Annotated in this window: 50 protein-coding genes and 3 pseudogenes (1 of these 53 running past the window's edge); 30 read left to right on the top strand and 23 right to left on the bottom strand. The window is 67.3% G+C overall.

The annotated features are described in order from the left end of the window. The 3 genes from A5767_RS06060 to A5767_RS06050 all read right to left on the bottom strand — a co-directional run. Positions 1-358 (bottom strand): IS110 family transposase (locus A5767_RS06060; protein ID WP_156665131.1); only part of this gene is annotated, 358 nt, incomplete at its 3' end. Positions 359-759: 401 nt separating this feature from the next. Beyond that, positions 760-1,164 carry a DUF1304 domain-containing protein gene (locus A5767_RS06055; RefSeq protein ID WP_019289386.1) on the bottom strand — a complete coding sequence of 135 codons (405 nt, stop codon included), beginning with the start codon at positions 1,162-1,164 and terminating at the stop codon, positions 760-762. Next, entirely contained in the window at positions 1,161-1,619 is a 459-nt protein-coding gene (locus tag A5767_RS06050) for a hypothetical protein (RefSeq protein WP_064851905.1), read from the bottom strand. Before A5767_RS06050 ends, A5767_RS06055 begins: the two co-directional genes overlap by 4 nt. An 87-nt stretch (positions 1,620-1,706) precedes the next feature. Here A5767_RS06050 and A5767_RS06045 point away from each other — a divergent pair, with 87 nt between their 5' ends. The 3 genes from A5767_RS06045 to A5767_RS06035 all read left to right on the top strand — a co-directional run bounded on the left by A5767_RS06045 (position 1,707) and on the right by A5767_RS06035 (position 4,576). Further along, a complete protein-coding gene (locus A5767_RS06045; protein WP_019289384.1) occupies positions 1,707-2,795 on the top strand; it encodes a helix-turn-helix transcriptional regulator in 1,089 nt (362 codons plus the stop codon). A gap of 187 nt (positions 2,796-2,982) precedes the next feature. Next, positions 2,983-3,972 (top strand): NAD(P)H-dependent flavin oxidoreductase, encoded by a 990-nt coding sequence (locus tag A5767_RS06040; RefSeq protein ID WP_019289383.1) that lies wholly within the window; start codon positions 2,983-2,985, stop codon positions 3,970-3,972. 19 nt (positions 3,973-3,991) lie between these two features. Continuing rightward, positions 3,992-4,576: a PadR family transcriptional regulator gene (locus tag A5767_RS06035; RefSeq protein WP_006552020.1), complete on the top strand. Its 585-nt coding sequence runs from the start codon at positions 3,992-3,994 to the stop codon at positions 4,574-4,576. A 76-nt stretch (positions 4,577-4,652) separates the two neighbouring features. Here the strand turns inward: A5767_RS06035 and A5767_RS06030 are convergent, their stop codons facing one another. Both A5767_RS06030 and A5767_RS06025 read right to left on the bottom strand, forming a co-directional pair. Beyond that, a complete protein-coding gene (locus tag A5767_RS06030) occupies positions 4,653-6,911 on the bottom strand; it encodes an NADP-dependent isocitrate dehydrogenase (protein WP_024100900.1) in 2,259 nt (752 codons plus the stop codon). 568 nt (positions 6,912-7,479) lie between these two features. After that, entirely contained in the window at positions 7,480-7,929 is a 450-nt protein-coding gene (locus tag A5767_RS06025) for a cupin domain-containing protein (protein ID WP_064851904.1), read from the bottom strand. A gap of 49 nt (positions 7,930-7,978) precedes the next feature. Here A5767_RS06025 and A5767_RS22500 point away from each other — a divergent pair. After that, positions 7,979-8,482 (top strand): annotated as a pseudogene (locus A5767_RS22500) (DUF2470 domain-containing protein); the annotation flags it as partial. Here the strand turns inward: A5767_RS22500 and A5767_RS23305 are convergent. Continuing rightward, positions 8,441-8,632, bottom strand: a complete 192-nt coding sequence (locus tag A5767_RS23305) for a hypothetical protein (protein ID WP_064851903.1) — start codon at positions 8,630-8,632, stop codon at positions 8,441-8,443. The pseudogene A5767_RS22500 and the gene A5767_RS23305 overlap by 42 nt on opposite strands. A 152-nt stretch (positions 8,633-8,784) precedes the next feature. Here A5767_RS23305 and A5767_RS06015 point away from each other — a divergent pair, with 152 nt between their 5' ends. The 5 genes from A5767_RS06015 (at position 8,785) to A5767_RS05995 (ending at position 13,530) form a co-directional block, all read left to right on the top strand. After that, positions 8,785-9,555, top strand: a complete 771-nt coding sequence (locus A5767_RS06015) for an 8-oxoguanine DNA glycosylase OGG fold protein (RefSeq protein WP_064255589.1) — start codon at positions 8,785-8,787, stop codon at positions 9,553-9,555. A gap of 64 nt (positions 9,556-9,619) precedes the next feature. Then, positions 9,620-11,026 carry a cytochrome P450 gene (locus A5767_RS06010; protein WP_231913133.1) on the top strand — a complete coding sequence of 469 codons (1,407 nt, stop codon included), beginning with the start codon at positions 9,620-9,622 and terminating at the stop codon, positions 11,024-11,026. Positions 11,027-11,159: 133 nt separating this feature from the next. Further along, entirely contained in the window at positions 11,160-11,363 is a 204-nt protein-coding gene (locus A5767_RS06005; protein WP_024100896.1) for a zinc-ribbon domain-containing protein, read from the top strand. A 124-nt stretch (positions 11,364-11,487) separates the two neighbouring features. Further along, on the top strand, positions 11,488-12,951 hold the full coding sequence (locus A5767_RS06000) for an Hsp70 family protein (protein WP_006552013.1): 1,464 nt from the start codon (positions 11,488-11,490) through the stop codon (positions 12,949-12,951). A 198-nt stretch (positions 12,952-13,149) separates the two neighbouring features. Further along, entirely contained in the window at positions 13,150-13,530 is a 381-nt protein-coding gene (locus A5767_RS05995; RefSeq protein WP_197483210.1) for a helix-turn-helix domain-containing protein, read from the top strand. Positions 13,531-13,543: 13 nt separating this feature from the next. Here A5767_RS05995 and A5767_RS05990 read toward each other — a convergent pair whose 3' ends face one another. Next, on the bottom strand, positions 13,544-14,092 hold the full coding sequence (locus A5767_RS05990) for a DinB family protein (protein ID WP_193903725.1): 549 nt from the start codon (positions 14,090-14,092) through the stop codon (positions 13,544-13,546). Between the two features lie 100 nt (positions 14,093-14,192). Between A5767_RS05990 and A5767_RS05985 the strand changes: the two genes are divergently transcribed. Together A5767_RS05985 and A5767_RS05980 are read left to right on the top strand one after the other, a co-directional pair. Beyond that, on the top strand, positions 14,193-15,155 hold the full coding sequence (locus A5767_RS05985; protein WP_024100892.1) for a helix-turn-helix transcriptional regulator: 963 nt from the start codon (positions 14,193-14,195) through the stop codon (positions 15,153-15,155). Positions 15,156-15,236: 81 nt separating this feature from the next. Next, a complete protein-coding gene (locus A5767_RS05980; RefSeq protein ID WP_064851901.1) occupies positions 15,237-16,313 on the top strand; it encodes an alkene reductase in 1,077 nt (358 codons plus the stop codon). A gap of 9 nt (positions 16,314-16,322) precedes the next feature. On the opposite strand, the gene mqo is transcribed toward A5767_RS05980, so the two are convergent. Further along, positions 16,323-17,828, bottom strand: coding sequence for a malate dehydrogenase (quinone) (mqo, locus tag A5767_RS05975; protein WP_064851900.1), 1,506 nt, complete (start codon positions 17,826-17,828; stop codon positions 16,323-16,325). 87 nt (positions 17,829-17,915) lie between these two features. On the opposite strand from mqo, the gene A5767_RS05970 reads away from it, so the two are divergent. The 4 genes from A5767_RS05970 to A5767_RS05955 all read left to right on the top strand — a co-directional run bounded on the left by A5767_RS05970 (position 17,916) and on the right by A5767_RS05955 (position 25,475). Continuing rightward, the gene (locus A5767_RS05970) at positions 17,916-18,833 is read left to right on the top strand and encodes a LysR substrate-binding domain-containing protein (RefSeq protein ID WP_231911938.1); all 918 of its coding nucleotides are present in this window, start codon (positions 17,916-17,918) and stop codon (positions 18,831-18,833) included. A gap of 400 nt (positions 18,834-19,233) precedes the next feature. After that, the gene (locus A5767_RS05965) at positions 19,234-20,712 is read left to right on the top strand and encodes an aldehyde dehydrogenase family protein (RefSeq protein WP_064851899.1); all 1,479 of its coding nucleotides are present in this window, start codon (positions 19,234-19,236) and stop codon (positions 20,710-20,712) included. Between the two features lie 273 nt (positions 20,713-20,985). Next, entirely contained in the window at positions 20,986-23,991 is a 3,006-nt protein-coding gene (locus A5767_RS05960) for an FAD-binding and (Fe-S)-binding domain-containing protein (RefSeq protein WP_231913131.1), read from the top strand. Further along, positions 23,988-25,475 (top strand): NAD-dependent succinate-semialdehyde dehydrogenase, encoded by a 1,488-nt coding sequence (locus A5767_RS05955; RefSeq protein ID WP_064851898.1) that lies wholly within the window; start codon positions 23,988-23,990, stop codon positions 25,473-25,475. Before A5767_RS05960 ends, A5767_RS05955 begins: the two co-directional genes overlap by 4 nt. Positions 25,476-25,602: 127 nt before the next feature. Here the strand turns inward: A5767_RS05955 and A5767_RS23300 are convergent, their stop codons facing one another. The 4 genes from A5767_RS23300 to A5767_RS05940 all read right to left on the bottom strand — a co-directional run bounded on the left by A5767_RS23300 (position 25,603) and on the right by A5767_RS05940 (position 27,803). Then, positions 25,603-25,842 (bottom strand): aromatic-ring hydroxylase C-terminal domain-containing protein, encoded by a 240-nt coding sequence (locus A5767_RS23300; protein WP_331712091.1) that lies wholly within the window; start codon positions 25,840-25,842, stop codon positions 25,603-25,605. A 194-nt stretch (positions 25,843-26,036) separates the two neighbouring features. Further along, positions 26,037-26,177: a hypothetical protein gene (locus A5767_RS23295; RefSeq protein ID WP_006552001.1), complete on the bottom strand. Its 141-nt coding sequence runs from the start codon at positions 26,175-26,177 to the stop codon at positions 26,037-26,039. A gap of 115 nt (positions 26,178-26,292) precedes the next feature. Then, on the bottom strand, positions 26,293-26,769 hold the full coding sequence (locus A5767_RS05945) for an SRPBCC family protein (RefSeq protein WP_064851897.1): 477 nt from the start codon (positions 26,767-26,769) through the stop codon (positions 26,293-26,295). Positions 26,770-26,831: 62 nt separating this feature from the next. Next, positions 26,832-27,803, bottom strand: coding sequence for a cytochrome P450 (locus tag A5767_RS05940; protein ID WP_331712090.1), 972 nt, complete (start codon positions 27,801-27,803; stop codon positions 26,832-26,834). Here A5767_RS05940 and A5767_RS24000 point away from each other — a divergent pair. The 4 genes and pseudogenes from A5767_RS24000 (at position 27,742) to A5767_RS23915 (ending at position 29,039) form a co-directional block, all read left to right on the top strand. Continuing rightward, positions 27,742-28,017 (top strand): hypothetical protein, encoded by a 276-nt coding sequence (locus A5767_RS24000; protein ID WP_309568835.1) that lies wholly within the window; start codon positions 27,742-27,744, stop codon positions 28,015-28,017. The two genes, A5767_RS05940 and A5767_RS24000, sit on opposite strands and share 62 nt — an antisense overlap. A 382-nt stretch (positions 28,018-28,399) precedes the next feature. Then, a pseudogene (locus tag A5767_RS05935) lies at positions 28,400-28,662 on the top strand (GlsB/YeaQ/YmgE family stress response membrane protein). A gap of 36 nt (positions 28,663-28,698) precedes the next feature. Next, positions 28,699-28,836: pseudogene (locus A5767_RS23995) on the top strand (hypothetical protein); the annotation flags it as partial. Beyond that, on the top strand, positions 28,803-29,039 hold the full coding sequence (locus A5767_RS23915; RefSeq protein WP_308087002.1) for a nucleotidyltransferase family protein: 237 nt from the start codon (positions 28,803-28,805) through the stop codon (positions 29,037-29,039). The pseudogene A5767_RS23995 and the gene A5767_RS23915, both read left to right, overlap by 34 nt. 5 nt (positions 29,040-29,044) lie before the next feature. Here A5767_RS23915 and A5767_RS05930 read toward each other — a convergent pair whose 3' ends face one another. After that, a complete protein-coding gene (locus A5767_RS05930; protein WP_064851896.1) occupies positions 29,045-29,416 on the bottom strand; it encodes a winged helix-turn-helix transcriptional regulator in 372 nt (123 codons plus the stop codon). 80 nt (positions 29,417-29,496) lie between these two features. Here A5767_RS05930 and A5767_RS05925 point away from each other — a divergent pair, with 80 nt between their 5' ends. After that, positions 29,497-29,907 (top strand): RidA family protein, encoded by a 411-nt coding sequence (locus A5767_RS05925; protein ID WP_024100879.1) that lies wholly within the window; start codon positions 29,497-29,499, stop codon positions 29,905-29,907. Between the two features lie 10 nt (positions 29,908-29,917). Here A5767_RS05925 and A5767_RS05920 read toward each other — a convergent pair whose 3' ends face one another. Beyond that, positions 29,918-30,271, bottom strand: coding sequence for a Zn-ribbon domain-containing OB-fold protein (locus tag A5767_RS05920; RefSeq protein WP_006551994.1), 354 nt, complete (start codon positions 30,269-30,271; stop codon positions 29,918-29,920). Positions 30,272-30,759: 488 nt separating this feature from the next. Here A5767_RS05920 and A5767_RS23910 point away from each other — a divergent pair, with 488 nt between their 5' ends. Both A5767_RS23910 and A5767_RS23290 read left to right on the top strand, forming a co-directional pair. Then, a complete protein-coding gene (locus tag A5767_RS23910; RefSeq protein WP_257785273.1) occupies positions 30,760-30,888 on the top strand; it encodes a hypothetical protein in 129 nt (42 codons plus the stop codon). A 23-nt stretch (positions 30,889-30,911) separates the two neighbouring features. Continuing rightward, the gene (locus A5767_RS23290) at positions 30,912-31,073 is read left to right on the top strand and encodes a hypothetical protein (protein WP_024100878.1); all 162 of its coding nucleotides are present in this window, start codon (positions 30,912-30,914) and stop codon (positions 31,071-31,073) included. Positions 31,074-31,080: 7 nt separating this feature from the next. Here A5767_RS23290 and A5767_RS05910 read toward each other — a convergent pair whose 3' ends face one another. Continuing rightward, entirely contained in the window at positions 31,081-32,409 is a 1,329-nt protein-coding gene (locus A5767_RS05910; RefSeq protein WP_064851895.1) for a PucR family transcriptional regulator, read from the bottom strand. Positions 32,410-32,627: 218 nt separating this feature from the next. Here A5767_RS05910 and A5767_RS05905 point away from each other — a divergent pair, with 218 nt between their 5' ends. The 4 genes from A5767_RS05905 to A5767_RS05890 all read left to right on the top strand — a co-directional run bounded on the left by A5767_RS05905 (position 32,628) and on the right by A5767_RS05890 (position 40,891). Next, positions 32,628-34,118, top strand: coding sequence for a TIGR02677 family protein (locus A5767_RS05905; RefSeq protein WP_039587209.1), 1,491 nt, complete (start codon positions 32,628-32,630; stop codon positions 34,116-34,118). Beyond that, positions 34,115-35,509: a TIGR02678 family protein gene (locus tag A5767_RS05900; RefSeq protein ID WP_006551991.1), complete on the top strand. Its 1,395-nt coding sequence runs from the start codon at positions 34,115-34,117 to the stop codon at positions 35,507-35,509. Before A5767_RS05905 ends, A5767_RS05900 begins: the two co-directional genes overlap by 4 nt. After that, positions 35,506-39,666, top strand: coding sequence for a TIGR02680 family protein (locus tag A5767_RS05895; protein WP_064851894.1), 4,161 nt, complete (start codon positions 35,506-35,508; stop codon positions 39,664-39,666). Before A5767_RS05900 ends, A5767_RS05895 begins: the two co-directional genes overlap by 4 nt. A gap of 76 nt (positions 39,667-39,742) precedes the next feature. Then, complete coding sequence (locus A5767_RS05890) at positions 39,743-40,891, top strand: hypothetical protein (protein ID WP_064851893.1); 1,149 nt, start codon at positions 39,743-39,745, stop codon at positions 40,889-40,891. A gap of 9 nt (positions 40,892-40,900) precedes the next feature. Here A5767_RS05890 and A5767_RS05885 read toward each other — a convergent pair whose 3' ends face one another. Both A5767_RS05885 and A5767_RS05880 read right to left on the bottom strand, forming a co-directional pair. After that, the gene (locus tag A5767_RS05885; protein ID WP_024100872.1) at positions 40,901-41,296 is read right to left on the bottom strand and encodes a tautomerase family protein; all 396 of its coding nucleotides are present in this window, start codon (positions 41,294-41,296) and stop codon (positions 40,901-40,903) included. A gap of 52 nt (positions 41,297-41,348) precedes the next feature. Then, positions 41,349-42,527: a hypothetical protein gene (locus tag A5767_RS05880; protein WP_064851892.1), complete on the bottom strand. Its 1,179-nt coding sequence runs from the start codon at positions 42,525-42,527 to the stop codon at positions 41,349-41,351. Positions 42,528-42,762: 235 nt separating this feature from the next. Between A5767_RS05880 and A5767_RS05875 the strand changes: the two genes are divergently transcribed. Both A5767_RS05875 and A5767_RS05870 read left to right on the top strand, forming a co-directional pair. Beyond that, positions 42,763-43,395 (top strand): pyridoxamine 5'-phosphate oxidase family protein, encoded by a 633-nt coding sequence (locus A5767_RS05875; RefSeq protein WP_006551988.1) that lies wholly within the window; start codon positions 42,763-42,765, stop codon positions 43,393-43,395. 132 nt (positions 43,396-43,527) lie between these two features. Continuing rightward, a complete protein-coding gene (locus A5767_RS05870) occupies positions 43,528-43,827 on the top strand; it encodes a type II toxin-antitoxin system Phd/YefM family antitoxin (protein ID WP_019289349.1) in 300 nt (99 codons plus the stop codon). Between the two features lie 296 nt (positions 43,828-44,123). On the opposite strand, the gene A5767_RS05865 is transcribed toward A5767_RS05870, so the two are convergent. Continuing rightward, positions 44,124-45,632, bottom strand: coding sequence for a protein adenylyltransferase SelO (locus tag A5767_RS05865; protein ID WP_064851891.1), 1,509 nt, complete (start codon positions 45,630-45,632; stop codon positions 44,124-44,126). A 110-nt stretch (positions 45,633-45,742) separates the two neighbouring features. On the opposite strand from A5767_RS05865, the gene A5767_RS05860 reads away from it, so the two are divergent. Further along, positions 45,743-47,278: a UDP-N-acetylmuramoyl-L-alanyl-D-glutamate--2,6-diaminopimelate ligase gene (locus A5767_RS05860; protein ID WP_082937614.1), complete on the top strand. Its 1,536-nt coding sequence runs from the start codon at positions 45,743-45,745 to the stop codon at positions 47,276-47,278. Positions 47,279-47,292: 14 nt separating this feature from the next. On the opposite strand, the gene A5767_RS05855 is transcribed toward A5767_RS05860, so the two are convergent. Then, the gene (locus A5767_RS05855) at positions 47,293-48,876 is read right to left on the bottom strand and encodes an alkaline phosphatase D family protein (RefSeq protein ID WP_064851890.1); all 1,584 of its coding nucleotides are present in this window, start codon (positions 48,874-48,876) and stop codon (positions 47,293-47,295) included. Positions 48,877-49,029: 153 nt separating this feature from the next. On the opposite strand from A5767_RS05855, the gene A5767_RS05850 reads away from it, so the two are divergent. Next, a complete protein-coding gene (locus A5767_RS05850) occupies positions 49,030-49,425 on the top strand; it encodes a VOC family protein (protein WP_064851889.1) in 396 nt (131 codons plus the stop codon). A 49-nt stretch (positions 49,426-49,474) separates the two neighbouring features. On the opposite strand, the gene A5767_RS05845 is transcribed toward A5767_RS05850, so the two are convergent. From A5767_RS05845 to brxD, 4 genes are all read right to left on the bottom strand, one after another. Next, complete coding sequence (locus A5767_RS05845; protein ID WP_064851888.1) at positions 49,475-49,714, bottom strand: hypothetical protein; 240 nt, start codon at positions 49,712-49,714, stop codon at positions 49,475-49,477. A 63-nt stretch (positions 49,715-49,777) separates the two neighbouring features. After that, on the bottom strand, positions 49,778-51,883 hold the full coding sequence (locus A5767_RS05840) for a DEAD/DEAH box helicase (RefSeq protein WP_064851887.1): 2,106 nt from the start codon (positions 51,881-51,883) through the stop codon (positions 49,778-49,780). Further along, the gene (locus tag A5767_RS05835) at positions 51,883-55,635 is read right to left on the bottom strand and encodes an AAA family ATPase (protein WP_197483209.1); all 3,753 of its coding nucleotides are present in this window, start codon (positions 55,633-55,635) and stop codon (positions 51,883-51,885) included. Before A5767_RS05835 ends, A5767_RS05840 begins: the two co-directional genes overlap by 1 nt. A 22-nt stretch (positions 55,636-55,657) precedes the next feature. After that, positions 55,658-56,401 carry the 3' portion of a BREX system ATP-binding protein BrxD gene (brxD, locus tag A5767_RS05830; RefSeq protein WP_197483208.1) on the bottom strand. 537 nt of this gene lie beyond the right edge of the window, so only the last 744 of its 1,281 coding nucleotides appear in the window; the start codon falls outside the window, past its right edge; its stop codon occupies positions 55,658-55,660.

Here is a 56,401-nt window from a genome sequence, read left to right as displayed (position 1 = left end):
CCTTGCACAACCACACCGAATCGAGCACATCGGTCTTCGGGCGTCCCGGCAGGTGCTTGACGTCGCGGGCATTGACCAGCCACGGGTCGAGCCCGTGCGCCTCGAGCAGGTAGAACACCGGCTTCCAGTAGTCGCTGGTTGCTTCCATCACCACCCGCTCGACACCGAGGTCGACCAGATGGTTCGCCAGTTCGGTCAACGCCCGCGTCACCGTCGTATGCGTGGACACCTCCTGCATCCGTCGCTTGCGGTCGTGCGCTGCCGGGACGCGGATACAGCACACCACCTCGGCCTTGCCGATATCGAGGGCAGCGACCCGGGCGATGAGCTGTTCCTCGTCGTGGGACTCGACCAGCATCGTGTTCTCCTCACCGACTCACACCGATTGATCGGGGTGATCGCCCGTGGGGTCACCAGGGAAAACGGAATCTAATCCCCGTGCTCGACGATCGACGGCAACAGTGAAGGGCCCACAGGGTGATCCCCAACGCCCGGCTAGATGACGGCCTCGAAGGACCATAGAACGACGGCGTCGACGGGCGACCACCACACCATTTTCAGCCCGGAACGGGCGTCCCACCAGGGACAATTTGGCTAGATGGGTAGTTGCGTTAGGGTGGCTTCGACCCCGGAGATCGGGGTTGAAGCCACCCAAGTCGGCTACCGTGCACCGGGTTCACCCTCACGCATGCCACGAATCCGGTGTTCTCGACCGCGCTGAGCGAGGTCGAGAACACCAAATCGTCGGCCGCGCCGCTTCTACGCCAGCGCCAGCGCTACGAGCGCGACCAGCGACGGCACGCTCTGACACAGCGACCCCACCACCCCGGTACCTCGTGGACGGCTCATCGCCATCCGGTCCGAGGCGAACAATGCCATGCCGGCCAGGAACATGAACGCGCACGTGTAGACGACGAGGGTGCGGCCCGGGGTTTCGTGCCCGGTCCACCACAGGATCATGCCGGCGAGCGCTCCGGATCCGAGGAAGAGGTTGTAGAAGCCGACGTTGAACGCCCACATCCGCACCGGTGGAACATCCGCAGCGGGGACGCGGAACACGCCCCAGTGGATGCTCGGACGGCGAAACAGGATCGTCTCCCACACGAAGACCATCAGGTGCACCGCGGCAGCGACCAGGGCCGCGAGTTGCGCAACGACGATCATGGCGAGACCTCCTCGGCGAATCGGATTCCGTAACGGGTGGCGATCTGCCCGAACCTGCTCATCAGTGCATCCTCGGGCAGGTGCTCCTCCCCCAGCGCGTCGAGGTCGGTGAAGGAACCGCTCATCCCGGTCCCGGAGCAGACGAGGAGAAAGGCCGCGTCGTCGGTGAGCACCGAGAAGCTGTTCATCGTTCCCGCCGCGATGGTGAGCGTGTCACCGGCGGCGAGTTCGCAGCCCTCGCCGTCGAGGAGGACGAGGATCCGGCCGCGCAGCAGGTGGTAGGTCTTGAGCCAGGGCTCGGAGTGCAGCGGCGGTGGGCTGCTGCAGGGCGCCTCGACCAGCATGAGCTCGTAGGCGTCGCCGGTCTGTTCACCGGACGACAGCACGGTGACGACGGCATCCGGCACCGACAATTGCCCGCCCGTACTGGCACGTTGGACATCGATCGTGGACACAACTGCGACGCTATGGATCCGGAAACAGCCGGACCATCCCCTGAATCGGGGATGCTCCGTCTTCCGGATCCAGCGCATACTGGGTTCATGCTCGAAGTGCGGGCGGAGCGCCTACGCCGCGAGATCCTGGAGTTCGCGGGCACCGGCGTCGGCGTCACCGCACTGCACCAGCGTGCCATCGAACTGGTCGATCGCACCGTACGCAGCGACTTGACGTGCTGGGCACTGTTCGATCCCCTGACCCTGGCGTTCGGTTCGATGACCAGTGGGCGCAACCGCATTCCCGGTGAGTACGAGCCACTGCTCGCGGAATCGGAATGCGGTGGACACGATCCCGCAACCTTCGCAGACATCGCCCGCAGTGGACGAACAGTGGTGCGGGCCTCGGATCTACCGTCGACCGAAGTCGCCCACAGCCTCCGGAACGCTGCGGTATGGCGTCCACTCGGACTCGACCGCGAGGTGCGAGTCGTCTTCACAGTGGACGGGTTGTGTTGGGGAGCGGCCGGTTTCGTCCGCTCGGGTCCGGACTTCACGGATCGGGAACTGGAGTTCCTGACAATGACCGCACCGGCGGTGGCGGTTGCGACCCGGGTGGCCGCCGTCCATACCCTGCACGCACGCCCCGGAGCCGATCCCGGTCCTGCCGTGATCGTGACGGATCCCGCGGGTGAGCCGGTCGCATCGACGGTCGCGGCGCGGATCTGGGAGGATCGGCTCGCCGGTCCGGTGCGACTGGCGCTGCTGTTGCGGGCGGCAACATTCGGGGCTCGGGCGAGTACGACCGGGGTGTTCCGGGCACGTATCCGCAACGACGGCGGAGGCTGGATCGTCGTCCGTGCGGCGCCGTTGAGCGCCGACGGCGACGAGGCCCGCACGGCGGTCACCATCGAACCCGCGGCCGACAGTGAACTCACAGACATGCTGTTCGCCGCGTACGCGCTGACCGCCCGCGAGTGCGAAGTGTGCACCGACGTGCTGAACGGACTGTCGACGGCCGAGATCGCTCGGCACCGGGGCATCACGCCGAACACGGTGCACGACCATCTCAAATCCGTCTATGCGAAGACAGGGGCGGGTAGTCGCGCGGAACTCGTCGCTCGGTTGGCCGGCCGGCAGATGCCCCGACCGTCCCTGTCGCCCCCATACACGCCGACGATCAGGTCCGCGCACTGAGCGATCACGCTCACTACACATTGAGCGGGGTTGCTCGTTGTATGCCACAGTGCCACTCGGTGCATGCAGCTGCCACGCCCGAAATCCCTCTGTTCCAGAGCAGGTGACGTCGGCCCGTTGTTTTTTGCACCTTGTTGCACATAGTCTGGCGTGAGAGGGACCGCCCCAGACGAAGAAGGAACACACCATGACGCTGCCACCGATCCTGTCCGGCCCGCTGAGCCTGCCCCTGGTCGCTTCCCCGATGTTCATCGCGTCGGGACCGGAACTGGTGTCCGCCCAGTGCCAGGCCGGAGTCGTCGGGTCGTTCCCGGCACTCAACGCCCGTCCCCAGTCGATGCTTGTCGACTGGCTGCAGCAGATCACCGAGAGCAACGCCGACTACGCGGTGCGCCACCCCGAGGAGTACGTCGCGCCGTTCGCCGTCAACCAGATCGTGCACCGCTCCAACGAGCGACTCGAGCAGGACCTCGAGGTGATCGTCGAGCATCGGGTCCCCATTGTGATCACCTCGCTCGGTGCCCGAGAGGAGGTCAACGAGGCTGTTCACTCCTACGGCGGCATCGTCCTCCACGACGTGATCTCGAACGAGTTCGCGCACAAGGCGATCGACAAGGGCGCGGACGGCATCGTCGCCGTCGCCGCAGGCGCCGGCGGCCACGCCGGGACGCAGTCACCGTTCGCATTGCTCCAGGAGATCCGCCGGTGGTTCGACGGCCCCCTGCTGCTGTCCGGCTCCATCGCCCACGGCCGCTCGATCCTCGCTGCCCAGGCCGCCGGTGCCGACCTCGCCTACGCCGGCACAGCCTTCCTCGCCACCGAGGAGGCCCGCAGCGCCGACGACTACAAGAACATGATCGTCGACAGCACCGCCAAGGACATCGTCTACAGCAACCTGTTCACCGGCGTGCACGGCAACTACCTGCGGGGAAGCATCGTCGCCGCCGGACTCGACCCCGACGACCTCCCCGAGTCCGATCCGTCCGCCATGAACTTCGGGTCCGGTGGCAACACCGGCGCCAAGGCCTGGCGCGACATCTGGGGCGCCGGCCAGGGCCTCGGCGCGATCGAGTCCGTCGTCCCCGCCCGCGAGCTCGTCCAACGACTCCGCGACGAATACGAGCTGGCGTGGACGTCCCTCGAACGACGCCGAGTCGCCATGATCGACGCCGGATAGCGTGACCTAGGCTGACGCGGTGTCTCTCAGGTTCGCCATCCTCACCGCACTGGTCGAGCGCGACAGCACCGGACTGGAACTGACGCGGCGCTTCGACCGGTCGATCGGGTACTTCTGGCCCGCGACCCACCAGCAGATCTACCGAGAACTGGACCGGATGCGGGCGGGCGACCTGATCCGTGAAGTCCCGACGGACGGAAAACCCGGTCGCGGTCAGCCCCGACGTTTCACCATCACAGCGGACGGTCGCCGACTGCTGCGCGGCTGGATCTCCGAGATCGAGGATCCGGACGTGGTGCGCTCCGGTGTCTCCGTGCGCCTGCGCGCGGCCGCGGCGCTCGACGATCCCGACGCCGCGCGTCCCGCGCTGGAACATCAACGCGCCTACCGGACGGCGATGCTCGAGCAGTATCGTGCCATCGAGCAACGCGACTTCGTCGAGGTCCGGGGCGACGCGCGGAGCACCCTGCAACATCTCGTGCTCCGCCTCGGCATCCTCCTCGAAGAAACGTGGCTGACCTGGCTGGACGAGGCGCTCGACACGATCGACCGGCTCGACCCGACACCGGATTCCTCCGCCGACCGCAGCGGAACGGTCCCGTAGACCGGAACACGAGAACCGGGCCGAGGCGTACCACGCGAGAGAGGCCGGCTTGTCTACACGGATGCAGGTCTCCCTGTCACGGTGCGTTTCCGGCCTCAGGGTCGACTGCCGTCAGCGCGGTGATCAAGGTCCGACTCGGCCGCATCACGGCCACGGTCTTGTCCCTGTCCGGCCGGTAGTAGCCGCCGATGTCGACCGGCGCGCCCTGCACCTCGTTCAACTCTCGCACGATCGTGTCCTCGTCCCTGGCCAGTGCCTCGGCCAGCGGGGCGAACTGTTCTGCGAGTTCCGGATCCTCGGTCTGCGCGGCAAGCTCCTGTGCCCAGTACATCGCGAGGTAGAACTGGCTGCCCCGGTTGTCGAGCTCGCCGACCTTGCGCGACGGGCTCTTGTTCGTCTCCAGCAGCTTGCCGGTCGCTGCATCGAGCGCGTTCGCCACGATCTTGGCGCGCTCGTTGCCGGTCTTGATGCCGAGGTCCTCCAGGCTTACGGCCAACGCCAGGAACTCACCGAGCGAATCCCAGCGCAGGTGGTTCTCCTCCACCAACTGCTTGACGTGCTTGGGCGCCGACCCGCCGGCGCCCGTCTCGTAGAGGCCGCCACCCGCCATCAGCGGCACGATCGACAGCATCTTGGCGCTCGTACCGAGCTCGAGGATGGGGAACAGGTCGGTGAGGTAGTCACGCAGGATGTTGCCGGTCGCGGCGATGGTGTCCATTCCGCGGTTCAGCCGCTCCAGCGTGTACCGCATCGAGCGCACCTGCGACATGATGTGGATGTCGAGGCCATCGGTGTCATGATCCTGCAGGTACAGCTCGACCTTCTTGATCAACTCGTTCTCGTGGGGGCGGTACGGGTCGAGCCAGAACAGGACCGGCATACCGGAGTTGCGTGCCCGGGTGACCGCGAGCTTGACCCAGTCGCGGATCGGCGCGTCCTTGACGGTGCACATGCGCCAGATGTCACCCGCCTCGACGTGCTGGGTGAGCAGCACCTCACCGGTCTCGGCATCGACGAAGTTGGCCTCGCCCGCCTCCGGAACTTCGAAGGTCTTGTCGTGCGAGCCGTACTCCTCGGCCTTCTGCGCCATGAGACCGACGTTGGGAACGGTACCCATGGTCGTCGGGTCGAACGCGCCGTTGGTCTTACAGAAGTTGATGATCTCCTGGTAGATGCGCGCGAAAGTGGACTCCGGCATGACCGCCTTGACGTCCTTGGGTCGTCCGTCGGCGCCGTACATCTTGCCGCCCGAGCGAATCATTGCGGGCATCGAGGCATCCACGATGACATCGCTGGGGGAATGGAAGTTGGAGATGCCGCGTGCGGAATCGACCATGGCCAATTCGGGACGGTGCTCATGGCAGTTGTGCAGGTCCTGCTTGATTTCGTCGCGCTGCGTACTGGGCAGCGTCTCGATCTTGTCGTACAGGTCGCCGAGACCGTTGTTGACGTTGACGCCCAATTCGTCGAACAGCTTCTGATGCTTGGCGAAGGCGTCCTTGTAGAAGGTCTTCACCGCGTGGCCGAAGACAATGGGGTGCGAGACCTTCATCATCGTCGCCTTGACGTGAAGGGAGAACATCACGCCCGTCTTGCGCGCATCCTCCATCTGCTCCTCGTAGAACTCGAGCAACGCCTTCTTGCTCATGAACATGCTGTCCATGATGTCGCCCTCACCCAGCTCCACTTCGGGCTTGAGGACGATCGTCTCGCCATCCTTGGTGACCAGCTCCATCCGGACCTTGCGCGCCCGGTCCAGCGTCATCGACTTCTCGCCGTGGTAGAAGTCGCCGTGCCGCATGTGCGCGACGTGGCTGCGTGAGGCCATCGACCACTCGCCCATGCTGTGCGGGTGTTTACGGGCGTACTCCTTCACCGCCCGGGGTGCGCGCCGATCGGAGTTGCCCTCACGCAGGACAGGGTTGACCGCACTGCCGAGAATCTTGCCGTAGCGCTCCCGGATGGCACGCTCTTCGTCCGTCTTCGGGGCGTCCGGGAAATCCGGGACCTGGTAGCCCTTGCTCTGCAGTTCCTTGATGGCAGCCAGGAGCTGCGGCACGGACGCACTGATGTTGGGCAGCTTGATGATGTTGGTCTCGGGCAGTTGCGTCAGACGACCCAGCTCGGCCAGGTTGTCCGGGACGCGCTGCTCTTCCGTGAGGTGCTCGGGGAACTCGGCCAGGATCCGCGCCGGCACCGAGATGTCGCTGGTCTCGACCTCGATGCCCGCGGCTCCAGCGAAGGTACGCACGATCGGCAGGAAGGCGTAGGTCGCAAGCAACGGCGCCTCGTCGGTCAACGTATAGATAATGGTCGACTGCTTGTCGGCGCTCATTCTTGTCTCGACTCCCTACGTCGGTCCGGTCCGCCTCACGAAATGCTCCGCGTGCGGGATTGCATCGGGTATCAGGCTACGTGCGAGAACTCGAGAACGACATTTACTCGCCGGTAACTCGAACTCCGCCGACAGGCTTCGACGGCCCCTCCGGCGCCCAACCGTCGACCTCATGTCCGCTCGCGACCGAGAACGCCGCAGTCCTGCGAGCCACCGCTTCGATGGCCCCTCGACCTGTCGTAACGCGGGTGCGACCGGCGCACAGCATCGCCGTCAGGAAAGAAGTCTTCACAAGCAGTGGGAAGACTACTGTCACAAGCGATTCCGTTGTCGAACCGGACTGCGATCCCTCGTCCGCCCGATCGCGGCTCGAATGCCGACGCCGGAAGATGCTGTCGGCGAGGACGATCGTTCCGTCGAGAATCGAGGTTCGTCGATCGTTGCTTGGGGGAGACGACCGCGGACCCGAGAGGGAACCGCACGCCTGCGTCCCGATGAAGTACTTCACATTTCTCGCCGACGACTCCACCCGAGCGTTTACCGACAGGAGCCCGCCACTACTCCGACATCAATCGCAGGCGGGCGCGGGAACATCCTCGAACAGCGGCGACCCGATCGGCACGAGGTACACCACGTCGAGGATCACCGGTTCCGTGCCGAGATTGCGACCGACGTGCAGATGGTCCCGACCCGAGGGTTCGTTGATGAAATCACCGGTCTCGAACGTGACAGGCTCGCAGTCTCCTTCAGGATGCGTCAAGGTGCCGGCCCGCACGATGCCGAGCACGGGACCATCGTGATAGTGCCAACCGGTGCTACCGCCCGGTTCGATGGTGATCTCCCGGGCCACGGCGTGCACGCCGTCGGGTACGAACGGCAGCAGTCCCGGTGGCACCTCGATGTCCACCCATGTCACCCCTGAGATGCCCTCGCTCGGAGTGGCGTAGGCCCACCCGGGTATCGCCACCGCTACTGCACATGCCGTCGCCGCGAGTACACCCTGCACAGAGCGCTTCATGCGCACGGACGCTACCGTCTACACGACACTGCTGCAGGACAGCTCGCATTGCGACCCGCTCGCCTGCACCCGCGTCACTGTCGCCGGGTACGTCGAGCGGCCCGAAGGCGAGGAACTGGCCGCCGCGCGCGAAGCCCACCTGGCCGCTGTCCCCGGGACCCGCGTGTACATCGATTTCAGCGACTTCACGCTCTGGGTTCTTCGGGTTCGGCGCGTGCGCTGGGTCGGTGGGTACGGGCGGATGGATCCGGCCACCGCCGAGGACTATGCCGAAGCATTGCCGGATTCTGTGACCCCGTCGGCAGCTCGTGCGATCGCGCATCTCAACGACGATCACGCCGACGCGCTGCTGGCGATGGCCCGGAAGCTCGGCGGGTTCCCGGATGCGGCGGCGGCAACCTGTGTCGGAGCCGACCGATACGGCCTCGACCTCGATGTCACCACGCCGCGTGGGCGAGCCATGACGCATGCCGGCTATCTGTCACCGCCCGACTCCGACTACGAATTGCGCTCAGCAACAGTTGCTTTTGCTCGCGCGGCGCACCGCCAGACCGTCGTGGACACGTCCGTCTGCATCGACGTCGGCGGCGAGGGCGACACGGTAGTCGAGTCCCGCCTCGTTCACCGTGACGCCGTGGGCCGACAGGTGCAGGTCGTGCCGGGCGGCGAGCGCGAGGGCGTCGGTGACATCGAAGGGTCTCATGCGGTTCACGCTCTCTTCGCCGCGTCGTTCCGGTCCACCGATATCCTCGGACGGTCGTGGCGGCCCACGTGCTGCTACAGGCGGGGAACAGGTCGGCCCCACACGCGTGTCCTGCCCGGGAATCGCCGCCCACTCGTGGCAATGTCCACAGAATGCATCCGTACGACCAGGGGTTCGAGCCTCCGCAAGCGTGCTCCGAGTGGTGCCGGGCACGCTCGTTCGACCTGCAGGTGCTCGACGAGGGCGTCACTGTCGACCTCAAATGGTGGAACAGCCACCTCGAACGGACCGGGCACGATATCCGCCTCCGGGGACGGAATCTCGACGGACGGATCATCGACGACGGCGACGCGATCGTCCAACGCAACGACCTCCGCCTCGACAGTGAACTGATCGAAGCCGACCACGCCGGTCTGGGGCTGTTGTTCCTGTGCGCGGCCTGGCGCAGCGCACATCCGCGACGACGCGGTGCCCGACGTTTTCCGGACGTCCGCGACGCACACGCCCCGAAGGACCGGCACCGGTTCACCAAGATCAAGGGAGTCCTCGACTACTGCGCGAAGACCAAGTCGCTACCCGACACCGCGCGGCAGACCTGGTCCGGATGGCCGGACACCCCCGGCGTCGGCGTATCGCTCCTGGCGACCTATCTGTGGGCGGTCGAGGTGCGGACCGAGGCGGGCCCGGCGCAACTTCTCGATCAGCACGCGGTGTCGACGCTCATCCACGAAGGGTGGCTCGAGGATCCGTCGGTCGCCGACTTCACGCTGCGGCGCTATCACCGGTACCTCGAACTCCTCAACATGTGGGCGTCGTTGATCGCCACGCGTCCGGAGATGGTCGAGATGTGGCTCGTCGACCGGTGGCACGCCCGAATCTGCGAAGCCCGGGACGGGTCGCACGCGACTCCGCGATTGTTCTGATCCTCTTGGGCGTCGCGGTGAGGCCGCCCGAATCGTCCCGTGGAGGCTGATGCACACTCGCAGAATGGGGTCACCGACTACGACGAGCATCACCATGACGACCGGCGCGCAGCCGATTCCACAGCCGCGATGGAGACTTCCGCTGGTGGGTGATCTGCTCAGCATCGACGTGGCCAAGCCGGTTCAGCGTGAGATGCAGATGGCACAGGAACTCGGTGGGATCTTCGAACGCAAGATCCTGCAGCACCGGTTGATCGTGGTCTCGGGCGCCGATCTGGTGCGCGAGGTCAACGACGAGGAGAAGTGGGCGAAGTTCCTCGGCAAGCCGCTGCGCAAGCTTCGCGTCATCGCCGGCGACGGACTGTTCACCGCGTTCAACTCCGAACCGAACTGGAGCAAAGCCCACAACATCCTCGGGCCTGGCTTCAGCCAGGCCGCGATGCGTGGCTATCACGACTCGATGCTCACCGTCGTCGACCGACTGGTCGACAGCTGGGACAGCGCAGCGGCCGACGGCGAGTATGTGGACGTGCCGAAGAGCATGACGTCGCTGACCTTCGACGTCATCGGCCGGTGCGGCTTCAGCTACGACTTCGACTCGTTCGGCCGCACCGAACCCGATCCGTTCATCGCGGCGATGAGCCGGGCGCTCGAGTACATCAACCGTTCGTCGAACGACATCCCGATCCTCCGGACACTGTTCGGCCGCAGTGCCAGGGAGCAGCATGAACACGACATCGCGCTGATGCAGGAGACGGTCGATCGCATCGTCGAGGAGCGGATGCGCTCCGGCGAGCAGCACGGCGATCTGCTGGACCTGATGATGCACACCGTCGATCCCGACACCGGCGAGCAACTCACCCCGGAGTCGATCCGCAATCAGGTGCTGACCTTCCTGGTCGCGGGTAACGAGACCACCGCGGCCACCCTGGGGTTCGCGGTCCATTTCCTGAGCCGACATCCCGAGGTGGTGGCGAAGGCGCGGGCCGAGATCGCCGAGGTCGTCGGTGCCGACGGCCGGATCGGGTACGAGCAGGTCGCCAAGCTGCGGTATGTGCGGCGGGTGGTGGACGAGACGCTGCGGTTGTGGCCGGCCGCCCCGGGTTATTTCCGCAAGGTACGTGGTGAGACCACCCTCGGCGGACGGACGCTGCCGAAGGGTTCGTGGGTGTTCGTGCTGTTGCCGCAACTGCACCGCGACCCGCTGTGGGGCGACGATCCCGAGCGGTTCGACCCGGACCGGTTCGAGCCCGCGGCCGTGCGCAAACGGCCGGCGCACATCTTCAAACCGTGGGGCACCGGCATCCGGGCCTGTATCGGTCGGCAGTTCGCGCTGCACGAGGCGGTGCTCACGCTCGCGTCGCTGATCCGGCGGTACGACTTCGCTCCGGAACCGGGCTACGAACTCGACGTTCACGAGGCGATCACATTGAAGCCCCGTGACCTACGGGTGCGGCTCTCCCCCGCCTGATCCGTCGCGTCGCCCCGGCAAGAGGGACGGCGGTCGGGTCGTCGACAGAGGCTGGCCGATCGGTGGCGACGAGCACGGCGATCCTTCCGATCATGCACTGAAAGACCACACGTCATCGCTCTATGCTCGGACGATGTTCCTTCTCTTCGGCTTCGGCACCAAGCGACAGAATCTCGGTCCAGGGCAGAACCGGACGTGTCCGCGCTGCCACAACACCACGCAGTGGCTCCGGATCCGGGAGTCCAAGCAGTTCACGCTGTTCTTCGTGCCGGTCGCGCGGTGGGGCCGCCGACAGTTGGAGCAGTGCGGGATCTGCGGTACCGCCGTGGAGATGTGAGCCCGGTCAGTCGGGATCGGCGAAGGCCACGAACGTCCTCGGCTGCCGTTCGGAGACGTGCCGTCATCCAGGCACCGCCCGCCTCCGGCGTGCAGACCGTGACCGAACCGTTATAGTCGGCGTCGTGACTACAGTTCTCGGTGTCTCGGTCGGTGCCAGCGCGGTGCGCTTTGCGCGACGTGACACCGGGAGCCTCGACAGCCCCGTCTTCGGATCCCACTCGATGCCCGCCCTGCTCGACCGGCCGGCCGAGCTGGCTGCGGAGTCCATCGAGACGATGCTCGCCGAGACCGACGAGATCGAGCAGGTGCGCGCCATCGGAGTCGCCTACCAGAACGAGACGCAGGCCGATTTCGTCCAGGGCGCGATGAGCCGCCTGGACATCGACAACTTCCGGCTCGTCCCGGAAGTGACCGCCGCGCTCGAAATGCTGGAAACCACAGGAGATCTCGACGACCACGAGACACTCGTGTTCTACGACCTCGGCAGCTCGGGCCTCACCGTCACCGTCGTCGATCGGGGCACCCGCATCGCATTGAGCACGGCACGCTCGGACCGGATCAGCGGCGACCTCGTCGACCACCTGATCTACGACCACCACGTCGAACTGCAGCGCTTCGCCGAGCCGGCCGACATGGCGGCGCAGCGGGCCCTCACCGCCCGGTGCCGCGACGCGAAGGAGCAGCTGTCCTCGAAGGACGCGGTGTGCATGCCCGGCGAGGGGGGTCTGCTACTGCTCTCGCAGGCCAGTTTCGATTCGCTCATCGACGGACCCGTGAAGGCCTCGGCCCGCCTCACCCTCGACGTCATCCGCCGCTCGGGACGCACTCCCGACGCCGCGGTGCTCATCGGAGGCGGAGCGAACATTCCACTGGTCACCGCCGTGATGGAGTCGTGGCTCGACATTCCGGTGATCGTGCCCTCGCAGCCCGAACTCGTGGCGGCCGAAGGCGCGGCGCTCCTCGCCCGCCCGGACACTGCGAAGGTCGTCGAGACGGCGGAGTTCGCTGCGCCGACGGAGTTCACCGAGACCGTACAGTTCGCCCCGCAGCTGGTCGCGCCGGACGCACCGACCGCAAGCTTCGCTGCCCCCGACATCCGGCAGGAGACCGAGACGCCCGCGCAGCCGCGGAACCGTCGACGCCTCCTGCTCGCCGGTGGTGCCGTCGTCGTCGCAGCGGCGATCGGCCTCGGTGTCGACCTGCTGCAGAGTTCCGGTCGCGATCCGCAGCCCACCTCCACGCACCAGGAGACGCAGGAGCCACCGGCGCAACCGGCAGCGGAACCGCGGCCCACGACCACCACGGACGCATCGCCCGCGCCGGAAACCGTCCCGGCAGTGTCGGACGAGCAGTCGACGGCCATCGATCGCAGCGAGACCCGCAGCACCTACCGGCCGCAGACGACGGCGGAGACCTCCGCGCAGGTCCCCATCACCACCGGCGCGCAGGACGATGCGGCAGCCGACACCTCGGTGCCGTCACTCGAACCGGAGCCGGCCCCAATGGTCCCCGGGCTCCCCCAGTTCGAGCTGCCGCCGCCTCCGCAGATCCAGCTCCCGCAGCTGCCCAGCATTCCCGGGTTCTGATCAATCAGCCGCAGACCGCCGCGGTGCGGCGCGCCGTCTCGGGTTCCGGATGAGGCAGCAGTCGCTGCCACCACCGGGCCACCCGCGGACTAGGAATCAGTCGCGCGATATGGAACCGGTTCGTCTCGGGTCCGGTGCGAACCGGCGACGCGGGCGGCAGGATCCGCTTCCGCGGAGGCGGACGGCCGGGGACCGACCGTGGCCGCGGAGACCTTCGAGGCGCTGGGGGCACTCGCCGACGCGGCCGATGCCCACGCCCTGGCCCCGATCGCGTACCGCGACCACGCCGACACCCAACGGTCCGTCGAAGCCGCCGCCGCGGCCGCGGCACTGGCTGCGCGATGCGATCACGCCTCGTCGCCTGCGCTGGACGAAGCGGCCCGCCCACTCCCCTTGACCAGCCCGGAACGGGAGTTCGCCGCAATGGTCACCGCCGGGCTGTCCAACCGGCAGATCGCCGACCGGCTCGTGGTGCCGGTCGGCACCGTCGAGGGGCACATCTACCGGGCGTGCACCGAACTCGGCGTCTCCGACCGCACGGAGCTCGCCGAGTTGATGCGCGACACTGGCCGGCGCTAGCGCGACCTCCGGTTCATCCCATCGACTTCGATCCGTCGAGGGACTCGCGGATGATGTCGGCGTGTCCGGCGTGCTGCGTCGTCTCGGCGACGATGTGCAGCAGCGCGCGACGCACCGACCAGGCGTCCTCGATGTTCCAGGGGGCCTTGGGGAGTTCGTGGACGACGTCCAGCGACGGCAGCGTGCGCACCAACTCGTCGGTTCGGGCCGCCACCTCGTCGTAAGCGCGCAGCGCACCTTCGAGGGTCTCACCGGGCTGCAGCTGGAAGTCCTTGTCGCGTTCGGCGAAATCCTCTTCGGTCCACTCGGTGAAATCCTTCTCCATGTAGTCGGCTCCGACCACGAGGAAATCCGCCCAACCCCGCTCGACCTCGGTGACGTGCTTGATGAGACCACCGATCGTCAAGTTGCTCACCGTCGTTCGCTGCGACGCGTGTTCGGTGGTGAGATCGCGGGCCGTGAACCGCAGGAAGTGCCGAGCGTGGGCGAGGCTTGACAGCAGATCCCGGCGTTCCTGGTCGAGGGTCGGGGTGGCGTTCCGGGTGGTGGTGCTCTCGGTCATCGGGTGCTCCTCGTCGTCGTGATCCGGCAAGATCTACGCTACGAGCCATTGGTGCCAGTTCCTGTCACTTATAGGTCGGCAGGTGCGGAAGAATGAGGTCATGTCCGACACGAGCTCCCGCATCCTGCGGCTTCTGTCGCTGTTGCAGACCCACCGCTACTGGCTCGGCGCCGAACTCGCCGACCGGATGGGCGTCTCGTTGCGCACCCTGCGCCGCGACATCGAACGGCTCCGCGATCTCGGATATCCGGTGCGGTCCGATCGCGGGGTCGGCGGTGGGTATCAGCTCGCGCCGGGCGCGTCGTTGCCACCACTGGCTCTCGACGACGACGAAGCGGTCGCGCTCGCGGTCGGCCTACTCACCGCGGCCCAGACCTCGATCACCGGGATCGCCGAGATCTCCGTGCGCGCGCTGGCCAAGGTCATCCAGGTGATGCCGCCGCGACTGCGACGCCAGGTGGAGGCGATCGATGCGGCGACGGTCTCCGCCGATATCCCCTGGGCGACCCGCGCGACCGATTCGCAGCAACTCGTCACCGTCGCGCGCGCCTGCCGCGACGACGAACGCATCGTCTTCGAGTACACCGCCGCCGATGGCACCGCGACGGGCCGGCGCGTCGAACCCCGGCAGCTCGTCTCCCTCGGGCGACGCTGGTATCTCGTCGGCTACGACCTCGACCGCGGTGACTGGCGCAGCTTCCGGCTCGACCGCATGGCCGAGACCACGGCCACCGGGATGCGTTTCCGACAACGCGAGCTGCCCGGCGGCGACGCCGCGGCCTTCGTCGAACGCGGCATCCGCAGCCGCTCCCAGGTGAAGGTCAGCGCCGAACTGGAGGCGTCGGAGCACGAGGTGCGCCGCCGGATCGGTCAGTGGGCCGAGGTGATCGCGATCGACTCCGAACGGTGCCGGATCGAGGTGGACGCCGACAGCATGGACTGGGCGGTATTCGCCGTGGGTATGTCCGGTGGGCGGCTGCTCGGCGCGTCGCCACCGGAGTTCGTCGAGTACCTGGAGAACTGGTCGAATCGGCTGGTCACCGCCGACGAACACTCGAAGTGACCATCCATCCGGCGCTATGACACATCCCACAATCGGCCGGGCATCGGAATGCCGTCGGGGGTGGGGGTGGTTGCGCCACCCATGGATCTGTTCACACCTGTAGCCCTCGGAGACCTCGAACTCGCGAACCGCATCGTCATGGCCCCGCTGACCCGCCTGCGTGGTGGTTCGGCCGGTGTACCCGGAGACCTGATCGTCGAGCACTACCGTCAGCGGGCGAGTGCCGGCCTGATCATCACCGAGGGAACCTATGTGAACTTCGAATCGCAGGCCTTCGTCGGTCAGCCCGGCATCGTCACCGACGAGCAGGTCGCCGGCTGGCGTCGTGTCGCGGATGCCGTGCACGAGCGCGACGGACGCGTCGTGCTGCAGTTGATGCACGGCGGCCGCGTCACGCATCCCGACGTCAACGGTGGCCGGCGTGTCGTCGGGCCGAGCGCGATTGCCATCGACGGCCAGGTGCACACCGAGCAGGGCAAGCAGCCCTACCCTGCGCCGCACGCGCTGACCATCGACGAGATCCCGTCCGTCGTCGATGATTTCGTCGCCTCGGCTCGCCGCGCGATCCATGCCGGATTCGACGGCGTCGAGGTCCACAGCGCCAACGGCTACCTGTTGCACGAATTCCTCTCCCCCGCATCGAATGTGCGGGACGACGAGTACGGCGGTTCGGTGGAGAACCGGATCCGCCTCGTCGTCGAAGTCGTGAAGGCCGTGTCGGCGGCAGTCGGCGCCGGACGTGTCGGGTTGCGGATCTCTCCCGAGCACAACATCCAGGACGCAGTCGAGACCGATCGCGACGATGTGCGTGCTGTCTACGGCGCTCTGGTCGACGCCCTGCAGCCCCTGGGCCTGGCGTATCTGTCGGTCCTGCACAAGGAGCCGACCGGAGATCTGGCGCAGGAGCTCCGGAAGCGTTTCGGCGGCAAGGTGATCGCCAACAGCGGTTTCGGCTCGCCGACCACGCGTGACGAGGCCGTGCAGCTGATCGACGATTCGCACACCGACGCCGTGGCCGTCGGCCGCGCGCTGATCGCCAATCCCGACCTGGCCGAGCGCTGGCGGGACGGGCAGCCGGAGAACGCACCGCGTCCGGAGCTGTTCTATGCGTCCGGAGCCGAGGGGTACACCGACTACCCGTTCCTGCAGACCGTCTGAGCGTAAGCCCTACGAGGCGCTCGGATCCTTGCGCGCCGAACCGTTTCTCGCCGCTGCTGTAGCGCGGGCGAGCCTCGGTTCGGCGCGCGAGGTCGTTTCGGTCTCCCGAGACAGGTCGGGCATCATCCGTTCGAGCACCGGCCGCCAGCGCGCCACATCATCCGGGAAACACGTGCTCAGCAGCTCGACCATCGCCGACGGAGCGATCGAAGCGCCGGGCGACGCCCCGAGCAACCCGGCGATGCTGCCGTCCGCGCTCGCCACGACCTCGGTGCCGAAGGTCAGGACCCCGACCCTGCGACGATCGGGTTTGACGAGCTGAGCTCGTTGCCCCGCGTCGATCAACTCCCAGTCGGACTCCCGCGCCTCGGGACAGAATCGCTGCAGCTGCCGGAACTTCCGCGCGCGGGACGCGAGCAGCTGGCCGACGAGATAGCGCACCAGCGACAGATTCTGCAGGCCCACCGCCACCAACGGGGCGATGTTGTGCAGGCGCAGGGTGGTGAACAGATCGGTGAGCCGGCCGCGTGTGAGCAATCTCGTGCTGAACGTGGCGTACGGCCCGAACATCAACCACTCGCGGCCGTCGACGACCCGCTTGTCGAGATGCGGCACCGACATCGGTGGTGCTCCCACGTCGGCCTGGCTGTAGACCTTCGCTGCATGCTGGGACACCACGTCGGGCTCGCCGGTGCGCAGGAACTGCGCGCCGATGGGAAAGACGGCGAAACCTCGCACCTCCGGGATCCGGGCCTTCTGCAAGAGTTTCAGGGCGTACCCGCCGGCGCCGACGAACACGAACCGGGATCGGACCGAGAACCGTCCCGTCTTCGTGTGCCCGGAGACGGTCCACCGCCCGTTGGCGGCGCGGCGCAGTCGTGTGACCTCGTGTCCGGTACGAAGCTCGACGCCACGACGACGCGCGTCCGACAGCAGTCGGTGTGTCAGGGCACCGAAGTCGACGTCGGTGCCCGCCTCGTAGCGCGTGGCGGCGACCGGTTCGGAGCCCGAGCGACCGGTCATCACCAGCGGTGCCCACCGCGCGATCGTGTCGGGGTCCTCGCTGTACTCCATGGCCGAGAACAGCGGCGAGCGTTGCAGGGTGGCGTGCCGCTGTCGCAGATAGTCCACATCGCGTTCGCCGAAGACGACGTTCATATGCGGTGTCACGTTCACGAACGTCGCCTCGCCCGGGTCGTCGAGGGACTCCCAGAACTGCCGTGAGATCCGGAACTGTCCGCCGATCTCCTCGGCCCGGGTCGAATCCGCGGGATCGGGCATGTAGTTCAGTTCGCACAGACCTGCGTGGCCGGTGCCCGCGTTGTTCCATGGGGCGCTGCTCTCGGCCGCGACCTCGTCGAGTCGTTCCAGGACGAGGATCGACCGATCGGGTTCGAGCCGTGTCAGCAGTGCACCCAGTGTTGCCGACATGATGCCGCCGCCGATCAGGACGGCGTCGTACTCCTGGTCGCCGTACTGTGCTCCGTCGGCAGAATGCCTCCGATCCACCATCATTCACCTGCTTTCGCCGTTGTCGACCTTCAGCGTGCCCCCTTCCGATTCATCCGTCCAATGAGCTCTTGCAGGCAGTACCATGCAGATGTGGATTGGTATGTGACGCCCGAGACCGCAATGGTCGCCCCGCTGCTCGTCGCCTTCGACGCCGCGGCGCGCGAAGGTCACATCACGCGCGCGGCGGATCTGCTCGACGTTCCCCAGTCTTCCGTCAGTCGCCGCATCCGGGCACTCGAGAAGGCAGTGGGTGTGGCGTTGTTCCAGCAGTCCGGGCGAGGGGTCGTGCTGACGACTGCCGGGAGGGAGTTGCACGAACGCACCCGGCATCTGGTCCGCGAACTCGACGGTGCGATCACCACGGTGCGTGAGCACGCCGATCCCGACCACGGCGTCGTCCGCTTCGGGTTCCCGCTCACCCTCGGGCCGGTGAGCATCCCGTCGTTGCTGGCCGAGTTCCACCGACTGGCCCCCGGCGTCCGGTTGCATCTGGTCCAGGCACACGGTGAAGAGCTCGCGGAGATGGTTCGCGACGGCCGGCTCGATCTCGCCGTCATCATCCCTCCACCGGAGGATCTGCCGGTCACCGTGCTCGCACAACAGCGACTGTTGCTCCACCTCCCGAGCAGCCATCGACTCGCCGGCCGTGCCCGCCTCGACCTGCGCGATCTCGCGGACGATCACTTCATCGCCAGCCCACCCGACTATCACATCCGCAGAGAACTCGAATCAGCTTGCGACGAAGCTGGATTCGAACCGTACATCGCGTTCGAGATCAGCGAGTTCGAAACGATCCGGGCATTGGTCGCCCAGGGCCTCGGTGTCGCACTGCTGCCTCGCTCGGAAACGCCTGTGCCCGGAATCGTCACCGTGCCGGTCGCCGGAATCGCGAATCGCACCATCGGATTGACGACCGGGACGAGGACGCCGTCCCCGGCGGTCGCGCGACTGCACGCTCACATCGCCGGGCACGCCGATAGATTCGACGGTCGCCGGCTCGATTCGTAGGTATCGTCCATCGAACGCAAGACATGGCGCACAGCTTCGCGAGCCGTGCGCCATCTCCTGCGTCGCCGGTCCCGACAAGGCGCAAGTCCGGGTTCGAATGGTCGCCGGCGGGGTATGCCACACAGATGCGATCGCCCGCAAACAGTGGTACCCGACGCCGCTGCCTACCACCAGCAAGGCGGCGCACTGTGAAAACATGTTCGATCTGCGCCATCCGGGCAGGAGCCGGTAACGATCTGCGACGTGCTCCGGCCGGCGCTGGGGCGATTCCCGTTCGGTCGGCCGGTGAAGACCGATCCGCTCGGGCAGATCGACACCACATTCGACGATTCGGCAGACACATCGACCCCCGAGCCCGTCGCCGCCTTTCTCTGACCTACCTACCGTCGAGGAGTTCTCCATGACAGCAACAGATCTCGGTTCCAGTGCCACGTTCGCCGGGCAACCGGTCGCCTCCCAGTTCATCGATGGGCAGTGGCGCGAGGGACGCTCCGACCGCGTCCTGACCGACACCAACCCGTTCGACGACAGCGTGGTCGCCACGATCCGCCTCGCTTCCGCCCAGGACGTCGACGCCGCCTACACCGCTGCCCGGGCAGCACAGACCGGGTGGGCCGCGACCGCTCCCGCCGAGCGCGCCACGGTCCTGCGTCGCGCCGCACAGATCCTCGAGCAGCGCCGAGCCGAGATCATCGACTGGCTGGTCGCCGAGTCCGGCTCGACGCGGATCAAGGCCGATACCGAGGTCTCCCTGGCCATCGGCATCACGCAGGAGGCGGCGTCGTTCCCGTCCCGGGTCCACGGATCGATCTTCGATTCGAACACCCCGAACCGTGAGATGCGGGTGTACCGAAAGCCCATCGGAGTGGTCGGGGTGATCAGCCCGTGGAATTTCCCGCTGCACCTGTCGCAGCGATCGGTGGCACCGGCGTTGGCGTTGGGCAATGCCGCGGTGATCAAGCCGGCCTCGGACACTCCGGTGACCGGCGGCCTGTTGATCGCGCGGATCTTCGAGGAAGCAGGCCTTCCGGCGGGAGTGTTGTCGGTGGTGATCGGCTCCGGTTCTGAGATCGGCGATGCTTTCGTCGAGCATCCCGTCCCGCGGTTGATCTCCTTCACCGGCTCGACACCGGTCGGCAAGCAGGTCGGTGCGGTCGCCACCGGCGGTAAACACCTCAAGAAGGTGGCACTCGAATTGGGCGGCAACGCACCCCTGGTGGTCCTCGACGACGCCGATCTCGACGCGGCCGTCGAGGCAGCGGTGACCGGGTCGTTCCTGCATTCCGGACAGATCTGCATGGCCGTGAATCGCATCATCGTGCAGGCGCCGGTGTACGACGATTTCCTCGATCGGTTCACCCGAGCCGCGCAGGCCGTGTCCTACGGCGATCCGTCCGCAGACGGCACTTTGGTCGGGCCCGTCGTCAACGATTCGCAGTTGAAGGGCCTCGAGGAGAAGATCGAGCAGGCCCGGGACGCCGGAGCACGCGTTGCGCTCGGTGGGGAGATCGACGGCCGGGTCGTGCCTCCGCACGTGTTCGTCGACGTCACCTCCGATATGGAGATCGCCCGCGAGGAGATCTTCGGCCCGATGGTCGCGGTCCTACGCGCCGATGACGAAGCACACGCCCTCGAACTGGCCAACGACCACGAATTCGGTCTGTCCAGCGCGGTCTTCACGCAGAACATCGACCGGGGACTGCAATTCGCGCATCGGGTCGAGGCGGGCATGACGTTCATCAACGAGATGACCGTTCAGGACGAGGCACACGTGGCATTCGGTGGCGAACGCAACTCCGGTCTCGGACGATTCAACGGCGAGTGGGCGATCGAGGAGTTCACCACAGATCACACCATCGGCGTGACTCGGCTGGTGTAGGCACGCCGCAGCGCCCTCCGACTCCGATACAGCATTCTGCCGTCTGCACCCTGCCCAGCCTCGGGGTGCAGACGGCAAGCTGTCACAGAAGCCTCCTCGGTTGACGGTGAGAACGCCCGGGCCGGCGTGCCGTTGCGTTCGCTGCCTCCTCTTTGTAGGCTCCGTTCATGGCAGGATTGTCGACAATCCTACAAACCCGGAGGCGGCCGATGGAGTTCCCGAACCGACGCGCCCATATTCTCTGCGGTCCCCGATCCTGACGCGGCGCACGCGATGAACGACGACCAGCTCAACATAGGACAGCGCCCCAGCGTCTCCTGCACGGACGAGGACGTCCGGATTCGCGTCCTCGCCGACAGACTCCGGACACTGGGCGTCCCGGTCGACACCTCCACGCGTCGACGGGCCGAGTACTCCTACGACGCCTCCAACTACCGGGTGCGGCCGGCGGCCGTGGTCTTTCCTCGGTCGGTGGACGACGTCGTGGCGGTGGTGACCGCCTGCGGCGACACCGGGATTCCGCTGGTCAGCCGAGGAGGCGGGACGTCGATGGCCGGCAATGCCGTCGGTCCCGGCGTCGTCGTCGACTTCTCCCGGCACATGAACCGCATCGTCGCCATCGACGAGGTCTCCGGTGTCGCCGACGTCGAACCGGGCGTCGTGCTCGCAACCCTCACGCGGGCAGCCGAGGACGCGTCCTCTGGCCGTATGACCTTCGCTCCGGACCCCTCGTCGAAGAACCGGGCCACGGTCGGTGGCGCGCTCGGCAACGATGCCTGCGGCAACCACTCGGTGCGGTACGGCCGCATGTCCGATCATGTCCACGAGATCGACCTCGTCACCGCCGACGGGTTCCGGCTCACCGCGGCAGAGCGGGGCCTGCGTGCCACCGATCCCGACGACGCGGCCGCTGCCGCGCGCGCGGAACAGCTCGGCGCCGAGCTCACCGCGCTGGCGGCCGAGCACCTGTTCGAGTTCCGCACCGAACTCGGGAGGATCCAACGCCAGGTCTCGGGTTACCACCTCGATCATCTGTTGCCGGAGAAGCGGTTCGACGTCGCCCGTGCGCTCGTCGGATCCGAGGGAACCTGCGCGGTGATCGTCGGTGCCCGCGTCGAGCTGGTTCCCCGCCCGTCCAGCGCGTTGCTGGTCTGCCTCGGCTACGACGATGTCGTCGACGCGGCCCGCGACATCGGAACCATCCTGGAGTTCTCGCCTGCGGCAGTCGAGGGTGTCGACGCGGCGATCGTCGAGACCATGCGGCTGCGTCGGGGCGAGAACTCCGTCCTCGGACTCCCGGTGGGAAACGCCTGGCTCTACGTCGACCTGGACGGTGACGACCCGGACTCCGTGGCCGCGGCCGCCGACGCACTGCTCGACAAACTTCGTCGGAACGGCCGTCTCGTCGATGGCCGCATCGCGGCGGACACCACCGAGCGTGCGTCGCTGTGGCGGGTGCGTGAGGACGGCGCCGGACTGTCCGCCCGCCTGGCGTCCGGCGGCGAATCGTGGCCGGGCTGGGAAGATTCCGCCGTCGCGCCGGAGAACCTCGCCGACTACCTCCAGGACTTCCGCGTACTGCTCGACCGGCACGGTCTGCAGGGCGTGATGTACGGGCACTTCGGCGCCGGCTGCATGCACATCCGCATCACCTACGACCTGCGCACCGAGGAAGGCCGGCAGGTCTTCCGCGAGTTCACGCACGAGGCCGCGCGGCTGGTGGTCCGTCACGGCGGATCGCTCTCCGGAGAACACGGCGACGGCCGTGCCCGCTCGGAACTGCTGCCGGTGATGTACTCCGCGCGGATGATGAGCGCATTCCGCGCCTTCCGCACGATCTGGGACCCGCAAGGCATCCTGAACCCGGGATCGCTGACCGACCCGGCGCGGATCGATGACGATCTGGCGTTGGCGGACGTTCCCGAACGCACCTGGCGTACCCACTACGACCTGCACCCGATCGAGGCGGTCCGTCCCGACGGCGCGCGGCCGCAACACACCCCCGCCCCGTGGGTGCACGCCGTCCAGGGCTGCATCGGCGTCGGACGATGCCGGGCCGACTCCGGTGGCGTGATGTGCCCGAGCTACCGCGCGACCCGCGACGAGAAGGACTCCACTCGCGGCCGGGCCCGGGTCCTGCAGGAGATGGTGCGCGGCGCCCGCACAATCGAGCAAGGGTGGAAATCCGAGGAAGTGCGTGAGGCACTCGATCTGTGTCTGGCGTGCAAGGCATGCTCGACCGACTGCCCGGCCGGCGTCGATATGGCCACCTACAAATCCGAGTTCTTCTCGCACTACTACGACGGCACACGACGACCGGTGTCGCACTATTCGCTGGGGTGGTTGCCGCGCTGGCTCGAACTCACGGGACGGGCAGCACCGCTGGTCAACGCGGTACTGCGCACTTCGCTCGCGAAGCGCGCCGCCGCGCTCGGCGGCATTTCCCCCGACCGGGTATTTCCTCCCTTCGCCTCCCGGCGGGCCTGGAAGAAGGCCGTGAGCGAGGCGCTGCGCGGCCGGTCCGGTTCGACGCCGGTGGTGCTCTTCGTCGACACCTTCACCAAAGGGCTGCGACCGGAGGTCGCCGGTGCCGCAGCCCGCGTGCTCGCCGGGGCGGATCAGCAGGTGAGCTGCTCCGCGGACGCGTGCTGCGGACTGACGTGGATCTCCACCGGCCAGCTCGACACCGCGAAGAAGAAACTCTCCCACGCCGCCCGCACACTGGACGACGGCACCGACCGGCCGATCGTCGTCGTCGAGCCGAGTTGCGCCGCCGCACTGCGTAAGGACCTGCCCGAGCTGGTGCCCACCGAGGCTGCGCGTCGCGTCGCCGCACGGGTCCACAGCTTCGCGTCCTACATCGACACCCTGGTGCGCGGCGGCTGGTCACCTACCCCTGCGCGGCCGTTGCCGAACGAGATGGTGCTGCAGACGCACTGCCATGAATACTCCGTGTTCGGCGCCGGAAGCCATCGCCGGATCCTGACCGCAGCGGGCGTCGACGACGTTCGCGACGCAGTCGGATGCTGCGGCGTGGCAGGCAACTTCGGCTTCGAGACACAGCACCACGACATCAGCATGAAGGTGGCCGAGACCTCCCTCGCGCCGACACTGCGCGCGGCCGGCGACGACTCCGCGGTGGTCACCGACGGCTTCTCGTGTGCGATGCAGGTCGCGCAGATCGGTGTATCCGCCCCGGGACTGCACCTCGCTGAACTACTCGATCCCGGGTCGCGAATGTCGATGAGCAACAACATCTCCGAGGAGGAAAGCACATGACCGACACCACGACTGCCCGAACACGGGTGGGCGTTCCCGACGCAGTGTCCCGCGTCAGCACAGGCTTGTTCATCGACGGTGAGTGGGTCGAATCGATCTCCGGCGAACGATTCGACGTCGTGGCTCCGGCGACCGAGGAGGTCGTCGCGACCGTTGCGAACGGCAACGCGGACGACGCCCGACGTGCCATCGAGACCTGCGCGCGCGTGCAGAAGCAGTGGGCGAAAGCCGCTCCGCGTGAACGCAGCGTGATCCTTCGCCGTGCCTACGAACTCATCATGGAACGGCAGGACGAGTTCGCGACCATCATGACCACCGAGATGGGCAAACCCTTCGCCGAGGCGAAGGGCGAGGTCGCCTACGCCGCGGAGTTCTTCCGGTGGTTCTCCGAGGAAGCCGTCCGCATCGGCGGCGATGTGACCAGCACCGGCGACGGCGCGACCCGCATCCTGGTGTCCAACGAGCCGGTGGGACCGTGCGTCCTCGTCACGCCGTGGAACTTCCCGCTCGCCATGGGTACCCGCAAGATCGGACCCGCCATCGCAGCCGGATGCACCATCGTCTTCAAACCCTCGGAGCTGACGCCGTTGACCTCGCTGGCCCTGGTCGACGTGCTCGTCGAGGCCGGTGTGCCCAAGGGTGTGCTGAACGTCGTGCCCACCACCGCACCCGGGGAGGTCGTCTCGACCTGGATGTCCAGCGGTATCGCACGCAAGATCAGTTTCACCGGTTCGACCGCGGTGGGCATCCGGCTGCTCGAACAGGCATCCCAGCACGTGATGCGCAGCTCGATGGAGCTGGGCGGAAATGCCCCGCTCATCGTGTTCGAGGACGCCGATCTCGACCGGGCCGTCGACGGCGCGCTCGCCGCGAAGATGCGCAACATGGGTGAGGCCTGCACCGCCGCGAACCGCATCTTCGTGCACCGCGCGGTCGCCGATCGGTTCACCGAGAAGCTCGCTGCCCGTATGGATGCCCTCGCCGTCGGGGACGGCCTGGTCGAGGGCACCCAAGTCGGTCCGCTGGTCGAGGAGAAGGCTCTGACGAAGGTGGAACGTCTCGTCGCCGATGCCGTCGAACGTGGAGCGCGCGTGGTGTGTGGCGGCAGCCGGCCCGAGGGACCCGGCTACTTCTACCCACCCACCGTCCTCGCCGACGTGTCGAAGGACGCCGCGTTGATGAGCGAGGAGATCTTCGGGCCGGTCGCGCCCATCGTCGTCTTCGATACCGAGGACGAGGTCGTCGAGATCGCCAACAACACGCCCTGGGGACTGGCCGGATACATCTTCACCCAGGATGTCGACCGCAGTTTCCGTGTCAGCGAAGCGCTCGAGGTCGGCATGGTCGGGCTGAACACCGGCATCGTGTCCAACCCCGCGGCACCGTTCGGCGGCATCAAGGCATCGGGTCTCGGACGTGAGGGAAGCACCATCGGTATCGACGAGTTCCTCGAGGTCAAGTACGTCGCTGTTCCTCGTCGGTGACGCATGGTCTCACTGCGCCGCCGATCCTTGCGCGCCGAACCGTGTTTCGACGCAACTGTAACGCGCGCGAAGCCCTGTTCAGCGCAAGGTCGGTACGGCCTACCCGCGTAGCTCAGGAATCACCTGTTCACGCAACGGTTCCTGCTCGGCCGGCCGCAGTGCCGCACCACTTCGCGAGCGCGGCGTCGAGACCGTCCGTCGAGCCCCCCACCCATGCCACGTGCCCGTACGGGCGCACGAGCACAGCCGACGGCGCGTCCCCCTCACCGAGCAACGACAATCCCCAAGCGGCGTCGTAACGCGCCCACACGAGGTCGACGCATTCAGGACGATGCCCGGAATCGATTGGTGGACCGTCGAATTGCAACAGAAGTGGGCGAGCCCGAACACTCGCACCGGCTTCTCCTCTGCAATGACGTCGAGATTCGGCATGCGTCGTCCCAGCAGCGGGTGTCCCTCACCGAGGTCGTAGGCGACGTCGAGGCCGGAGATCAACGCCGCGATCGGTGAGCCGGCATCGTCGACGCGGAGCACCTCGTCGATCAGATCGCGCAGGGCCTCCTAGCGCGAATCGGCCTTCTGGATGCCCAGGCCGACACCCAGTCCGCCGGTGGGGAGTTCCTCGGTGACCCGCACTTCGGCGATCAGGCTGCTACGTGTCGCAGCCGACCCCTCGAATCCGATCCCGGCCTCGCAGCGCACGACACTGCGCCCACCACGTACCGAGCCTGGTGCATCCGAAGGTCGCGGTGTTCTCCGTTCGCCCCTCGGCAAGGAAGCGCCCGGCGATCCCTCGATGATCGACGAGCGTCCCGGGTCAGCCCTCGATGATGCGCTTGATCGCGTCCAGGGTCGCCGGAATTCCGCTGCGGGCGGCCTGCTCCCGCGCGGCGATCCGGGCAGGTGCCTCCGCCCCCAACTTCTCGTGGAAGAATTTCTGCCCGGCTTCGGTGAACTCCCAGGTCTCCGTGAGTTCCGTGCCGGCGTCCGCGGGCTTGATGACGTAGCTCCAGCGCACGAGGCCCGGGCCGACCGACCATGCGAATTCGCGGCCCGGGGAGGCGACGACGACCTTCGACCGGGCCTCCCAGGTGCGTTCGGGGGTGACGTTCCGGCCGGTGAAGAAGGAACCGACCTCGGGGCCCTGCCCTTCGTCCCACCAGCACTCCGCGCAGACGGGCGACCATTCACCCGTGCGGGTGACGTCGGAGACGAGGGCGTACACCTCGTCGGGGGTGGCGGAAACGACGACGGAGGACTCGAAGGTCAGGGGTGTGGTCTGCATGGCCGCCATCCTGCCCTGTCCCGATCAGTGCGGCGCGACGCACCTGCCTGCCCGCCTGCCCTTGCCGACGACTACGCAGTGACGGCTCTGGTCCCCACACGCGCGGGCACGGGTCCGGCCGCGACCAAGGTGAACGGCGTCTTTACCGGAAAATCGTCGTGAAGGGATTCCACCTCGAGTTTTCGCACCACACTGGCGAGGCCCAGGATTGCTTCGAGCATGGCGAAATGATCTCCGATGCAGGTGCGTGGGCCACCACCGAACGGCAGATACTGCCACCGCGACCTCTCTACCGATTGCCCGGGGGCGAACCGATCCGGGTCGAATTTCTCGGGCTCGTCCCAGAGCGACGGATCATGGTGGAGCGCGTAGGTGCCGACGATCGTATTCGTCCCGGCAGGGATACGGTAACCGTCGACCTCCACGTCGCGCATTGCCATTCGCGCGGCCGTCGCTGCGGGCGGACACATCCTCAGTGACTCATGGACTATCTGGACGGTGTAGGGCAGATCCCCGATATCGCTCGCGCGCAACAGGCGGTCTCCGATGGCTGCAGCCTCCCGCGCCACCCGCTCCTGCATCTCGCGATTGCGGCCGAGCTGCCACAAGCTGTAGGCGAGAGTGGTCGCGGTGGTGTCGTGACCCGCGAAGAGAAACGCGAGCAACTCGTCACGGATCTTCTCGTCGCTGAACGCTCTGCCAGTGACCGGATCGGTGAGCTCGAAGAACAGCTTGATCAATTCGGCGCCATTGCCAGCACCGCTCCGCGCGGCGTCCATCGCCTCGTCGAGCGTTTCGGTGACAACAGCCAACGAAACACGGAAACGATGACGGGCACGTGTCGGCAGCCATGTCGGGGTTCGTATCGGTTGCAGGGCACGTCGTCCCACGAATTGCACCACCTGTCCGAGTGGAACTCCGACAGCTTCGGATCTCTCGCTGAGATCCGTTCCGAAGAGTGACCGGCCAAGGACACGCAGGGTGAGTCGCCGGGTTTCGGTGTCGAGATCGATCGACCCGCCCTCGCTCCACTCTGCCGCCATCGTGTCGGCGACCTCGGCGATCCCGGTCGGCGTAGACCGCTACGTGCTTCTTGGTGAACAAAGGCTGCAACGCACGACGGTGCGGCACCCACGAATCGTGAGGAAGATTGAAGAGATTGTCGCCGACCCACACCCGTCCCTCGACGTGGACGGTCATTTCCTTGTCGAAGGAACCGTCGGAACCGCCGAGAACATCGTGGGCGCCCTGCGGTGAGGTGACGATAGCGAAGGTCGGCGCCCACCGGGCAGGACCGATATGTACGAGGGTGACCGGCCCGCCTGCATCACGGAATTTCTCGGGACCGGTATCGAGATGTCGGAGTGCCCGGATGCGGTCGATCAAATGCATCGGCACGTCGGGCGCAATCGGAAAATCCTGGGCCTGTGCGCTTGTCCTGGCCATTCTCCGAGTGTGGTCCGCCTCGGACGGTCACACCAGACCCACTACCGAGTCATTGCGCAACCGCAACCTTGCTGAACTCGAAGGGCAGGCTCGCATGTAACAACAGTTTGACCCGCGGGAAGACCGGATCTCGAATTGCACTCTCGAGACGTAAAGCGGTGTCCGCGTGAGGATGTCCACTTGCACTCGCGCAATGTTGATCATCGGGATTATTCTGTTCGGGCTGCTCGTCGGCGCGGTGGCACAGCTCGTCGTGGGCAGGTCCGGGACCGGGATCGACTGGACTCTCGCGTTGGTCGCGGGCGTCGGGGGTTCGTTCATCGGCGGTCTGCTCATCAGCCTTCTCGCAGGTGACGGACTCGAATTACGCCCCAGCGGGATCATCGGCCCCTCGCCGGCGCGATCATCGTGACCGCTGCCTGGTCGGCCTGGAAGTCCCGGTCGCGTCAGGTCTAGCGCTATCGGTGTCCCGCGACGAGAGACGATGCCCGAGTGACCTCACGCCCCGCAACCGAGCAGCGACTGCTCGACATCGTTCCCGGAAATCCGGTGTGCCAGGTCGTCCTGGACCGGGCGGGTGAACTCGGCATCGGAGACTGGTATCTCACCGCGGGCGGAGTCTTCCAGTCGGTCTGGAACTTTCTCGACGGCCGCGACCGGCAGGCCGGCATCCGGGACTACGGGTCTACGCTCCGCACGGTTTCGACGACCTGTTCGGGATGGTGCTCCGCCCGAATCCGGTGCTGGCACCTCGCAACGTGTACGAAGCGAAAGCCCGACGATGGCAGGTGGAATGGCCTCGATTGGTCGTCGAACCGTGGCCCGAGCGCTGACATCCTCATTCGCCGAGATCCTCGTCGAATCTGCGTCGCGCTTCCTCGATGCGAGGAAGATTCGTCGACGCCCACATCAACAGAGCGTCGATCGGTTCGCGCACCGTCTTCCCCAGTGGCGTGATGCGGTATTCGACCGCGACGGGACGGGTGTTCACCACCCGGCGTTCGACGATTCCGTTGCGTTCGAGTCTGCGCAACGTGGTCGTCAGGGATTTCTGCGTGACCTCGGGAACGGCGCGCCGCAGCTCGTTGAAGCGGCGCGGAGCCTCGCACAATTCGGTGAGCACGCTCAAGGACCACTTGTCGAGGATCTGCCCCAACAGTTCCCGGTGCACGGCGACGGCGAGCAGATCGTGGTCAGCGGTATCCGACATGAAACCTGGTTTCGTTGAAGTGACTTCCGGATACCAAGTATAAATCAGATACCATTTGGTTCCGACCCCAGGAGAACTCCGTGTCCGTCACCCTGTTCAGCCCCGAAGGCACGCTGCCGAACGCTCCTTACCACCACGTCGCAGTCTCCACCGGCACGCGACAGGTCCATCTCGCCGGACAGGTCGCATACATGCCGGACGGCTCACCGATTCCTACCGAGCTGGCCGGTCAGGTGGCCCAAGCGCTGCGCAACGTCGCACGAGGCTTGGACGGAGCCGGCGCGACCTTCCGCGATGTCGTGCGCCTGACGTTCTACGTCACAGACTGGCATCCCGAGAAGATCGGACAGTTCATGGCCGGTGTGCAGGCCGTCGCGCAGGAGATCGATCTGCCCGATCCGATGCCGCCGGCATCGCTGATCGGTGTCGCGGCGCTCTACGAACCTGTCGTGCTCGTGGAGATCGAAGCCACCGCGGTTCTCGAGGGATGAGCGTCGTAGATCAGGCCGCGCAGATCCCGAAGACGGGGAATCCGTCGTCACCCGCAGTGGACCGGAACGCGACCCGCACCCGGGCCTCGGCGCAGTCGGGGAACGATCCTTCGATCTTCGAGTAGAGCCATGGCCCGTCGTCGAGTTCGACGATTGCGAGGGTGACCGCGCTGTCGTCCTGCGCGCCGTCGTCGAGCGGTTCGACGACCTTCCAGGACACGATCGAGCCGGTGCCGGAGCAGCGGGCGGACTCGAGGTTCGCGCCGCCGCAGGAGGAGCAGCACGCTGTCTCCGGAGCGTGAAGCGTCGTGCAGCTTCCGCAGCGCAGGATCGTCATGCAGTTCTGCGTCGCGTGGGGCGCCATCGCAGTCCTTCCGTCAACGGAAAATGTCCGAGCCACGAAGCGGTCCGTCGTAGAGGGGGCGGGACCCCGACGGGCCGATGACGTGGCTCCGATCATCGGCCCCCTATTCGAAGGTAGGTCGGCTCGGGACCTTTTCCATCGGTACGCGAGCACACAGATCGTGGGGGTTCGCTGGTCGCAGCGCACAATGCCGGGTCGGTCGACAGGGGCTTTCGGGTCGTTCGGGCCACCGGATGTCACTTGGACAAGCGCCGGAAGCAATCTCCCTACCTGCAGATCTTCCCTACTTCGACGTGTTCCAGCTCGCACCGGCACCCAGTGCCACGCGCGGACACTGTGCGCGCAGCCCGAACCACTACCGAAACAGTGTGCAGCCGCACCGGTGAACCGAGGGACGTTCGTCCTTCACGTGGAAGACAGCGGCACCCGATTCGCCGGGTCGACTCGCCCGCAAGCTCGGTCACTCCAACGCCGCACACTGCGCGCTGTTGCCCGGCAACGCACTCGAAGCGCTGGCCGGCCTTGCAGGACGTCGCCAGGAGTCGGGGCGGATCTGCCCCGCCGACGCGGATACGTCGGGCATGCCGCCCACTCTCATCCAGGTCGGCTCGCACTAATTGTTCTTGTGGACGCGGAGTCGATGGCCGACCGTCTCGCCGACGCCGGTATGGCGTGCGATCTGCAGGTCTGGGACCGGCAGGTGCACATATTCCAGGCCGCCGCGGATCTGCTACCCGAAGGAGCCCGCGCGATCGGCGAGATCGGACGGTTCGTTCGCAGCACCGTGCCCGGCTCCCGCTGACGCGCAGTCAGCCGGGCGCGGGCGGAATCTCCGAATCGGGGGCGAGCACGGCGGCGCCGAGCCAGTGGCACAGCGCCAGCGCGTTCTCGAGGTCGAGCCGACACTCGCGGACACTGTGCCCGATCTGCTCCTCCGCCTTGCTGATCCGGTAGGCGACCGAGTTCCGGTGCAGATGTAGTCTTTCCGCTGTGGCGACGAAACTCCCTCCGCTGGAAAGGAATTCCCGCAGCGTGTGCCGCAGTTGCGCGGCAGCGGGATCGTCGGCGGCGAGGCGACCGAGCACATCCCCCACCCAGCCGCGGGCCCACTCGAGATTCGTGCACATCAACGCGACCGCGCCGACCTCGTCGATCGAGACGAGACGCGGACCCGGCAGCGCCGATGTCAGAGCCACCTCCCGCGCCTGCGCCGCCTGCCGATGGGTGCGGACGAAACCGTCGATCCCCTCCTGCGGCGCGCCGACGGCGACACCGACAGGTCGCTGCCATGCCGCGACGATCCCGGACAGTCCCCTCGGGTCGATGCGATCGACCGTGCCGAGCGGGATCCATGCCCAGGCGGTGTACTCGTCGAACTGTTCGAACAGCACCCGACCTCCCCGCCCGAGATGTTCGGCCAGAGTCGTCACTGCCTGCTCGAGACCGTTCCATTCGGTGCCGGACCGGTCCCCACCGACCACCTCGATATCGTCCGTCCAGACGATCACCCCGAGGTGGCGCTGGCCGAGCCGGTAGCCGAGGGTGCGCTCGGCGTCCCCCACCTCGATCGGTCGTCCGGCCAGGATGTCCTGGATGCGGGCGGCCCGGGAGGCGTTGCGGTTGAGCAGCCAGGTATCGCGCTCGGTCTCGTAGACCCCGAGCAGCTTCTGCGACACCCCGTCGATCCCCGCGGAGAGTTTCATCAGGATCTCCACGCCCGCCTGCATCACTGCCGCGGCGTCGTCGCTGAGTCCGGCCAGCACCTCGAGGCACCAGCGCATGATGCTGTCCTGCGCGAGCCGGTTGCTGCGGTCGACCACCGAGACGGGGAATCCCTGTCGGGCCAGCATGCGCACCAGCGAGTAGGACGCCGCCGGGATCTCGATCTCCTCGAGGTCGTCCCGCAGGAACCGGGTCATGGCTGCGACGCCTTCCTCCGCGGCCTGGGCGAGGGAGCGGCGGGTGTGGCGGTCGGTGGACACCGCCTCGATCTCGGCCGAGATCCGCTCGGTCATGTACTGCGTGATCTCGGCGTGCCGCGTCGTCGACAGGTCGGCGACCGCCTCGATCAAGGCACGCGTGGCAGGTCCGGGATCGCCCACGCTGTGGGTGTCCTGTCCGATCTCGTGAGGATTCATCGTGTCCGATTCCGGAGGCTACGGCGTCTGTCCGAGTGCACTGCCTTGCCGAGCGCACCGCCTCGACCGTAACGGCTCGGGACGGGCCGCCACCGCGGATCGGGGCGTCCCTCGGGCAACGATCATGCCGACACTCACGCCGGGTGTTGTCCGGACCCGTCGGTTGCGCCGCCTAACCTGTCACGGTGAGTGAATCAGGCCGAGCGCGGTTCGGCGCGATGGAGGACGCGTTGGTGCGGGACGACCGCCTGCGCCTGTTCTCGTTCGCGACGGCCGAGAAAAGGGTGCACTACCTGTGGGTTCTGCGCGCATTCGATCACGCGCGCGGCAACTACTCGGTGCTGTTGCACGCCGGCGACGTCGAGAACGTCCTCACCCGGCTGCCCGGCGCGAGCGGCGACGACGTGCCCGATTCCTCCGAGATCCCGGCGCTGCTCGAGCAGCTGCACGCGTGGGGTGTGCTCGAACGCAGCTACGACGGATCCCGGGCAGCGACGCTCGCCGAGTACCGCAACCGGCACTACGTCTACCAGTTCGGGCAGGCGGGCTACCGGGTGTTCCGCGCCGTGGAGGACGTATTGTCCTCCCGCGGGGAGGACGTCTCGCTGTCACGTCTGGCCCTTCCCGATCTGCTTGCCGATCTCAACGATCTCGCCGACGCGAACGCCGCCGGCGACGGCGAGCTGGTCTACCGGAAGTTGAGCCGCCTCGACGCGACGTTGTCGGACATGGCCGAGCGCGCCGCCCGTTTCTATCTCGTCCTCGGCGAGCTGGTGCGCACCACCGAGGTCACCCCGGAGACCTTCCTCGCCCACAAGGACGCGCTGCTCACCCATATGCGCGAGTTCAGCACCGACCTGGCCCGCTACGCCCCGAAGCTTTCCACGGCGCTCGACCGGGTACAGACCACCGGGGTTCAGAAGCTCACCGCGGCCGCGGCCCGGCACGACGAGCGGGTGCTGCTCTCGTTCGAGGAACGCGAAGCGGACTGGGCGCAGCGCTGGTGGGGCGTCGAACACTGGTTCGTCGGTGTGGGCTCCGAACCGAGCGAATCCGAACGCCTGCGCGGCGCGACCATCAACGCGATCTCCGCGGTGCTCGGGCTGCTGCGCCGGCTCACCGAGCAGCGTCGTGGGGGTGTCAGCCGCGAGTCGCAGCTGCGGCATCTCGCGGGCTGGTTCGCTGCCGCGCCGTCCGAGGAGGCCGCGCACGCACTGTTCGATGCGGTGTTCGACCTGGGCCGGCCCCGACACTTCTCCGTCGCCCATCCCGATGCCGACATCGTGCCGGTCACCCGCTCGTGGTGGGAAGCGCCTCCCGTGGAGATCGCCCGCACCCTCGCCGAGACCGGCCGGCGCCCCGCAGCGGGAGCGCCGGGGCGGATCCAGCGCAACGACGCCGGAGTACGGCGGCTGCGCGAGGCGCAACTCGAGAAGCAGCGTCGCCGGGCCGAAGCGGCGCGTTCCCTCGCCGCCGGAGGGGTGCGCGAACGGAAGCTGAGCGAACCGGAAGCAGAGGTGCTGTTGAGCCTGCTCGACGCCGCACTGTCGGCCCGCGTGCCCGTGAGCGGGCGGGTGCGCAGCGACGATGCGTCCTCCGGTACGCAGAACGGCGTCAAGCTCACCCTCCGACCGAGCGGCGAGTCGACGGTGGTGCACACCGCGCGCGGGCGCCTGTATCTCGACGGTCTGTCGGTGGAGGTGCGATGAGGGCGCGTTCGATTCCGTCCGTCGAGCTGGATTCGTATCAGCGCGCCGCGCGGCTGGTGCTCACCCACCACCTCGTCACCGCGACCTTTCCCGACCGGTCGGCGCTGGCGACGGTGCGCCGCTGGGCCACCGAGCTGCGGGAGGATCTGCTCGCCACCTTCGGATACCGGCTCGAGGTCACCGAGACCACCGCGCGGCTGTTCACCGTCGCCGATCGCCTCGACGCGGGGGCGGGCACGTCGACGCACACCGGCCGGCCGTTCGACCGGCGCCGCTATGCCTATCTCGCGTTGGCGATCGCGGCGCTCGGTCGCGGCGCCGGGCAGATCACGCTGTCCGAACTCGCCGAGCACGTCGCGTCCGAGGCGAGCCGGGTGGACGGTGTCGAGCTCGACACCGAACGTGCCGCCGATCGCGATGCCTTCGTCGATGCCGTGACCTGGCTCGGCGTGCGCGGGGCGATCACCCTCGCCGACGGTGATGCGGGCAGGTGGGCGAGCGATCCCGACAGTGGTGAGGCGCTCTACGACGTCGACCGCGCGGTCGTGCATGCCCTGTTCCGGCCACCGCGGGCGTTGCAGCACCTCGAATCGGTGCGCGGTCTGCTCGGCAATGCCGGTGCCCCGCAATCGGATACGGCGGAGGTCCGGAGGCGGGTGCGACGCGCACTGGTGCAGCGTCCCGTGGTGTACGCCGACGATCTCGACGACGACGAAGCGCTGCAGTTGGCGTTGCCGCGCACCACCGACGAAGTAAAGTTGCTCACCGGCCTGGTGTGTGAGCGTCGCGCCGAAGGTGTTGCGCTGGTGGATACCTCGGGACGACTGTCAGATGTACGGTTTCCGAACACGGGGACGGTCGCGCAGGTCGCGCTGTTGCTGGCCGGGGAGATGTGCGATCGCGTCCTCGATCCCGACGCCCCTGCCCCACCCCGGATACCCGTACCTGCACAGACACAGGACGCTCTCCTCGCGGCCGTCGATTCCGCGATCCCGAGGTCGACGGTGTTCACCCCGCTCGCGGCGTCCGACACCCCGATCCCCGACGAGCTGGAGCAGGACGACGCCGCTCGTGCCCCGCTCGAGCATCCCTTGCTCGAGGATTCGTGGCTGGCGGGCACGGTCGGGCGTCTCGTCGATATCTACGGCCGGACCTTCGCCGCGCAGTGGCAGGCCGACCCCGCGGGACTGGCCGAGGCCGCGGTGGACATGCTCGACCGGCTGCGGCTGGTGGCCCGGGTACCCGGCGGGGTACTCGTCCTGCCCGCGATCGCCCGCTTCCGCGGCGTGACGGTCAGTGTGCGCGAACGTGATCCGGAAATCGACCTGTTCCCCGAGACCACCCCACCGACAGTCCCCGCACCCGATACGAACCCGACGGAGATCTCATGAGCAGCGCCCGATTCCGCCCCACGCGTGCCGGGATCATCAACCTGTGGGACTACCGCGACCAGGAGTTCTCGTTCGCCGACGGACGACTGGTGCTGCGCGGACCGAACGGGTCGGGCAAGACGAAGGCGCTCGAGGTGCTGTTCCCGTTCGTGCTCGACGGCCGGATCGAACCGCGACGTCTGAACCCGTTCGCCGGCGAGGAGCGCACCATGCGCTCAAACCTGCTGTACCGGGGGCAGGACAGCGCCCACTCGTACGTGTGGATGGAGTTCTGCCGCGGCCGCGCCGACGACCCGGAGGCCGTCACCATCGGCATCGGGATGCGCGCCACCCGCGGCAACGACAAGGTCACCCGCTGGCATTTCGTCGTCGACGGCCGTGTGGGAGTCGACTTCTCGCTGCTCGACGACGAGGACCGACCGCTCACCCGCAAACAACTGGTCGATCAGATCGGGGCCGACGCGATCGCCGATCGTCCCGTCGACTACCGGGCGGCGATCGACGCGCGCATGTTCGGTCTGGGCGCACAACGCTACGACCAGCTGATCAACCTGATCCTCACGCTGCGCCGCCCCCAGCTCGCCAAGAACCTCGACCCGAAGGGCCTGTCGCAGGCGCTGACCGACGGTCTTCGTCCCCTCGACGACGATCTCATCGTCGAGGCCGCCCGCTCGTTCTCCGCGATCGAGGAGGTCGAACGCACCCTCGAATCCCTCGCGGCCGCCGACGATGCGGCGCAGCAGTTCGTCAAGGTGTATTCGAAGTACATCCGGCAGCAGGCCCGTACCGCCGTCGACAAGGCCGCCACCCGTCTCGGGGTGGTGGACACCGCGGTGCGGTCGCTGCGTGAGGCGGCCGAGGCCCGCACCGAGGCCGCCACCGCACGCACGGCCTCGGAGGAACAGCTCCTGGTGGCCGAACGTGACCACGAACAGGCACGCACCACCCTCGAGGCACTGCACCGCTCCAGCGCCTACGAGGGCAAACAGCAACTCGACGACCTCGCCTCGGCGGTGAAGAACCTCGAGCGCACCACCGCCGCGCAGGCCGAGCAGGCGAACCGCGCCCAGGCTGTCGTGGCCGACCGGCTCCGCGACCACGACAGTGCCCGCGACGCGCTCGAGACGGCGACGGCGGCACGTCGTCGCGCCGAGGACGGGCTGAGTGCGGCGGCCGAGGACGCCGGCATCACATGGACCGGTCTCGACGGCATCGAACGGACCGAGCAGCTCAGCGCGGCGATCGACGCGCTCGCCGAGGAACGCGACGCCGACGTGCGCGTGGTGCGCAGCGCACTGTCCCAGCTCGACGGTGCCGCCGCTGCGCGGTCGCGGGCCGAGGCTGCCGCGGTGCGTGCTCGCGCGCAACGCGACACCGCGTCGGCCGCGGTGGAGGCCGGCGAGACCATGGTCGAGCTGTCCCGCAGCGAGGTCGCCGCCGAGCTGGGCCGGTGGTGGTCCGATCGCGTCGAGACCTTCGCGGCTGTGGGCCTGTCCACCCCGGTCTTCGAGGCGCTCGACACCGCCTTCGGCACCGTCGGTCAGGACGATGCCCCGTCCCCGGCGGCGGTGTTCGCCGAGCACACCGGGCCCGTGCTCGACGACCTGCGGTTCCGGCGTCGGGTGTGCGGCGCGGAGATCGAATCGCTCGGCACCCGGATCGCCGAACTCGAGGCCGAACGCACCGCCGTCGCAGCCGAAAGTGACGACGCTCCCCCGACCTTCCCGGCCCGCACCGGCAACCGCGACGATCTCGTCGGCGCGCCGCTGTGGCAGCTCGTCCGCTTCCGCGACGATGCCTCGGCGCAGGACGCCGCCGGTATCGAAGCGGCCCTGCAGGGCGCGAACCTGCTCGACGGGTGGATCACCGACGGCGTCGGCGACCTGCCGGACATCGAGTCGGAGCAATTGTTGGTGCCGCTGGCACCCGGGCACCGGCCGAGCGGTCCCACGCTCGCCGATGTACTCGTTCCCGAAACCGACACGGCCGTCCCCGAGGAACGGGTCGCCGCGGTGCTGTCGTCGATCGCGTGGGCCACCGACCCCGGACCGGGCGCGCGGGTGTCGGTCGATGCGCACGGCGGGTTCCGGCAAGGAGTGCAGCTCGGTCGCCACGTCAAGGAGCAGGTCGAGTTCATCGGGGCCACCGCCCGCGCCCGGCGTCGGCAGCGTCGCATCGTCGAGCTCGAGACCACCATCGCCGAATGCCGCGCCGACGTGGAGTCGCTGCGCGAGCAGGACCGCGAGATCGGCGACCGGCTCACCGCACTCGACGACGCCGCGAAGTCGTTGCCGCGCACCGGATCCGTGCTCGCGGCTCTGCGCAAGGTCACAGAATGCGCCGGTGCGCTGCGGACCGCATCCGAGTCCGCGGCCGCCGCCGACCGCGACCTGGACCAAGCGATCGCCGCGGTCGCCACCAAAGAACAGCACCTGCGGTCGACGGCCGGCCGACACCGGGCACCGCTCACCGCGACGGAACTCGACAGTCTCGATGCGGCCGTGCGGCACTTCCGTTCGCAGGGCCAGGCCTTGCAGCGCGCGCTGCGCGAGCAGGTCACCTGCGGTGATCGCCTCCGCGACAACGACGTTCGCCTCGACGAGGCGCGGGTCTCCGCCGAGAATGCGGCCGAACTCGCGGCGGAGAACGCCGAGACGCTGGCCAACGAGCAGCAGAAGCTCGAGACGCTACGCGAGTCGATCGGGGCGAGCGCCGACCGAATCGATGCCCAGCTCGACGAGGCCCGGCGCCGAATCGAGGCTGCGAAGACCGCCGAGCGGACCGCACGTAAGGCCCACGAGTCGGCGCTCGAGCGGATCGGCAAGGCCGAGGCCGCCCACACGGGCGCCGAGCAGACACTGCGGTCGGCGCTCACCGAGGCCCGCGCCGACGCCGACGCCCTGGCTCCCTTCGCCCGCCGCGACCTGCTGACCCTGCTAGGCGTGGAGAGCGAGCACATGTGGCCGTCCAGCGCCGCCGCGTGGCTCGACGCCGATCAGCTGACCTATCGGATCCGGCAGTCCCCCGACGACACCGTCGACGTGCTGCCCACCGAGGTTGTCGCGTTGTTCCGGGCACTCGACGCCGCCACCGACTCGGTCACGGCCTCCGAGTCGACCCGCAAGTCCACCGCGTCTGCACTGACCTCCGCGCTGCAGGAGTTCGACGCCGAACTCGCCCGGGGTCGCGACTACCGCCTGCATTGGGACGCTGCCGACGGCATCACCGTCGTGCAGGTACAGGACGAACAGGGGTACACGTCCGTCGCGGCGTTCGCGCAGCGCATCGCGCGGGCGCGGCAGGAACAGGAAACCCTGCTCACCGACTCCGAACGGAGCATCCTCGAGGACGCGCTGCTCACCGGTCTCGCGCAGCAGATCCACGAGCGCACCGTCGACGCCCGCGACCTCATCGCCCGGATGGGCACCGAGATGCGGCAACGGCACATGTCCTCGGGCAACACCATCGGGGTGCACTGGGTGCTCGCCGACCATCTCGACGATCAGGCCCGCGCGGTGTGCAAGCTCCTCGACCGCGACGCGTCGATGTTGGCGCCGGAGGATCTCGCGGGGATCCGCGCGCATTTCGCGTCGCGGATCCGCGCGGAGCGGGCCGCGCACCCGGAACGGTCGTACCCGGAGATCCTCGCCGCGACACTGGATTACCGCCGGTGGCGGGTGTTCTCGTTCAGCCTCGTCGGCGCGGACGGCAGCGAGGACCGCCTCACCCCGGCCCGGCACTCGGCGTTGTCCGGTGGCGAACAGTCCGTCTCCCTGCACCTGCCGTTGTTCGCGGCGGCACACGTGATGCTCGATTCCGCCGACCCGCATGCGCCGCGCCTGCTCGCCCTCGACGAGGCCTTCGCCGGCGTCGACGACACCGGTCGCAGCGAACTGCTCGGCCTGTCCGTGCAATTCGACCTCGACCTGTTCATGACCGGTTTCGACCTGTGGATCACCTATGCCGGTGTGCCTGGCTGTGCGCACTACGACCTGTCGCATTCGGTGGCCGAGCACACCGTCGCCACCACGCTGCTGGTGTGGTCCGGTGGCGAACTGCTCGCCGAGCACGACGGGTCGGATCTGGAGAGCGCGCTCGGATCCCCGCGCACCCGACGGATCACACGCCCGGTGGAAGGAGCCCTCGAGTTCGCATGATCATGACGACGGTCACTACGGCGTGTTCCTCCTCGATCGAGGCTCTCACCTGCGCCGCGGACCTACGATCCGGAAGATGACGAGGCTTCGGGTATCCAGACTCATCGTCGGCGCCGCGACCGTGGTCGGGCTGCTGCTGGGCACGAGCCCCGCGGCAGCGGCACCGGCACCGGGCGCGCGGGTGACCGCGTCGCCGGACGGTTTCGCGCTCGACGGTCGGGCCTGGTGGCCCACCGGGTTCAACGCCTACCAGCTCGCCACCGACTGGTCGGTGAACTGGGGATGCGGAGCGATGGTGAACCTCGACGCCTATTTCGGTACGTTGCCCCCGAATTCGCTCACCCGCTTCAATCTCTTCCAGGCGCTCGCCGTCAACCGGTTCACCGGGCAACTCGACTTCGGACCGATGGACGCGGTCTTCGCCGCGGCCGAAGCGCATGATCAGATGCTGCTGCCGGTCCTGGCACCACAGGACGGCGCATGCGAGGACGAGGTCTTCAAGGGACGGCAATGGTACGTCGACGGGTGGACCGAGTTCACCCCGGGACACGAACAGGTGGTGATGAGCTACCGGGACTGGATGCACACCGCCGTCGCCCGCTACCGGAACTCACCATCCCTCGCAGCATGGGAACTGGTCGGCGAACCGGAGACGAGTTCATGCACCGACCCCGCGTGCCACTGGTGGACCCGGTCGTGCGAGCCCGGCGCCGCGCAGGTGCTGCGCGACTTCTTCGACACGGCCGGAGCCGAACTGCGCGCCGTCGACCCACGCACCCTGATCACCGCGGGTTACACCGGGGGCGGTCAGTGCGGCACCCAAGGTGACGAGTACCAGTTCGTCAGCGCCTCCCCCTATGTCGATGCCGTGCAGTACCACGACTACGGCGCCGACGGCGTGCCGTTGCCCGGCGATCAGTGGAACGGTCTCGCCCGGCGGGTCGCGCAAGCCGCAGCCGTCGGAAAGCCGTTGCTCGTGGCGGAGATCGGTGAGCTCGCCGGGTCCTGCGGGTCGCTCGGTGACCGCGCCGACCACATCACCACAAAGATCGAGGGCCAACGCGCCGCCGGCACCGCAGGTGCACTGCTGTGGGCGTTCGTGCCCGACCCGCGGGAAGCCGACTGTACCTACGACATCGGCTTCGACGACCCGTTGTGGGACGTGGTCGAGGACCTCGGATCCCTCGAACCCTCCACCCTGCCGAACGCGCAGTTCTCTCCGTAAGAGCAGTCCTCACACATCGACGGTGAATCCGAGATCCACATCGCACGCGGCCTGCCCGGCGCGGATCCCCCAGCTCTCGGTCGGGATGTCGCGCACGATCACGGTCACGTGGTCGGCAGGAATCGCGAACGCGCCGAGCCGCTCGGTGATCTCGCGGTAGAGGCGCCGCTTGGCGTCCACGCTGCGCCCGGCGAAGCAGTCGACGATCACGAGGGTGTAGAGCTCGGGCGATGTCAGGGTCGGCGGCACCGCGAAGCGTTCGGGTTCGTGAACCACGAGCCGGATGTGCTTGTCGGCCTCCGGAATCCGGAAGGCAGCGACGAGCGCATCGTGGACGGCGTCGATCATGCCGGTCTCGACCTCGCGGTCGTGGCGGGTGCGAACCTCGATGAGCGTGCTGGGCATCCGACACTTCTACCCGTCGGAGAACCCCTGTGCAACCTCGTGGGGCAGGGCGTCACCCATCCGCCGCGCCGGTCCCCAATCGGTCGCCGTCGCGGATCGGGAGCGCACGTAGTTCGGCAATGCGTTCATCAGCCGTGCCTGCCGTGCCTCGACCGCTCTGATCGAGTGTTCCGCGGCGGGCCAGTGCTGGGCGAGCAGTTCGTAGGCCACACGGCCGAAGAACATGCCGTCGATGCCGGCGAGGACGTCGGCCATGTGATCGTCGAGGTCGTCGTCCGCGACATCGGTGTGCGGGCACGAATGTCGTCCGACGATCGGCGGCCCCAGCAGGCATGCCGGCGATTCTCCGGTGTCGCCGCAGGTTGCCCACGCACACCCGGCCCACGAGCGCGGGATGCATCAGATGTCCGGGCGGATCCATCAGGCTGCTGACCCGAAGGAAACGGTCGACGACCACGGGATCGTTCTCGGCCGCGGCCAGGACCCGCGCCACGTACGCGTTGCCGAGTCGCGTCTGCACGCTGCGGGGTCCTTCGACTTCGGGCAGCGCGAGGTCGGAGCCGATCGCGAACTGCCACGCAGCACCGATCGGTTTCTTCGCGGCCCGGAAGAACCTGCGGGACAGGTCGTCCTCGCCGAGGGGTTCGGCGGTCCGGAGCGCGGCCACCACGTGGTCGGGTGCGTACGCCTCCACGGCGAAGATCATGCCGGTCAGGCTCGGTGGCGGTTCGCGTCCGGCCATCGCAGCGACCGTGAACAGCCACATATCGTTCTTGTAGCCGAACAGCGCCATGCCCGCCGGACGTCCCGACACAACACCGATCAACACCATCTTCTCCATCGGTGTGCCCGGCGCAAGTCGTAGCAGCCGGCTGCGGTACACGACGTGGACGACGACGTGCTCTTCGACCGGTCGTCGGTAGCCGAGTTTCTCGAGACCCGCCGGGGTGCGGGCGCCCCGTCCCATCGCGTCGACCACCAGATCCGCCGTCATGATCCGAACACCGTCGCGGCTGCCCACCTGGACCCCGGTGATTCGGCGGCGATTCGGTGTCGCCGTCAGGCCCCCGGCGTGGTGGCCGTCGAGAAGCGTGATGTTCGGGATCGCGCGCACGCGCCGCCGGACATGATGTTCGAGCAGTGGCCGACTCGGCACGTAGGTGGCTCGGCGGTCGCGGAAGCGACGGTTCTCTGCACCGGACGGGAGGACGTCGCGTTCGACGACCGTCACCGCGTCGTAGACTCTGCCGGCGCACGGGCCGCGAGCAGACCACCGACGCTCGCGCCCAGAACGATTGCATGGTCCCCGATCTTGTCCATCTCGTCATCTCCGTCGTCCGGTCGACTGTCGCACTCCGTGCCTGTACACGAAGTCTGTGGTGGCGATCGCCGAGGGTCGCGAGTAGCGCACTACTCGATTCGGAATCCGGTTGACCGGCCGCGGCGGCACTGCTTCGATCGGTGCCATGAGCGACCGCACGCGCCTGACCCGCAAACCCGAACGCGGCACCGACGATCCGGCGGTGCTGCACCGGCTTCTCGACGAGGCCCGCATCGCGCACGTGGGTTTCGTCCGCGAAGGATCGCCTGTGGTGCTGCCGATGGCGATGGGCCGCGACGGGGACCGGTTACTGCTGCACGGCTCGACCGGCGCCGGCATGTTTCTCGACGCGCGGTCCGGGATCGAGGTGTCGGTCGCGGTGACGCATCTCGACGGGCTCGTCTTCGCCCGGTCGGCCTTCGACCACAGCATGAACTACCGCAGTGCGGTGTTGTTCGGTGTGGCCACACCGGTCGCGCCGGGCGAGAAGGAACACGCATTGAAGGTGGTGACGGAGCATCTGATTCCCGGTCGGTGGGACGAGGTCCGGTCGCCGACACCGAAGGAACTGGCCGCCACCACGGTCCTGGAAGTGCCGCTCACCGAGGTGAGCGTAAAGGTCCGGGCGGCCGGACCGGGAGAGGACGCCGGGGACGGTGAAGACCACTCCGTGTGGGCGGGAGTGGTGCCGTTGCGGACCGTCGCCGACGATCCGATCCCGTCACCGATCACCGGGTCCTCGACCGCGTTGCCACGCTCCGTGCGCGCATTTCTGTGACATCGAACGGGCTGTCCGTTGTGACATCGAAGGGGCTTTCCGTCGTGTCCGCCCCCGAATCCGACATCGGTGATGAAAGGATGCCCGCGTCGAAGGAACAGATCGGAGTCGCCGCGAGTGCCATCAACGTCCGTGTCCGTGAAAGCCGCACGCAAGCGGCTCGGTGAGCTGGTCCGGGAGGTCAACGACGAGACCGTCGCCGTCGAGATCGTCGGCAAACGCGGCACGGGCGTCCTGATCTCCAAGGACCGCTATGCGGCGCTGCAGGAGGCAACCTTCCTGCTCCGCTCCCCCGAACTAATGGACAGCCTGCGCCGGGAGATGCAACGTTCGCTCGAGGCCGCCGCGTCGACGGGCCGGCGGCAGCCGCCGGCTGCTCGCCGGCGCGCGAAGAACAAGAAGAAGCGCAAGAAACGGCGTCGCGCCCGTTGACCGTCTCCATCCCGTACATCTGCACACCGCCGCCGAGCACTGCGGCCGGGCGGTGCAGATGCCGGAAGTCTCGCCGCGAGGCGGTGAAAGCGGTCGTCCAGCTCGCCGATCCCGCGGCCGCCTCCGACGCGAACTCGCCACCTGCAAGTGCCCGACCGGAGTCGAGTTCGTGCGTAACCGGCCGCGCGATCCGACCCGCACCCGACTGGTCCAGAATCGACCGAGACCGGTGTTGTTCGCGAAATCCGTTGGGAACTCGCGAACAACACCGGTCTCGATTCGTCAGTATCGGGCGGTCAGGTGCCGCAGAAGGTCCGGAAGGACTCGGCGAACGAACGCGGTGCGGGCGAGACATATTCGTTCCACTCGGCACGCGCCTCGAAGGGATGTGTGACGACCTCGAGCAGTCTCGCGAACGGTTCGAGGTCGCCGCCGGTCGCTGCCTTCAGCGCGGCGTCGACCTGATGATTGCGCGGGATGTACAGCGGGTTGACGCGGTCCATCGCCTCCGCCCTCTCCCCCGCTGCCCGGTCGTCCCGCTCGGCCGCGGCGTGCCAGCGTTCGAGCCACGGCGCCGAGCGCTCACGCGGCACGAGTCCGTCGAGGGGTGCCGGATTGCCGCGCAGTTCGTCGGCGAGGGCACGGAAGGTCACCGTCCAGTCGGCGCGGTGCTCTTCCAGCAGCGTCAGCAGATCGTCGACCAGTTCCTGATCGAGAGAGTCCTCCGGGAGACCGAGTTTGGCGGCCAGACCGGACCGGTAGTGACGCTCGTAGCGGGTGTCGAAGCTGTCCAGAACGGCGGTGACCGCGGCGATCGCCGCATCCGGAGTCGAATCGACGAGTCTGAGCAGGGTTTCGGCGAAGCGCGCCAGATTCCACTTCAGGACGGCGGGCTGGTTGCCGAACGCATAGCGCCCGCTGTGGTCGATGGAACTGAACACCGCCGCCGGATCGAAGGCGTCGACGAAGGCGCACGGACCGTAGTCGATGGTCTGCCCCGAGATGGTGGTGTTATCGGTGTTCATCACCCCGTGGACGAAACCGACGAGCATCCACTGCGCCACCAGCGACGCCTGTGCCTCGACCACGGCGGTGAACAGGCCCAGGTAGCGGTTGTTCTCACCGGTCTCCGGCAGGTCGAGCAGATCCGGATAGTGCCTGGCGATCGCGTGGTCGGCGAGCGCGCGCACGACCTCGCCCTGCCGCGCCGCGAACTCGAAGGTCCCCACCCGCAGATGGCTGGCCGCGACACGGGCCAGCACCGCGCCGGGCTCGGCGCCCTCGCGGTGGACCGGCCGACCGGTCGCCACGACCGACAAGGAACGGGTGGTCGGAATGCCGAGGGCGTGCATGGCCTCGCTCACCAGATACTCGCGCAGCATCGGCCCGACGACCGCGAAGCCGTCCCCACCCCGGGAGAACGGGGTGGGACCCGAACCCTTGAGATGCAGATCGACGCGGCCACCGTCCGCGTCGACGAGTTCACCGAGCAACAACGCCCGACCGTCGCCGAGCAGCGGAGCGTATCCGCCGAATTGATGTCCGGCATAGGCCATCGCGACCGGCTTGGCACCCGCCGGCACCTCCGCGCCGGCCAGGACGGCGACGCCGTCGGCGCTGCGCAACGCCGCCACGTCCAGTCCCAGCGACACCGCGAGGTCCTCGTTGAGCGCGAGCAGTTCCGGGTCGGGGGCCTCGGCGCCCTGCCACGGCACCGACAATCCGCTCAATTCGTCGGCGAAGGAACTGCCGAGACCGGATATCGTGGTGTTCGTGCCGACGGGGAAATCCGGAATCGCAGTCATCCTTCGAGGGTAACCGTGTGAGACCGACGCATGTCGCGGGCGAGGAGCACGCCGGTGTAGCCCCGTCACCGGCGGCGCTTCATTCCGCCCCGGACCGGGTATCCGCCCCCGTGCACACCGACCCGGACGATCCTCGCCGTCCCATCCGGCGGATCCAGGTCCGCGACGTCGCCGAGCACCTCCGCGATGTCCTGCGATCCGGACCAGCGGACCGGCATGACCATGTGATCACCGGCATCAGCGACGATTCCCGGACGGTGCGCCCCGGCGATCTGTACGTAGCGCTACCCGGACACCACGCCCACGGCCTGGACTTCGAAGCCGAAGCCGCCACCCATGGCGCGGTCGCGGTGCTCAGCGACCGGCCGTCGCGCCTGCTGCCCGCCTTCGTGGTCGATCGACCGCGCGACGTGGTCGGCCCGTTGGCGTCGTGGATCCTCGGGCATCCCTCCCACGACCTGCAGGTCCACGGCATCACCGGCACCAACGGCAAGACGAGCGCGACCTATCTCCTCGACACAGCACTCGCGGCCACCGGCGTGGTGACCGGCATGATCGGCGGGGTCGTCGTGCGCGGTCCGGCCGGCACACGACCCGCGACCCGCACCACTCCCGAGGCCTCGGTCGTGCACCGCACGCTTGCCGAGTTCCGTGACCAGGGCGTGCAGGCGGTGACGCTCGAGGTGTCCTCGCACGGCATCAGTCAGGGCCGCGTCGACGGTGTGCGGTTCCGTACCGTCGCCTTCACCAATCTCGGGCCCGACCACCTCGACTTCCACCACACGATGGAGCAGTACTTCGCCGCCAAGGCGGCACTGTTCACCGCCGACCGCACGCAGACGGCAGTGGTGAACATCGACGACGAGTACGGTCGACGTCTGGCTGCCTCCGTCGACGTGCCGCTGTGGACGCATTCGACCCGCGATCCCCGCGCCGACGTGTACGCGGACGCGATCCGGTGCGACCTGCACGGCACCTGCTTCGCCGTGCACACGCCGTCCGGCAGTGCGGCGGTGCGACTGTCGCTGCTCGGACCCCACCAGGTGGCCAATGCGCTGACGGCTCTCACCTCGGTGGCTGCCGTCGACGGCGACGTCCTGCAGGCGGCGGCGGGTCTGGAAACCCTCGCAGGTGTGCCCGGCCGCCTCGAACGCGTCGACGCCGGCGAAGGCGTTCTCGCGCTCGTGGACTACATGCACAACACGTCCGGGCAACGCGAACTGTTGCCCTTCCTCCGGTCGCTCGCTCCCGAGCGGCGACTGGTGCTCGTGATCAGCGCGACCGGAGAACGCGATCCCGGCAAGCGATTTCCGCTCGGGCACACCGCGGCGACCTACGCCGACGTCGTGGTCGTGACCGACGACAGTCCCCTCTCCGAGGACCCACGCGTCCTGAGGGACGCGGTCGCCGAAGGTGCCTTCGCCGCGCGCAGTGCCCGTGTGGTGATCGAGGCCGACCGACGACGCGCGTTCGACATCGCCGTCGCCCACACCGGCCCCGGAGACGTCGTGGTCGTGGCCGGGCGGGGATGCGAGCCACGCCTGGTCTCCGGGGACACGGTGCAGGTGTTCGACGACCGGGACGAACTGCGGCGCGCGCTGCACCGCACGCACCGGAGGTCCACCTCGCGCGTGCCCCGCTGCTGAGGACTGCCGGGTTCCTAGGCCTGCAGGCCGGGTTGCCCGGACAGGATCGTGAACGACGCCGCCGTCGACACCGGCGCGTCCGGTTCGGTGACCGTGTCGAGCACCCGGAAGTCGGCGTGCACGGCGTCCGGGGTGATCGTGGTACGCACGTAACCGCGCCGGTCGTTGTGGAACTTCAGGTGCGGGTTCGCCGGCATGTGGTCGACCTGCGTCGCGCCGGTTCCGTTGCCGTTCGACGTGATCGACGTGCACACCAGTTCCGAACCCACTACCGGCGCGTCGGGATCGGTGAAGTCGACCTTGATGTCGTTGGCCCAGTGCCGGTGCACGTCGCCGGTGAGCACGACGGCGTTGCGTACCGGCGACTCCACCCAGCCCTGGGTGATCCGACGACGTGACGCCGCGTACCCGTCCCAGCCGTCCATACTCACCTCGTCGCCCTCAGGGCTCGGGTCCTTGTCCTGTTCGGCGAAGAACACCTGCTGACCGAGGAAGTCCCACTGCGCGGTGGAGGTACGGAACCCGTCGAGCAGCCACTGTTCCTGCTCGGTTCCGGTGAGTGATCGTGCCTCGTCGTGACGTTCGGCGACGTTCTTCTTCCACCCGTCACCGGCGGCCTGATCGTCGCGATACTGGCGGGTGTCGAGCATGTGGAAGTTGGCGAGATTCCCCCACTGGATCCGCCGGAAGATCTTCATGTCGTGCCCCCGCGGTGTCGACGAGGGTCGCAGCGGCATGTTCTCGTAGTAGGCCTGGAAGGCGGCGGCGCGGCGGGCGAGGAAGTTCTCGGTGGTCTCGTTGCTCTGAGCGGCATCGGTGTTCTCCGGAATCGTTCCGGCCCAGTTGTTGTCGACCTCGTGGTCGTCCCACACCACCAGCCACGGCGCGATCGCGTGCGCGGCCTGCAGATCGGCGTCGGCCTTGTACTGGGCGTGACGTTGCCGGTAATTCGCCAGGGTGACCGTCTCGGGTCCGTCGAGCGAGCGGACGAGACCGGTGTCGCTGGTGTAACCGCCGCTGGTGTACTCGTACAGGTAATCCCCTAGGTGCAGAACGAGATCAGGGTTGTCCTCCGCCATGCGCCGGTAGGCGGTGAACCAGCCGTGTTCGTACTGCGCGCAGCTCGCGAACGCCATCGTCAGAGCCGCCGCGGTCTCGGTGGCCGACGGTGTCGTCAGCGCCCGCCCCACCGCACTCATGTGGTCGCCGGTACGGAACCGGTAGAAGTACTCCCGGCCCGGACGCAGCCCGAACAGTTCGACGTGCACGGAGTGGGCGCTGTCGGGGACGGCTCGTTCCTCACCGCGTGCGACGACGCGGGTCATCTTCTCGTCCTCCGCGACCTCCCACTGCACGGTGACGGGACGGTTCGGCATGCCGCCGAGTCCGTCCTCGGCGAGCGGGTCGAGCGCGAGGCGGGTCCAGATCACGAATCCGTCCGGCACCGGGTCGCCCGAGGCAACACCCAGCAGGAAGGGGTCGCCCTTCACTCCCGGCGCGTCGGCGCGCGCGTATCCGGTGACACCGACGGAGGTGGCTGCGGTGACGACAGTGATTCCGAGTCCGGCCGAAAGGAACGATCTACGTGACAAAGGCATGGCCACGGAAGGTAGTGACCGAATCTCCTTCGCACGGAATGCGTTACCGAACGTAGGGAGAACACTCGGAAACATTTGGGATACGCAGATATGGGTCGGCACGACCGCGCCGAAGTCTACGATGAGGAGGGGCCTCGAACAGGGGAGACTGTCATGGTTTTTCCCGCACTCACCCACGTCGCCGTCACCGTCTCGGATCTGGCCGCGAGCACGGCCTGGTACTCGAACCTGTTCGACGCCACACCCGTCCTCGACGAGGACGACGAATCGGGCACCTTCCACCATGCGGTCTTCGCACTCGACGGTGGCACGTTGTTCGGGCTGCACACCCATTCCGGTTCGGCGCCGCAAGGGTCCTTCGACGAACGGAACACCGGGCTCGACCACATCGCGTTCGGTTGCACGGCCGACGAACTAGAGAAGTGGCGCGATCGGCTCGACAGTCTGGGTATCCCGCACGGGGACATCAAGAACGCCTCGTACGGTTCCGGGCTGTCCTTCCGCGATCCCGACAACATCGCGCTCGAATTCTTCGCGCCGCCAAGCTGATCCACCCTGCACGCCTGGTGGAGTCAGCGCAAACGCGTGCCGTACAACATCATCTCCACGGACGGTAGATCGACGTCGCCCATCGAATGGCGTCCCTCAGTTGCTGCTCGCTCATCTCGAACACTTCGTCGATTTCCGGCTCCACCGGCTCGCACGGACAGTAGCCGTTGGCAGGTCCGGCGTAAGTGGAAATGACTGCCCCATTGTCGACCACGAACACCTCGGGGTAGATCTCGCATGCGAGTCGCCGGTTCGCCAGAACCCGGTGGGTGACCTTGACTTCGTACACTTCTCTCGAGATCGGTCAGCGGCTCGTTACTTCGGCTGTGGCCATAGCCCTGCTTCTGCTTATCTATTCGCCGCTATCCGTTCGATGGATCCGCCGATGCCTCGCGACGATGTCTCGGGCATGCGGCTCGTCCCCGAGTCGCACCGCGAGGGTCTTCTCTGCCAGCCCGGGTGGAAGTGCTGCAGAGAACTTCAATCCGGCCACAGCGTTCGGCGCGACATGCGGGACCGTCCATACAGGATTGGCCAGAGCCGCGCGCACTTCGGCCGGCGTGATACCCGGGAGCAACCGCAACGACTTCTCATCGACTCGCTGGCGGGGATCCACCAGTGTCGGAAGCGACGCCTGTAGCGTGCGATTGGCGGCCGTTCCTGCCCAGGTCCACCAGCGGCCGGACCCTTCCGACGGCATCATCAGCACAGTCGCTTCCGCGTCGACGGTGTCCGCGTAACCCTGACGCAGTTCCGCAAGCACCTGGTCCGCGCGTCGGGTGAGGGTCACGCCTGTAGGCGTGACGCCGAGGAGCACTGCACGCATCCCCTGCGTGACGTCGAAACTCACTCCGCTACCGGTGCCGGACCACTTCGCCTTGCCTCCACCGTCTACGGGTTCGACGAAGCACCGTCGTCGTTGCCAATCGACATGGGTCACCAGCCATGAGCGGCCACCGAGCAACAGCACGCGGGGTCCGTCGACCTCTTCGACGAGCAGGTCGGTACCCACGGTGCCGACCTCATTGCGGCCGGCCAGCACCGTGAACTCGGGCGGCGCGCTGAAGACGGCGGTCAGGTCGGAAAAGTACCGATGTCCGAACCGGCGCTCAGCCTCGGGGCCGATGTGCAGGAAGCTCTCGTCCCGCTCGAAGAACCCCTCCGAGCAGAGAAACGCCATGATCTCGTCGGCGTGCTCGTCGAAGATGGGCAGCGATCCCCACCAGTCCCGCCAGCTCTTCTCCCCCAGCCGGTGTTCCTGCAGACACAGCGCCAATATCTGCTGGGCAGCGATGTGCCGAGGGGACGGTGGGGCGACGATCGGTTCGACCCACCCCCGCGACCAGCATTCGAGCATGCCCAAGGTGAGCAGCACCTGCCCGTCGTCGATGCCAAGGAACAAACAGTTGCGGACAGTACCCGGGCGGCGTCCTGTGCGGCCGAGACGTTGCAGGAACGACGCGACGGTACGAGGTGAACCGATCTGGATGACGCGGTCGAGGTCACCGACGTCGATACCTAATTCGAGGGTGGAGGTCGCGACGATCACCGTGTCCCGAGCATCGGCGAAGGCCGCTTCGGATCGACGCCGTTCGGCCGCTGAGAGCGACGAGTGCGACAGGAAGGTCGTGGTCCCCCGTTCCCGCAGGGCCGCGCCGAGTTCTTCGGCGCGGCGCCTTGAGTCGACGAACACCAAGCGCTTTTCACCCTGATGCAGGGCGGCGATGACTCTGGCGGCATTGTCGATGGACCCGACGTAGTCGACGGTGATCTCGGGTGAGGAAGCCGCAGCGCCCACCGCGGGGTCGACGACTCGGCGAGGACGGCCGGGTGTCCCTCCCTGCAACCACTGCAGCAGTTCGTCGGGGTTGCCGACCGTTGCGGACAGGCCGATGCGCTGCAGCGGGCGGGCGGCGATACGTGCGAGTCGTTCGAGCACGGCGAGGAGGTGCCAGCCCCGGTCGTCGCCGGCGAACGCGTGCACCTCGTCGACGACGACGGCCCGTAATCCGGCGAACAGCACGCGCGGGTCGACCTTGGTGGACACCAGCATCGCCTCGAGGGATTCCGGTGTGGTGAGCAGAATGTCGGGGCGTTCGCGCACGATCCTCTGGCGCGCGGACTGACCGACGTCCCCGTGCCACACGGCGGCAGTGCGCCCCAGCCACTGGGCGTAGCTGTGAAGACGTGGTTGGAGGTTGTTGAGCAGCGCCCGCAGCGGGCACACGTACAGCACCGAGGTGCCCTGCCAATCGTGTTCGGCCATCGCCGAGAGCAACGGAAAAGCTGCGGCTTCGGTCTTGCCACCTGCGGTGGGGGCGAGTACGAGTGCGTCGTCACCGGCAAGGATAGGTTCGACTGCTGCTGCCTGGGTCGGGCGAAGGCCGTTCCAACGCAGGGTGTTCGCGAGGTGGTATTGGACACCTGGATGGAGGAACTCGAACGACTCGGTCGGCATCAGGTCTTCTTCTTCGGCACCACACGCTTGGTCGCGCGTCGCGGAGCGCCCACCCGCGCCTTGCCGATGACCTTCTCCGCTTGGTCGCGCCAGCGGGGCTCGTCCACCCCATCACGGTCGTCTGTGGTGAACAGGACACCGTTGGAACCACCCGCTTCGGAAATCCCCTGCGCTGCGTACCACGCCCGCTTCTTTTCCCAAGCAGCCGCGTACGCGGGGTTGTCGAGCATGCCCAAGTGCTCCCAGTACACGGTGCGGCCGTCGGCGGTCGTGATGGTGAAGTCCGGGACGCGAGTGCGACCGTCGCCGCCTACGAGGGGTTGCTCATATACCCATGATCCCGGCGCGATCTCTTCGAGGATTCCGGCGATGATCAGTTCGTTCTTGCTGCGCACCAGGACACCGGTCTTACTGACGTGCACGAGACCTGCGTCCAATCGGCCCAGATCAGGTCCGCTCGAGGTGCGCACGCTCACCGGGTCGGGTGGAAGGGTGAGGTCCGTCATCCGACGGCCGGTGTCGGAACCGCTTGCGCGGGTCAAGTCGAGAAGTTCGTCGATTGGTCCCTCATGGCAGAGCACCACCCGGTCGGTCTGGCGGGTCAACGCCGTATACAGCAACTCGCGGGATACTCGACGAGCCCCCGCGGGGAGCATTACCACAACCAGACCGAACTCGGAGCCCTGCGCCTTGTGAACGGTGAGCGCCCATGCAAGTTCGACCGGTGCGTCCGTCTCGGAGGAGCCTATCGTCGTAGTGAATCGCCGGCCGAGCTGACTGGAGTACTCAACCTGTGTCTTCCACGGCGGATTCTTCATTGCTTTGGTCTTGATCTGCCCGATGACGACGCCGATCTCGCCGTTCGCGAGATACCCCTTCGATTCGCCCTCGGTCTTGGACCAGAACCACGCCCGCGACCTGTTGCGAGTGTTGACAACCTTGTCGCCCAACACGATTCGTTCCGGTCCAAGCGGCTCGGGTACGCTTCGACTCTTTCCCCACATTTGCGCCTTGTGGAGTTCGAAGCCGCGGTGCGTCTCCTTCAAATGCCGGTTCAGCCGGACAGTGCCGTAGGTGTAGTTTCGGAACGGCGAGAGAATCTGCCAACTCTCGATGTGGGCGGCAGCATCGAAGTAGTTCACATACGGCTCGACAGTAGCCCCGTACGACGCTGCAAACGAACGGCCGTCATCGTCCGTGCGCACACCGAGCTCGTCGGCGAGGACATCATCGATCACCTGCTCCGGGGACCGCCCCTCCCACGCGACCGCACGCAGAGATGGCATCTTGTCACCGCGGCGGATTCGTTCCCAGACGTCGTCGAAACCCTCCGGAATTTCGTCACCGGCGAACCACTTGGCCAACATCAGATCGTCGCGAACGTGCCCCTGCTGGCGGCGCAGCACAGTCAACTCCGCCCATCCAGGCGCGACCGCCGGCCAGCGTCCGTCGTGTCCGCCACGCGCCGCGCGTTCGAGATCGACGAATGGTCTTCCTTCACCGATCGGAGGAAGCTGACGCGGATCGCCCACCAGGATAAGACGGTCCGGCGGCACGAGAGCATCCATCAGCGCCGCGAGCATCGTCTCGGTGAGCATCGACGCCTCATCCACCACGACCAGGCCGTACTTAGCGCGGTTACCCGGATCACCCGTCACGCGGTACCGTCCGGTGTTCCCGTCATACCTATCGGTGCGGGCGAGGAACTGAGCCACGGTGACAGCATCGTGGTCGGCCTTCTTCGCTAGTTGCACGCGGGCTTTGCCGGTGGGTGCAACTAGCAGCACGCCTCGGTTTGCAACCGTCGGATGATGGATCAGGGCCTTGACGAGCGTCGTTTTGCCTGTGCCGGCGGGCCCATTGAGTACGGTAAAGCGCCCGGCGTACATCTCCCGTAGGGCCGCCGTCTTCTCGGTTCGGGCACGTCGTTCGAGTTCGATATCGCCCGGGTCGTGCTTGTCCAATGGGCCTAGCATGGCGTCGAGTGCCGTGTCGAGACCGCTCGGCACCACGTGGCGTGGCTGGGCGCGCAGCATGTCGGACATTTCTCGGATCGTCTCGCGCACCAACACGAGGGTGCGCAACTTGTAGGCGGCGCTGCCGTCTGCAAGGCGCGTTCCGGCGATCACCGGCCAGACTTCGTTGGGATCGTCATCAAAATTCTCGGGTTCGAGATCGTGGCCGTCGAGCACCTGGCGGGTCAGCGGTAGGGGCCGAACGAGCGCGCGTCGCTCGATTCGATCGAGCATGTCGGGCAGCGACACCACGGTGTCCCCCTCCGCGGCGGCGGTAGCAAGTTCCGACGCGAGCAAAGCCTCCACGCGACGTCCGTCGATAGGGTCATCAAGCACGTCGGTGACAGGAAGAGGATGCCGGGACAGAAGTTCCGGTGATCCGAAACAGCCCCGGTCGACGGTGTCGAAATCGATGGGCTGATCGTCGTCCAGGCTGCATGTGACCAGATAGTAGGGATTCTCGAGCAACTCGTCCCGTGTGAGCTCTACGGACGTCTGCTTGTCGAGTACCGCTGCGACCTGGTCGTGCGTCAGGTCGAAGCGGACCAGCAACCGAAGCGCGTCGCGATCGAGTTGCTCAGTCTTCCGCCAGATCTTGCGGCGGGTGTCGGTGAACAGTGCGTTCACCGCCCCCTGTAGGCGCTTGCCGTCGAGACCCGCACACAACGTCGTCCACGGGTCCTCACCGTCCGGCGTGGCCGCTGCGATCAGCCTCGCACTGTAGGTGGGATGCTCGAACCCGAGGCGTCCGAGAACTGCGGGCAGGCCGGGTGCGACTCCCCGGCGGTGCCATGCTGCGTTCATCTGGGCGTCGAGCCAATCGAACGACGTAGCGGGTACCGCACAACCGAGTTCACGTGCAGCCTCCGCTGCCGTGCGCAGCGTCATCAGCGCCGCGACGGCGCTGTCCGGCGAGACGTGCTCGGTGACATACGAGAACTCGCGATCGGTCTCCGGGGCCGGAGCCAGCGCAACGGAAACATCCACGCCCTGCGCGGACAGATGCGCGAGTTCCTGCATCGGCAGGAGAATGCCACCGGATCCATCAGGACGCAGGGTATGGCGAAGGGTTGTCTCCCACATGTGGTTCGGGAATGCGGTGGGCCCGGTAGTGGGCCACCGGTCGGGTAACCGCACGTCATCGACGAGAGCAGCGCCGACCAAGAGACGCCCGGTGTCTTCGAACGGTGAGTGCCGCAAATAGAAGAAGACCAGCGACTGATTCGGAGTGACATGACGGAAGAAAGTCTCGATGAGTGCCTTCTGGTTGTCGCCGTGCAGAACCCAGGTCATCCTGTCCGGGTTCTTGAACCCGATCGCTTCGAATGCCTGTTGTTCGGATTCGTCGCTGTAGCCGTCGATGCGCTCCTCGGCAAGCAGTCCGCCGGTATTGACCCGCGCCATCCAGTAGTAGGGAGTCGCGTGCACCGACCAGGCAGGCAACGTCAGCGCCGCTTCGGAGACACCCGCGAGCGCTGTGGTCCATCCGTAGGGGTGCTTCTTGGGGATGTGCACGGTGTGGGGACTCAGGAAGGTGACGCGCTCTTCGACACAGGGCGGAAGGGTTCCGACGACCTCGTGGAACGGCAGACCGGCAGCGGACTGTTCGAGCTTGTCGTTGCGGTTCTCGCCGATGTTGTTGAGTAGGACGCAACTGGTGTTGCGTGCCGGATCGCTACAAACGGCCCCGTTCCATCCGGAATCGTGCCACGGCACGCGGACGGACAGGTGCTGCACAACATTCCCCATCATTCCCCCTCTACAACTGCAGGTCGATATCGTCCGCCGATACGACCTCACGTTCGGCCTCCGACAACTCGGATGCCCCGATCTTGATCTCGTAATCGGTGTACGGGTCGAATTCCGGGTGCAGTTCGATCACGTCGAGCACGTCGACGAGTTTGCGCAGGAACAGCCTGGGCGCAATCCCGACACGACCACCGAGACTCCCCGCGACCGCACCAGCAAACCGGCGAAGGAACTCATCGTCCGCGGTCGACCGCACCCGCTCCCCCGCGTCGATGCCGGAGCAGAATAACTCGCGCACACGACCACCGAGCTCGACGAGTCGGTCGAGGTCGAAGCCTGTCAGTCGCAACTGTGGGGCGCGCGGATTGTCGAAGCGCGGATCCCGGGAGAAGTCGGTGTGCAGCCGATCCGCCAGGGGCGGGAGCAGCTGGATACCTTGCCGACCTTCGAAGAACGCCGGTGTGCCGGTGATCAGCAGGTACAGACCCGGAAAGTGTCCATCGTGGATCTCGTCGATCAACTGACGCAGCGCATTGAGCGCTTTCGCGCGGGCGTCCGAGCGCACCCGCTGCAGGGTTTCCACCTCGTCGAGCACCAAGAGCAGACCGGCGTTGCCGGCGTCGGCCAACACTGCGAGCAGGCCGCGGAGGAAGCCGAGCGCGAGGAAATGGTCGAGGTCGCCTTTGATGCCCGCGCGGCGCTTGACCGATGCTGCGACATGCGGTTGGCCGCCGAGCCAGGCGACCAGCCCGTC

This window comes from Rhodococcus sp. 852002-51564_SCH6189132-a (assembly GCF_001665495.1).
Classification (GTDB): Bacteria; Actinomycetota; Actinomycetes; order Mycobacteriales; family Mycobacteriaceae; genus Rhodococcus; species Rhodococcus pyridinivorans.
This window is presented reverse-complemented; position numbering and strand designations above follow the sequence as displayed.

Coding starts and splice junctions, on each gene's coding strand:
- A5767_RS05980 (WP_064851901.1), top strand. CDS start 15,237: ATGGATCTGTTCACACCTGTAGCCCTCGGAGACCTCGAACTCGCGAAC.
- A5767_RS05965 (WP_064851899.1), top strand. CDS start 19,234: ATGACAGCAACAGATCTCGGTTCCAGTGCCACGTTCGCCGGGCAACCG.
- A5767_RS05895 (WP_064851894.1), top strand. CDS start 35,506: ATGAGCAGCGCCCGATTCCGCCCCACGCGTGCCGGGATCATCAACCTG.
- A5767_RS06055 (WP_019289386.1), bottom strand. CDS start 1,164: ATGATCGTCGTTGCGCAACTCGCGGCCCTGGTCGCTGCCGCGGTGCAC.
- A5767_RS05990 (WP_193903725.1), bottom strand. CDS start 14,092: ATGACCGAGAGCACCACCACCCGGAACGCCACCCCGACCCTCGACCAG.
- A5767_RS05875 (WP_006551988.1), top strand. CDS start 42,763: ATGAGCGACCGCACGCGCCTGACCCGCAAACCCGAACGCGGCACCGAC.
- A5767_RS05945 (WP_064851897.1), bottom strand. CDS start 26,769: ATGGCGGCCATGCAGACCACACCCCTGACCTTCGAGTCCTCCGTCGTC.
- A5767_RS23290 (WP_024100878.1), top strand. CDS start 30,912: ATGGCCGACCGTCTCGCCGACGCCGGTATGGCGTGCGATCTGCAGGTC.
- A5767_RS05840 (WP_064851887.1), bottom strand. CDS start 51,883: ATGCCGACCGAGTCGTTCGAGTTCCTCCATCCAGGTGTCCAATACCAC.
- A5767_RS05855 (WP_064851890.1), bottom strand. CDS start 48,876: ATGCCTTTGTCACGTAGATCGTTCCTTTCGGCCGGACTCGGAATCACT.
- A5767_RS06030 (WP_024100900.1), bottom strand. CDS start 6,911: ATGAGCGCCGACAAGCAGTCGACCATTATCTATACGTTGACCGACGAG.
- A5767_RS05890 (WP_064851893.1), top strand. CDS start 39,743: ATGACGAGGCTTCGGGTATCCAGACTCATCGTCGGCGCCGCGACCGTG.
- A5767_RS05900 (WP_006551991.1), top strand. CDS start 34,115: ATGAGGGCGCGTTCGATTCCGTCCGTCGAGCTGGATTCGTATCAGCGC.
- A5767_RS06025 (WP_064851904.1), bottom strand. CDS start 7,929: ATGAAGCGCTCTGTGCAGGGTGTACTCGCGGCGACGGCATGTGCAGTA.
- A5767_RS23305 (WP_064851903.1), bottom strand. CDS start 8,632: ATGAGACCCTTCGATGTCACCGACGCCCTCGCGCTCGCCGCCCGGCAC.
- A5767_RS06040 (WP_019289383.1), top strand. CDS start 2,983: ATGACGCTGCCACCGATCCTGTCCGGCCCGCTGAGCCTGCCCCTGGTC.
- A5767_RS06015 (WP_064255589.1), top strand. CDS start 8,785: ATGCATCCGTACGACCAGGGGTTCGAGCCTCCGCAAGCGTGCTCCGAG.
- A5767_RS06010 (WP_231913133.1), top strand. CDS start 9,620: ATGGGGTCACCGACTACGACGAGCATCACCATGACGACCGGCGCGCAG.
- A5767_RS05930 (WP_064851896.1), bottom strand. CDS start 29,416: ATGTCGGATACCGCTGACCACGATCTGCTCGCCGTCGCCGTGCACCGG.
- A5767_RS06045 (WP_019289384.1), top strand. CDS start 1,707: ATGCTCGAAGTGCGGGCGGAGCGCCTACGCCGCGAGATCCTGGAGTTC.
- A5767_RS05850 (WP_064851889.1), top strand. CDS start 49,030: ATGGTTTTTCCCGCACTCACCCACGTCGCCGTCACCGTCTCGGATCTG.
- A5767_RS06005 (WP_024100896.1), top strand. CDS start 11,160: ATGTTCCTTCTCTTCGGCTTCGGCACCAAGCGACAGAATCTCGGTCCA.
- A5767_RS05920 (WP_006551994.1), bottom strand. CDS start 30,271: ATGGCGCCCCACGCGACGCAGAACTGCATGACGATCCTGCGCTGCGGA.
- A5767_RS05885 (WP_024100872.1), bottom strand. CDS start 41,296: ATGCCCAGCACGCTCATCGAGGTTCGCACCCGCCACGACCGCGAGGTC.
- A5767_RS05955 (WP_064851898.1), top strand. CDS start 23,988: ATGACCGACACCACGACTGCCCGAACACGGGTGGGCGTTCCCGACGCA.
- A5767_RS05905 (WP_039587209.1), top strand. CDS start 32,628: ATGGAGGACGCGTTGGTGCGGGACGACCGCCTGCGCCTGTTCTCGTTC.
- A5767_RS05960 (WP_231913131.1), top strand. CDS start 20,986: ATGAACGACGACCAGCTCAACATAGGACAGCGCCCCAGCGTCTCCTGC.
- A5767_RS05910 (WP_064851895.1), bottom strand. CDS start 32,409: ATGAATCCTCACGAGATCGGACAGGACACCCACAGCGTGGGCGATCCC.
- A5767_RS05985 (WP_024100892.1), top strand. CDS start 14,193: ATGTCCGACACGAGCTCCCGCATCCTGCGGCTTCTGTCGCTGTTGCAG.
- A5767_RS05865 (WP_064851891.1), bottom strand. CDS start 45,632: ATGACTGCGATTCCGGATTTCCCCGTCGGCACGAACACCACGATATCC.
- mqo (WP_064851900.1), bottom strand. CDS start 17,828: ATGATGGTGGATCGGAGGCATTCTGCCGACGGAGCACAGTACGGCGAC.
- A5767_RS05940 (WP_331712090.1), bottom strand. CDS start 27,803: ATGGCGGCAGAGTGGAGCGAGGGCGGGTCGATCGATCTCGACACCGAA.